40 protein-coding genes are annotated in these 43,978 nt (G+C 67.2%); 13 read left to right on the top strand and 27 right to left on the bottom strand.

Annotated elements, in window-relative coordinates; translation table 11 throughout:
* Positions 1 to 199 precede the first annotated feature (199 nt).
* The 11 genes from AC1DKR_RS20460 to AC1DKR_RS20410 form a co-directional block, all read right to left on the bottom strand.
* On the bottom strand, positions 200 to 1,471 hold the full coding sequence (locus AC1DKR_RS20460; RefSeq protein ID WP_478034883.1) for a glutamate-5-semialdehyde dehydrogenase: 1,272 nt from the start codon (positions 1,469 to 1,471) through the stop codon (positions 200 to 202).
* Positions 1,468 to 2,625 carry a glutamate 5-kinase gene (gene proB / locus AC1DKR_RS20455; RefSeq protein ID WP_442244044.1) on the bottom strand — a complete coding sequence of 386 codons (1,158 nt, stop codon included), beginning with the start codon at positions 2,623 to 2,625 and terminating at the stop codon, positions 1,468 to 1,470. Before proB ends, AC1DKR_RS20460 begins: the two co-directional genes overlap by 4 nt.
* Before the next feature lie 10 nt (positions 2,626 to 2,635).
* Positions 2,636 to 2,899: a YciI family protein gene (locus AC1DKR_RS20450; protein ID WP_478034877.1), complete on the bottom strand. Its 264-nt coding sequence runs from the start codon at positions 2,897 to 2,899 to the stop codon at positions 2,636 to 2,638.
* On the bottom strand, positions 2,899 to 4,194 hold the full coding sequence (gene argH / locus AC1DKR_RS20445) for an argininosuccinate lyase (protein ID WP_033831569.1): 1,296 nt from the start codon (positions 4,192 to 4,194) through the stop codon (positions 2,899 to 2,901). Before argH ends, AC1DKR_RS20450 begins: the two co-directional genes overlap by 1 nt.
* A gap of 19 nt (positions 4,195 to 4,213) precedes the next feature.
* Positions 4,214 to 5,170: an N-acetyl-gamma-glutamyl-phosphate reductase gene (gene argC / locus AC1DKR_RS20440; RefSeq protein ID WP_478034871.1), complete on the bottom strand. Its 957-nt coding sequence runs from the start codon at positions 5,168 to 5,170 to the stop codon at positions 4,214 to 4,216.
* 10 nt (positions 5,171 to 5,180) lie between these two features.
* Positions 5,181 to 5,780, bottom strand: coding sequence for a GNAT family N-acetyltransferase (locus AC1DKR_RS20435; RefSeq protein WP_025876429.1), 600 nt, complete (start codon positions 5,778 to 5,780; stop codon positions 5,181 to 5,183).
* A 5-nt stretch (positions 5,781 to 5,785) separates the two neighbouring features.
* Positions 5,786 to 7,114, bottom strand: a complete 1,329-nt coding sequence (locus AC1DKR_RS20430; protein ID WP_223495771.1) for an acetylglutamate kinase — start codon at positions 7,112 to 7,114, stop codon at positions 5,786 to 5,788.
* A gap of 74 nt (positions 7,115 to 7,188) precedes the next feature.
* Positions 7,189 to 8,277, bottom strand: a complete 1,089-nt coding sequence (locus tag AC1DKR_RS20425) for an acetylornithine deacetylase (RefSeq protein ID WP_312107813.1) — start codon at positions 8,275 to 8,277, stop codon at positions 7,189 to 7,191.
* 125 nt (positions 8,278 to 8,402) lie between these two features.
* Entirely contained in the window at positions 8,403 to 9,596 is a 1,194-nt protein-coding gene (locus AC1DKR_RS20420) for an argininosuccinate synthase (protein ID WP_165377653.1), read from the bottom strand.
* 58 nt (positions 9,597 to 9,654) lie between these two features.
* The gene (locus tag AC1DKR_RS20415) at positions 9,655 to 10,665 is read right to left on the bottom strand and encodes an N-acetylornithine carbamoyltransferase (RefSeq protein ID WP_025876421.1); all 1,011 of its coding nucleotides are present in this window, start codon (positions 10,663 to 10,665) and stop codon (positions 9,655 to 9,657) included.
* A gap of 329 nt (positions 10,666 to 10,994) precedes the next feature.
* A complete protein-coding gene (locus AC1DKR_RS20410) occupies positions 10,995 to 11,558 on the bottom strand; it encodes a glycine zipper 2TM domain-containing protein (protein WP_223497282.1) in 564 nt (187 codons plus the stop codon).
* A gap of 187 nt (positions 11,559 to 11,745) precedes the next feature.
* On the opposite strand from AC1DKR_RS20410, the gene cysS reads away from it, so the two are divergent.
* Genes cysS through AC1DKR_RS20395 form a run of 3 tightly spaced genes read left to right on the top strand, consistent with a single transcriptional unit; the run spans position 11,746 to position 14,874 of the window.
* Positions 11,746 to 13,122, top strand: a complete 1,377-nt coding sequence (gene cysS, locus AC1DKR_RS20405) for a cysteine--tRNA ligase (protein ID WP_312107814.1) — start codon at positions 11,746 to 11,748, stop codon at positions 13,120 to 13,122.
* A 55-nt stretch (positions 13,123 to 13,177) separates the two neighbouring features.
* Positions 13,178 to 13,630, top strand: a complete 453-nt coding sequence (locus AC1DKR_RS20400; protein ID WP_312107815.1) for a SufE family protein — start codon at positions 13,178 to 13,180, stop codon at positions 13,628 to 13,630.
* Complete coding sequence (locus AC1DKR_RS20395) at positions 13,627 to 14,874, top strand: MFS transporter (protein WP_447945362.1); 1,248 nt, start codon at positions 13,627 to 13,629, stop codon at positions 14,872 to 14,874. The genes AC1DKR_RS20400 and AC1DKR_RS20395 overlap by 4 nt, the downstream gene beginning before the upstream one ends.
* A gap of 622 nt (positions 14,875 to 15,496) precedes the next feature.
* Here AC1DKR_RS20395 and dksA read toward each other — a convergent pair.
* Complete coding sequence (gene dksA / locus AC1DKR_RS20390; RefSeq protein ID WP_336030031.1) at positions 15,497 to 16,717, bottom strand: RNA polymerase-binding protein DksA; 1,221 nt, start codon at positions 16,715 to 16,717, stop codon at positions 15,497 to 15,499.
* Positions 16,718 to 16,990: 273 nt separating this feature from the next.
* On the opposite strand from dksA, the gene yidD reads away from it, so the two are divergent.
* From yidD to AC1DKR_RS20375, 3 genes are read left to right on the top strand one after another with little or no spacing between them, the layout of a single operon-like run.
* Positions 16,991 to 17,245 carry a membrane protein insertion efficiency factor YidD gene (yidD, locus tag AC1DKR_RS20385; RefSeq protein WP_478034851.1) on the top strand — a complete coding sequence of 85 codons (255 nt, stop codon included), beginning with the start codon at positions 16,991 to 16,993 and terminating at the stop codon, positions 17,243 to 17,245.
* A 1-nt stretch (position 17,246) separates the two neighbouring features.
* A complete protein-coding gene (locus tag AC1DKR_RS20380) occupies positions 17,247 to 18,593 on the top strand; it encodes a dihydroorotase (RefSeq protein WP_363732568.1) in 1,347 nt (448 codons plus the stop codon).
* A complete protein-coding gene (locus AC1DKR_RS20375; RefSeq protein WP_312786244.1) occupies positions 18,593 to 19,441 on the top strand; it encodes a M23 family metallopeptidase in 849 nt (282 codons plus the stop codon). Before AC1DKR_RS20380 ends, AC1DKR_RS20375 begins: the two co-directional genes overlap by 1 nt.
* A gap of 89 nt (positions 19,442 to 19,530) precedes the next feature.
* Here AC1DKR_RS20375 and AC1DKR_RS20370 read toward each other — a convergent pair whose 3' ends face one another.
* The 5 genes from AC1DKR_RS20370 to efp all read right to left on the bottom strand — a co-directional run bounded on the left by AC1DKR_RS20370 (position 19,531) and on the right by efp (position 23,792).
* Positions 19,531 to 20,235 carry an isoprenoid biosynthesis enzyme family protein gene (locus AC1DKR_RS20370; RefSeq protein WP_442244048.1) on the bottom strand — a complete coding sequence of 235 codons (705 nt, stop codon included), beginning with the start codon at positions 20,233 to 20,235 and terminating at the stop codon, positions 19,531 to 19,533.
* A gap of 11 nt (positions 20,236 to 20,246) precedes the next feature.
* Positions 20,247 to 20,942 (bottom strand): phosphoglycolate phosphatase, encoded by a 696-nt coding sequence (locus tag AC1DKR_RS20365; protein ID WP_312787521.1) that lies wholly within the window; start codon positions 20,940 to 20,942, stop codon positions 20,247 to 20,249.
* Entirely contained in the window at positions 20,939 to 21,655 is a 717-nt protein-coding gene (ubiG, locus tag AC1DKR_RS20360; RefSeq protein ID WP_312787523.1) for a bifunctional 2-polyprenyl-6-hydroxyphenol methylase/3-demethylubiquinol 3-O-methyltransferase UbiG, read from the bottom strand. The genes AC1DKR_RS20365 and ubiG overlap by 4 nt, the downstream gene beginning before the upstream one ends.
* Positions 21,656 to 21,681: 26 nt before the next feature.
* Positions 21,682 to 23,025, bottom strand: a complete 1,344-nt coding sequence (locus tag AC1DKR_RS20355; RefSeq protein WP_025876398.1) for a TRZ/ATZ family hydrolase — start codon at positions 23,023 to 23,025, stop codon at positions 21,682 to 21,684.
* A gap of 200 nt (positions 23,026 to 23,225) precedes the next feature.
* The gene (gene efp / locus AC1DKR_RS20350; RefSeq protein ID WP_006379771.1) at positions 23,226 to 23,792 is read right to left on the bottom strand and encodes an elongation factor P; all 567 of its coding nucleotides are present in this window, start codon (positions 23,790 to 23,792) and stop codon (positions 23,226 to 23,228) included.
* 97 nt (positions 23,793 to 23,889) lie between these two features.
* Between efp and epmB the strand changes: the two genes are divergently transcribed.
* Entirely contained in the window at positions 23,890 to 24,930 is a 1,041-nt protein-coding gene (gene epmB, locus AC1DKR_RS20345) for an EF-P beta-lysylation protein EpmB (RefSeq protein WP_363732557.1), read from the top strand.
* Between the two features lie 4 nt (positions 24,931 to 24,934).
* Here epmB and AC1DKR_RS20340 read toward each other — a convergent pair whose 3' ends face one another.
* The 3 genes from AC1DKR_RS20340 to AC1DKR_RS20330 form a co-directional block, all read right to left on the bottom strand.
* On the bottom strand, positions 24,935 to 27,061 hold the full coding sequence (locus tag AC1DKR_RS20340) for a putative bifunctional diguanylate cyclase/phosphodiesterase (RefSeq protein ID WP_478034836.1): 2,127 nt from the start codon (positions 27,059 to 27,061) through the stop codon (positions 24,935 to 24,937).
* Positions 27,058 to 27,291, bottom strand: a complete 234-nt coding sequence (locus AC1DKR_RS20335) for a hypothetical protein (protein WP_313249739.1) — start codon at positions 27,289 to 27,291, stop codon at positions 27,058 to 27,060. The genes AC1DKR_RS20340 and AC1DKR_RS20335 overlap by 4 nt, the downstream gene beginning before the upstream one ends.
* Positions 27,292 to 27,473: 182 nt before the next feature.
* Positions 27,474 to 28,244 (bottom strand): RNA methyltransferase, encoded by a 771-nt coding sequence (locus AC1DKR_RS20330; protein WP_312109123.1) that lies wholly within the window; start codon positions 28,242 to 28,244, stop codon positions 27,474 to 27,476.
* Between the two features lie 120 nt (positions 28,245 to 28,364).
* Here AC1DKR_RS20330 and AC1DKR_RS20325 point away from each other — a divergent pair, with 120 nt between their 5' ends.
* Positions 28,365 to 29,192 carry an inositol monophosphatase family protein gene (locus AC1DKR_RS20325; RefSeq protein ID WP_089236240.1) on the top strand — a complete coding sequence of 276 codons (828 nt, stop codon included), beginning with the start codon at positions 28,365 to 28,367 and terminating at the stop codon, positions 29,190 to 29,192.
* 771 nt (positions 29,193 to 29,963) lie between these two features.
* Here the strand turns inward: AC1DKR_RS20325 and htpX are convergent.
* The gene (gene htpX, locus AC1DKR_RS20320; protein ID WP_223495803.1) at positions 29,964 to 30,830 is read right to left on the bottom strand and encodes a protease HtpX; all 867 of its coding nucleotides are present in this window, start codon (positions 30,828 to 30,830) and stop codon (positions 29,964 to 29,966) included.
* A 92-nt stretch (positions 30,831 to 30,922) separates the two neighbouring features.
* Here htpX and gluQRS point away from each other — a divergent pair, with 92 nt between their 5' ends.
* From gluQRS to phaR, 3 genes are all read left to right on the top strand, one after another.
* On the top strand, positions 30,923 to 31,843 hold the full coding sequence (gene gluQRS / locus AC1DKR_RS20315; protein WP_312109138.1) for a tRNA glutamyl-Q(34) synthetase GluQRS: 921 nt from the start codon (positions 30,923 to 30,925) through the stop codon (positions 31,841 to 31,843).
* A gap of 17 nt (positions 31,844 to 31,860) precedes the next feature.
* Positions 31,861 to 32,601, top strand: coding sequence for an acetoacetyl-CoA reductase (gene phbB / locus AC1DKR_RS20310; protein ID WP_223495807.1), 741 nt, complete (start codon positions 31,861 to 31,863; stop codon positions 32,599 to 32,601).
* 178 nt (positions 32,602 to 32,779) lie between these two features.
* On the top strand, positions 32,780 to 33,325 hold the full coding sequence (phaR, locus tag AC1DKR_RS20305) for a polyhydroxyalkanoate synthesis repressor PhaR (RefSeq protein ID WP_478034886.1): 546 nt from the start codon (positions 32,780 to 32,782) through the stop codon (positions 33,323 to 33,325).
* A gap of 81 nt (positions 33,326 to 33,406) precedes the next feature.
* Here the strand turns inward: phaR and AC1DKR_RS20300 are convergent, their stop codons facing one another.
* From AC1DKR_RS20300 to AC1DKR_RS20275, 6 genes are all read right to left on the bottom strand, one after another.
* Positions 33,407 to 34,354, bottom strand: a complete 948-nt coding sequence (locus AC1DKR_RS20300; RefSeq protein ID WP_363732545.1) for a TraB/GumN family protein — start codon at positions 34,352 to 34,354, stop codon at positions 33,407 to 33,409.
* Positions 34,355 to 34,356: 2 nt separating this feature from the next.
* Positions 34,357 to 35,286, bottom strand: coding sequence for a DUF1684 domain-containing protein (locus tag AC1DKR_RS20295; protein ID WP_363732543.1), 930 nt, complete (start codon positions 35,284 to 35,286; stop codon positions 34,357 to 34,359).
* A gap of 11 nt (positions 35,287 to 35,297) precedes the next feature.
* Positions 35,298 to 37,199: a DNA mismatch repair endonuclease MutL gene (gene mutL, locus AC1DKR_RS20290; RefSeq protein WP_478034818.1), complete on the bottom strand. Its 1,902-nt coding sequence runs from the start codon at positions 37,197 to 37,199 to the stop codon at positions 35,298 to 35,300.
* A gap of 128 nt (positions 37,200 to 37,327) precedes the next feature.
* Positions 37,328 to 38,905, bottom strand: coding sequence for an N-acetylmuramoyl-L-alanine amidase (locus AC1DKR_RS20285; RefSeq protein WP_478034816.1), 1,578 nt, complete (start codon positions 38,903 to 38,905; stop codon positions 37,328 to 37,330).
* An 82-nt stretch (positions 38,906 to 38,987) separates the two neighbouring features.
* The gene (gene tsaE / locus AC1DKR_RS20280) at positions 38,988 to 39,470 is read right to left on the bottom strand and encodes a tRNA (adenosine(37)-N6)-threonylcarbamoyltransferase complex ATPase subunit type 1 TsaE (protein ID WP_025876369.1); all 483 of its coding nucleotides are present in this window, start codon (positions 39,468 to 39,470) and stop codon (positions 38,988 to 38,990) included.
* Positions 39,467 to 40,951, bottom strand: a complete 1,485-nt coding sequence (locus AC1DKR_RS20275) for an NAD(P)H-hydrate dehydratase (protein WP_394196598.1) — start codon at positions 40,949 to 40,951, stop codon at positions 39,467 to 39,469. Before AC1DKR_RS20275 ends, tsaE begins: the two co-directional genes overlap by 4 nt.
* Positions 40,952 to 40,974: 23 nt before the next feature.
* Between AC1DKR_RS20275 and queG the strand changes: the two genes are divergently transcribed.
* Complete coding sequence (gene queG, locus AC1DKR_RS20270) at positions 40,975 to 42,045, top strand: tRNA epoxyqueuosine(34) reductase QueG (RefSeq protein ID WP_312110664.1); 1,071 nt, start codon at positions 40,975 to 40,977, stop codon at positions 42,043 to 42,045.
* Between the two features lie 45 nt (positions 42,046 to 42,090).
* Positions 42,091 to 43,431 carry an exodeoxyribonuclease VII large subunit gene (xseA, locus tag AC1DKR_RS20265; RefSeq protein ID WP_442250844.1) on the top strand — a complete coding sequence of 447 codons (1,341 nt, stop codon included), beginning with the start codon at positions 42,091 to 42,093 and terminating at the stop codon, positions 43,429 to 43,431.
* The last annotated feature ends 547 nt before the right edge of the window (positions 43,432 to 43,978 follow it).

The raw sequence follows: 43,978 nt of genomic DNA, 5'->3' as shown, positions 1-43,978 counted from the left end.
GTTGCGGGGGCGTGAGCGCCATGGATGGCGCGACCGAGCTTACAGGGACGTACTTGCAGCGTCCCCCGCAACCGGACCCACCCCGCCATCCCGCAGGAACCCCGCTGTTGCCGTTGCCGTTGCATTTGCGGTTGCTTCGGCGGTTGCTTCGGCTGTTGCCGTGGCCTCTGCGGGTGCCGGGCGCAGCCCGGCGATGAACCTACCTTCGGACCTGGCCTTCGCCCCGTACCACGAACCGTTCGACTGTCAGCGCTTCCAGCCCCATCGGGCCATAGGCGTGCAGGCGCGTGGTGGAGATGCCGATCTCGCTGCCGAGGCCAAGCTGGCCACCATCGGAAAAACGCGAAGACGCGTTGACCATCACCACCGCCGAGCGCAATGCGCTGACGAAACGCGCGGCACTGGCCACGTCTTCAGTGGCGATCACTTCGGTGTGGTCGGAGGTGTAGGTACGGATGTGCGCGATCGCTGCATCAAGATCGTCGACCACGCAGACCGCCAGTATCAGATCGAGGAATTCGGCGGCATAGTCGTCCTCGCTGGCCGCGGTGCTTCCCGGCAGCAACGGCCGCGCGCGCTCGTCTGCACGCAGCTGCACGCCACCTTCGGCCAGCGCCAGTGCAGCACGCGGCAGGAACGCTGCGGCAATGTCCCGGTGCACCAGCAGGGTCTCCAGTGAATTGCACGCGGAGGGGCGACTGCACTTGCCGTCCACCAGCAGATCGAGCGCTTTGGCTGCATCGGCGCTGGCATCGACGAACAGGTGGCAGACACCCTTGTAGTGCTTGATGACCGGCACGCGCGCGTGCTCGGCGACGAAGCGGATCAGGCCTTCGCCACCGCGCGGGATGGCCAGGTCGATCAGTTCGTGCAGTTGCAGCAGTTCCAGCATCGCTTCGCGGCGCAGGTCGGTCAGCACCGTCACAGCGGCAGGGGGCACGCCGTTGGCCTTCAATGCCCCCGCCAACGCCTGGGCGATGGCGGTATTGGAATGGATCGCCTCCGAGCCGCCACGCAGGATCACGCCGTTGCCCGCCTTCAGGCACAGCGCGGCGGCTTCGGCGGTCACGTTCGGGCGTGCTTCGTAGATCATCGCGATCACTCCCAGCGGCACGCGCACCTTCTGCACGCGGATGCCGTTCGGACGCACGTCGTCGCGGGTCACCTGCCCGACCGGGTCCGGAAGGCCGGCCACCTCGCGCACGGCGTCGGCCATCGCCAGCAGGCGCGCCGGGTCCAGTGCCAGACGGTCGAGCATCGCGTTGCCCACGCCTTTGTCGCGGGCGGCGGCCAGGTCGCGTGCATTGCCTGCAAGAATCTGTCCGGCATTGACCTCCAGCGCCTGCGCCATCGCCTGCAGCAGTGCCCTGCGCGCATCGCTGTCCAGGCCGGCAACCACCTGCGCCGCCTCGCGGCAGGCACGGGCCTGCGATTCGATCTCACTCATCGGCATATCCTGCAGTGGGTTCATGGCAGCACCAGATCGTCGCGATGGACGACGGTACCGCCGTAGTTGTAGCCGAGCACGGTCTGGATGTCGCGGGTGTGGCGGCCGGCAATGCGGCGCACGTCATCGGCGGCGTACTGGCTCACACCACGGGCCACGCACACCCGGCCGGCGTCGGTGTTCCAGCATACCTGCACCATGTCACCGCGCCGGAACGCGCCGTCGGCACCGGTGATGCCACCGGGCAACAGCGATGCCCCCTTCTCGCGCATCGCCTGGGCGGCGCCGGCATCGATCAGGATCGCGCCTTCGGCGAGCGGAGCGTGGCGCAGCCAGTGCTTGCGGGCCGCCTCGCGGCTGCGCGCGGCATGGATGCGGGTGCCGTGCAGGCGATCCTGCGCCAGCGCGCGTACCACCTCGCCGCTGCGGCCATTGAATAGATAGGTTTCGATGCCGACACGGCCGGCCTTGGCTGCGGCCTCCAGCTTGGTGCGCATGCCGCCGGTGCCGGCGACCGAACCGGCGCCGCCAGCCATCGCCAGCACGGCGTCATTCAACTCGACTACTTCATGCAGTGGCCGGGCATTGGCATGCGTGCGCGGGTCGGCACTGTAGAGACCGTCGATGTCGGTAGCGATGAACAGTGCATCGGCATCGACCAGCGCCGCCACCGTCGCGGCCAGGTTGTCGTTGTCACCGAGTTTGAGCTCATCCACCGAAACGGTGTCGTTCTCGTTGACCACCGGCAGCGCGCCCAGCCGCAGCAGCTCGTTGAGCGTTGCCCGCGCATTGAGATAGCGGCGGCGGTTGCGCAGATCGTCATGGGTCAGCAGCACCTGCGCCACCGGGCGCTCGAAGAAGCGCTGCCACAGACCGATCAGCTGCGCCTGGCCCAGAGCCGCCAACGCCTGCCGCGCCGCCATCGCGGCACCGGGTTCATCGGCCCGGGGCAGGATCGCGCGGCCGGCAGCGACCGCGCCGGAGGACACGATGACGACCTCGCGCCCGGCCAGCACGTTGGCCGAAACGAACTGGGCCAGGCCCAGCGCGTGGCGCGGCGACAGGCCACCACCGTCGGCGGCCAGCAGGCTGCTGCCAACCTTGAGCACGGCACGCCGCCACGACGGCAGCGCTTGTTCGGGGAACGGCGATGCAACGTGGGCGGCGTGGACAGTCATCAGGGGCGCCTCAGCGGGTATTCCATTCATGGACGCTCAGCGCCGATGCCTGCATCGTCACCAGCGGATCGGTGGCGATGATGGCCTGCGCCTGCGCGAGGCTGTCGAGGTTGCACAGCACATAGGCGCCACCGCTGCCGTCGGCAAAGCCGCCGGTCAGCTGCAGCCGGCCCTCGGCCTGCAACGCATCGAGGAAGTCGCGGTGCGGCTGCACCACGGCGTCGTTGAAGCCCGGCAGGCGCATCGCCAGCACCAGGTAGACGGTGCCGGCCATCAGGACAGCGCCTGCCAGCGCGCGCGCAGTTCATCCAGGCGCAGGTCCGACGCCGAACCCGGCGATACGCGCGCCGCCAGGCTGCCTTCTGGCGTTCGCCCCTGCCCTGCACTGTCGGCACCGGCAGCAGCGGCCTTGTAGGCCTCGCGGAACGGCACGCCCGCTACCGCAGCTTCCACCGCGACATCGGTGGCATACATGCCCGAATCGATCGCTGCACGCAGCTTGTCATCGCGCCATTCCAGGTTGGCCAGCAGCGCCGGCAGCAGTTCAAGCGCGGCCAGGCCGCGCCCGAAACCGTGGAAGATCGCACCCTTGGACGACTGCAGGTCGCGGTGGTAGCCCGACGGCAGCGACAGCAGCTGCTCGATTTCGGTGCGTGCAGCGGCGACGCTGGCATGGGTCGCCCGCATCAGCTCGATCACGTCCGGATTGCGCTTGTTGGGCATGATCGAACTGCCGGTGGTGTACTGCGCCGGCAACGCGACGAAACCGAATTCGGCGCTGGTGAACAGCGACAGGTCCCAGGCAATGCGGCGCAGGTCCAGGGTGGCACCGCCCAGCGCTTCCAGCGCGGCCAGTTCGAACTTTCCACGCGACAGCTGCGCGTAGATCGGCGAAATCTGCATGCGCGCAAAGCCGAGCGCGGCGGTGGTGTGCTCGCGATCCAGCGGCAGGTTTACGCCGTAACCGGCGGCGGTGCCAAGCGGATTGGCATCGACCAGCGCATGGGTATCGCGGGCGCGCACGGCGTTGTCGATGAAGGCTTCGGCCCAACCGGCCCACCACATGCCGGCCGAGGACACCACGGCACGCTGGATGTGGGTGTAACCGGGAATCGGCAGATGCTGCTCGGCCTGCGCACGGTCAAGCGCCACCTTGGCCACCTCGGCGCTGACCTGCGCCACGCGCTGCAGCTTCTCCTTCAACCACAACCGGGTGGCGACCAGGATCTGGTCATTGCGGCTGCGGCCGGTGTGGATCTTGCGGCCGGCATCGCCCAGGCGCTCGGTCAACCGTGCCTCGATCGCCGAATGGCCATCCTCATACTGCGTATCCAGCACGAAGCGGCCTTCGCGGAAGTCCTGCGCCAGCACCTCGAGTTCACGCAGCAACCCGGCCAGTTCGTCGGCGCTGAGGATGCCGATGTGCTGCAGGCCCTGCGCATGCGCTGCGCTGGCAGCAATGTCATGCAGGAAGAACTCGCGATCGAGGATCACATCGTCGCCGGCGAGGAAGGTCTGGATCTGGGCATCGACAGCGACGCCTGGCTTCTGCCAAAGAAGGTCTGCCATGGGGAGCTCCTGTACGGTTTCAGTGCGGGATCGACGTCAGTTCGTCGATGCCCAGCGCAAGATTGAGGTTCTGCATGGCCTGGGTGGCCGCGCCCTTGAGCAGGTTGTCCAGGGTCGCCACCACCACCACCCGCTTGCCGCCCGGGGCGAGCGTGAAGCCGCCGACCTGGGCACCGTGGCGGCCAGCGATGCGGCTTACCCACGGTACCTCGTCCACGACCTCGATGAGGGCTTCACCGGCGTAGGCTTGCTGGAAGCGCTCGACGATCTGCTCGCGGGTCTGCACGCGGTTCAACCACAGGTTGGCGGTGAGGGTGATGCCACGGAAATGCGGCGCGACGTGCGGCATGAATTCGACCGCCACGCCCAGCTGCACGGACACCTCGCGCTCATGCACGTGGTTGGTCAGCGCGTAGGGCATCAGGTTGTCGGCCAGCAGTTCAACGTTGTTCTTGTCCGACGGCGAGGTGCCCGCACCCGAGTAGCCGGACACGCCGAAGCACTGCGGCGGGCCAGCCAGCAGATCCAGCAGCGGATGGATCGCCAGCTGCATCGCGGTGGCGTAGCAGCCGGGGTTGCTGATGTGCTTCTGCCCGCTGTAACGGCTGCGGGTAAGCTCGGGCAGGCCGTAGTACCAGGTGTTGTCGAAACGGTAGTCGGCCGACAGGTCGACGATCACCGTGTCCGGCTTCGCCGTTTCCAGCGCCGCCACGAACGGTGCGGCCAGGCCGTTGGGCAGGGCCAGGATCACCGCATCCACGCCCTTGGCGGCAACGGCGTCGGCGTCGAGATTCTCGAACTGCAGTTCACCCTGCCATTGCGGGTAGTGGTCGGACACGCGCTGCCCGGCCAGTTCACGCGAGGACACGAAGCCCAGCTGCAGGTTCGGATGCGCTGCCACCAGGCGGATCAGCTCGGCGCCGGTATGGCCGCGGGCGCCGACGATGCCGACGGTGAACGAGGAGGAAGTGCTCATGCGTGCGTGCTCATGCGTGCGAATCGAGGCGGTGCTGCAGGTGGCGTTTCACGCCCTGCCATTCCGCATCGATGATGGAGAAGATGACGGTGTCGCGCGGCGTGCCGTCGGGATGCCGGCGGTGATTGCGCAGCACGCCATCCTGCTTGGCGCCCAGGCGTGCGATCGCGGTGCGCGAGGTGAAGTTGAACCAGCTGGTTTCAAACACCACGCTCAGGCATTCCAGCCGCTCGAAGGCATGGCTGAGCAGCATCAGCTTGGTTTCGGAGTTGACCCCGGTGCGCTGCACCGACTCGCCATACCAGGTGTAGCCGATGCTCAGCCGCGGTACGTCCGGTTGCAGATCGTAGTAACGGGTCGTGCCGACGATCTGGTCGTTGGCATCGAACACCACGAACGGCAACACCTTGCCTTCGGCCTGTGCCTGCAGCGCGGCCTGCACATAGCCGGTCATGGCCTTCGCATCGGGCACCTGGGTGTACCAGAGCCTGGACAGCGCGCCTTCGCCCAACGCGCCGCGCAGGCCGTCGATGTGGCTCATCTGCAGCGGTTCCAGCCGCGCATGCGTGCCGGTCAACGTGGGTACCCGGGTCCAGTCTGCGTGGTTCATCGCGCTCAGCCCTCGAGGCTCGGTGCACGCACCGCGCAGTGGTCGACATAGGTCCTGATCCGGTCGATGCCATCGGCGCCGTACCAGAACACCTTCCAATGACCCTGCTTGTAGCAGCCATCGGACTCGGCGTAGTAGAAGTGGTTGATCGGGTTGCCGTTGCGCGAGCGCCAGAACAGCTGCGGGGTTTCCTCGCGCATCACGTTCCAGACCGCGCGGCCAAGCCCTTCGCCCTGCGCATCATCGAGCACGGCGAACTTGTCCAGGTACACGCCCTCGGTCTCATCGGTGAGGATCACCGCCGTGCGGTAGTTCTCGCTGACGTACGCGCGCAGCAGCGTGGTCCTCTCGAAATAGTCCGGCACCAGGGTGCGGCCGAAACTGGATTCGATCAGGCCCTTCAGGCGCGGCAGGTCCAGCTCGCTCCAGGCAGTTGCACGCAGCACCTTCTCGCCCTTGCGCACCAGCGTTCCCGAGCCCTTGTGGGTGAACAGTTCCTTGGCCAGGTCGGCCGGCCGGGTGATCGACACCGACGATTCCAGCGGCAACCGGTCCAGCAGGGACTTGATCTGTTCGATCTTCACCTTCATGCCACCGTGGATCCACGGTTGTGCGATCAGGTGGTCGTACTCGGTGGACAGGTTGATCGAATCAATCACGCTGCCCTGCTCGTCCAGCAGGCCGCCGGTGCCGGTCAGGAAAATGATCTTGTACGGTTGCAGCTCCTGCACCAGTTCGTTGGCGGCGAAGTCGGCATTGACGTTGAGGATCTGCCCACCGGCGGTCTCGCCCAGGCTGGTGATGACCGGGATCGAGCCGGCACGCAGGCTGGCCTCGATCGGCGCCAGGTTGACCTTCTTCACCTCGCCGACCAGGCCGTAGGTATCCAGGTCCAAGTACTCCGCCTCGAACACGCCGCCGGTGATGGAGGTGGCGCGCGCGCCATTCTGCTGCAGTGCTTCGACCAGGCGCAGGTTGGACTGCTGGAACACCCGGCGCACGATCGCCAGCGCTTCCGGCGAGGTCACCCGCAGGCCGTTGACCGTCTGCTTTTCAATACCAGCTGCCGACAGTTCCGCATCCAGCTGCGGGCCGGCGCCGTGCAGCACGATCGGGGTCAGGCCGACTTCCTGCAGGAACGACAGCGAGGAGGTCAGCGCGTCGAGATCGTCGCGCAGCACCGCGCCGCCGACCTTGACCACGGCGAAGCGCTTGGCGTCCAGCTGCGAAAAGCGCTTGAGGTACTGGCTGATCTCCTTCGCGCTGGCCATGCTCGAGAGCAGGCGCACGATGGTCTGGCGGGTCTGGCGGTGGGGCTGGAGGGCAGGAGACATTTCGGTTTCGTCACAGGCGGCGGTCGCCGCGTTGCAGTTCCGCCGCGCAGAAGCGCAGCGGCGTTGTGGGTCGATCAGGCGCCGGCGGCGATGATCCGGTGTACGGCGTCGGTGTAGCGCTGCAGCTGCTCCAGCGTCACGAACTCATCGGCGGTGTGGGCCTGGGCGATGTCGCCCGGACCGAACACCATCGTGGTGTAGCCACCGGCCGAGAACAGCGACGCCTCTGTCCAGAAGTCCACCGCGTTGCCGATCGGCAGGTCCAGCGCATCGGCCACGTCGCGCGCCAGCAGGCGGCGGTGCTCGGCTTCGGCGATATCCCCTGCCGGCAGGCTGGGGCCACGGAAGGTTTCGGTGAACAGCGCCGCTTCCGGTTCGGCGAAGCCGGCGAAGGTCGCCAGCAGCCCGTCGATGTCCATCGACGGCAGCGGCCGGAAACCAAAACGCACTTCCGCGGCCGGTGCGATCATGTTGGCCTTGATGCCACCTTCCACGCGCCCGATGTTGAAGCGCAGGCCGGTCAATCCACCGAAGCGTGCCGAGGCCAGCGATTGGACATGGTCCAGCGCGCGGTTGCCCCAGCGCATCGCCTGGTGCAGCGCGCTGGCGGCTGCATCCTGCTTGCCCGACGCATGGCCGGCACGGCCGGCGAACTGCATCAGCACCGAGCTGATGCCACGATGCGCGAGCACCGCCTCGCTCATGGTCGGTTCGGCCACCAGCACCGCTTCGTACGCAATGCCCCGGGCCAGGAACGCCGCGATGCAGCGCGGATCGTTGGCTTCTTCATCGCTGGAGAACAGGAAGGCCGCGTCGCCATCACTGGCATTGGCGGCCGCCACCAGCGCCGCAGCCGCGCCCTTGATGTCACACACGCCAAGGCCGACCACGCGGTCGTCCAGGCGGCGCATCACGTGCGGGTCGGCACTCCAGTGCGGCGAGTCCGGCACGGTGTCCAGATGCACGTTGAACAGGTACTTCGGCGTGCCGCGCACGGCATACAGGCTGACCGCGCCGGCGCCATGGTCGATCACCTCCACATTGAACCCGGGCAGGTTGTCGCGCAGGTAATCGAAGATGCCACCGGTGGTGATCGCACGCGGCGGGTTGCGGGTGTCGAAGGACACCAGGGCCTGCAGATGCGAGATCGTCTGTTCAAGCATGAATCAAAGATCCTTCAGTACAACGTGTACCGGCTGGAGGAGAGCCCCCTTGATGTTCAAGGGGGCGCGCCAACGGCGCGGGGATTAGGTGGAATGCGCGGGAGACGCACGCGCAAGTCAATCGCTCAGCGATTGACTTGCGCGTATAGCGTCGAGCTCATGCCGAACAGCTTGATGAAGCCTTCGGCTTCTTCCACGCCCCAGTCGGCCGACTGCGCATAGGTGGCGCCCTTGGTGTTGAGCAGGTGCGGCGACTTCACCGCAACGGCGTCGACACGACCACCACGGGTTTCCAGCACCACTTCGCCGTTGACCTTGGCCTGGGACGACTTCAGGAACGCCTCGATGTCGGTCTTCAGCGGGTCGTGGTAGAAGCCTTCGTACACCAGCTCCACCCACTTGCGCGCCACGTCCGGCTTGAAGCGGTTCTGCTGCTTGGTCAGCACCGCATCTTCCAGCGCGCGGTGCGCGGCCAGCAGCGAGACCAGCCCCGGGGCTTCGAACACGATGCGGCCCTTCAGGCCGATCACGGTGTCGCCGGTGTACACGCCACGGCCGACGCCATAGGGGGCGAACAGCTTGTTGAGCTGGGCCAGGATCTGCTCGCCCGGCAGTGCCTTGCCGTTGAGCTCGACGGCTTCGCCTTCGACAAACTTCAGGGTGACGGTCAGCGGTGCTTCCGGCCATTCGCTGCGCGGTGCACACCAGCCACGGGCGCCCTCGCCCGGTGCTTCCCAACGATCGATCTCGCCGCCGGACATGGTCAGGCCCAGCAGGTTCTCGTTGATGGTGTAGGCCTGCTGCTTGGCGCGCACGCCGAAGCCACGCTCTTCCAGGTACTTCTGCTCGTAGGCGCGGGTCTGGGTGTGTTCCTTCTGGATCTCGCGGATCGGCGCGATGATCTGGTAGTCACCCAGGGCCTTCACTGCCAGGTCGAAACGCACCTGGTCGTTGCCCATGCCGGTGCAGCCGTGAGCGATGATGTTGGTGCCCAGTTCGGCGGCGCGCTTGAGCGCGGCATCGACGATCAGGTAACGGTCCGACACCAGCAACGGGTACTGGCCCTGGTAGCCCTCACCGGCCCACACGAACGGCTTGACGAAGCCGGACCAGATGGCCGGACCGCCATCGACGGTCTGGTGGCTGGTGACACCCAGCTCGGCAGCACGCTTCTCGATGAAATCGCGCTCTTCGTCATCCACGCCGCCGGTATCGGCGAACACGGTATGCACGTTGTAGCCGCGCTCCTGCAGGTACGGCACGCAGAAGCTGGTATCAAGGCCGCCGGAGAAGGCGAGAACGACGTCTTTGTTGCTCATGGGGGTTATGTCCTGGTAGCGCCGGGCCATGCCCGGCGGAAATGTTCGAATGGAGAAATCAGCGCCCGGCAACGGCGGCCATGATCGCCTTCTGCACATGCAGGCGATTCTCGGCTTCGTTGATGGCGATGCACTGCGGCGAGTCCATCACGCCGTCGGTTGCCTTCACGTTGCGGCGCAGCGGCAGGCAGTGGCTGAACACGCCGTTGTTGGTCAGGGCCATCTTCCGCTCGTCGACGATGAAGTGCTTGAACTGGTCGCGGATCGGCTTCTCCGGCTCCCAGTTGCCGAAGAACGGCAGCGCGCCCCAGCTCTTGGCGTAGACCACGTCGGCACCGGCATAGGCACTGTCGATGTCATGGCTGATCTTCAGCGAACCGCCGCTCTCGGCCACGTTCTGCTCGGCCCAGCCCATGTAGCGCTCGTCGAGGATGTAGTCGGCGGTCGGGCACAGCAGCGTCACGTCCATGCCCATGCGGGTGGCGATGGTCAGCGCCGAGTTGGCCACCGCGGTGTTCAGCGGCTTCGGGTGATAGGTCCAGGTCAGCACGTACTTCTTGCCGCGCAGGTCCTGGGTACCGAAATGCTCCTGCAGGGCCATCACGTGCGCCAGTTCCTGGCACGGATGGGTGATGGTCTCCATGTTGATCACCGGCACCGGCGAGTATCTGGCGAAACTCTCGAGCACGACGTCCTGGCGGTCGTAGGCCCAGTCGACGAACTTCGGGAACGCGCGCACGGCGATGATGTCGCAGTAGCGGCCGAGCACCTTGGCTACTTCAGCGATGTGCTCTTCGGTATCGCCGTCCATCACCGTGCCGAGGTTGAACTCGATCGGCCACGCATCCTTGCCCGGCTGCAGCACCACTGCGTGGGCACCGAGCTGGAATGCGCCCAGCTCGAAGCTGGTGCGGGTGCGCATGGACGGATTGAAGAACACCAGCGCGATCGACTTGCCCTTGAGCTGGTCGCCGAGCTTGTTGCGCTTGAACAGCGCAGCCTGGGTCAGCAGCGCGTCAAGTTCGCTGCGGCTCCAGTCCTGGGTGTTCAGGAAGTGCTTGGGGGACATCATCATTCCTTGCATGAGCGGCGCCGAGGGTCGACGCGGTGGAAGGTGGAAGGGAAAACCGGGAACCAGGGTGGTACGAAAAGGTTGCAGATGAAGCTTTCAAAACGCGGAAACGAAAAAACCCAGCCGGCGGGCTGGGTTTTTTTCGGACGAACAGCAGAAAGCTCCGGATTACCCAGCGAGAATGTGGGGTTCCGGTCGACGGGCACGCGACGTCATGCCAGTGGCCTGGCGGGCGGCGCTGCTGTCGTGCTGGAAGTCGGTGAGCTTCATTGGTCGGCAATCTTTACATGCGGCCGGGGCCGGCGCAAGAGGCCGGCGTCGCAGAATCAGGGGGTGCCGGCGGCAGCCTGCTCCGGGCCCACCCACGGGGTGATCGAAACCCGGATCTTCAGCCGGTTGCCTGGGTCTTCCGGCAGACGTGAACGGTACTTGGTGCCCTTGTAGACATAGTCCACGTCATAGGCGATGGGGCGGCGGAACTCGCGTCCGACAGGCACGATACGACAGTCCCGGGTCAGCATCGGGCCCGTGTTGGCCGGCGCCGGGGCGGGGGCTTCCGCCGGCAGTTCCTCCAGCACCTCCTCGTCGCTGCGCTTGAACATCGAGCGAACCGAATCCCAGAGGCGGCCGATGCGGCCCTTGTCCTCCACCGGCTCCTCGCCGGTGACGTTGACCGGCGCCAGGGTACGGGTCGAGACCGGCTCGCAGTGCTCCTCGGTGCGGGTTGCACGCAGGGTCTGGAACACCGGCTCCACGTTGAGCACCTGGGCGTAGTCGAACTTCACGTTCTCCACGATCACCACCCGGTTGCGGGGCTCGGCCTCCTGGGCCTGGACCACGGCGGGCAGCGCCGACAGGCAGGCCAGGGTCAGCAACGCGGTGGTTTTCATTGGCGAAGGGAGCAGGGACACGGCAATAGTGTAGGCAGTGGTGACCGCAAGGGGCTGAACATTACCCGTCCGCGCCGTTCCTGCCCACCCCATCCCGGCCGCCGGTGACGTCCACCGGTGGCAACGGTCCCCCCAAAGGGCCCCGACACGTTCTAAAATCACAGGCTTGTCCCCCAGTCACAGACCCATGACCCTGCGCCTGCACAACAACCTGACTCGCCAGCTCGAACCGTTCACCCCGCTCGATCCGGCCTGTCCGACCCTGTATGTGTGCGGCCCGACGGTCTACAACTACGTGCACATCGGCAACGCCCGTGGGCCTGTGGTGTTCGGGGTGCTGGCCGACCTGCTGCGGCGGCGCTTCGGTGCCCTGCGCTACGCCCGCAACATCACCGACGTGGACGACAAGATCAACACCGCCGCGCGCGAGCAGGGGGTGCCGATCAGCACCATCACCGACCGCTTCGCAGCGGCCTACCGTGAAGACATGGCCGCGCTGGGCGTGGTGCCGCCGGACATCGAGCCGGAAGTGACCGCGCACATGGCGCAGATCATCACCATGATCGAGCAGCTGGTCAGCAGCGGGCATGCGTACGCCGCCGAGGGGCACGTGCTGTTCGCCGTCGGCAGTTTCGAGGGCTACGGCAAGCTGTCGCGCCGCGACCCGGAAGAGATGCTGGCCGGTGCCCGTGTCGAGGTCGCTCCCTACAAGCGCGCGCCTGGCGACTTCGTGCTGTGGAAGCCGTCCGGCGACGACCTGCCGGGCTGGGAGTCGCCCTGGGGCCGCGGCCGTCCCGGCTGGCATATCGAATGCTCGGCGATGGCCGCCGCGCACCTTGGCGAGACCATCGACATCCATGCCGGCGGCGTCGACCTGCAGTTCCCGCACCACGAAAACGAGATCGCACAGAGCGAGTGCGCGCACGGCGGCAAGGTGTTCGCGCGCTTCTGGCTGCACAACGGCATGCTCAACTTCGGCGGCGCCAAGATGAGCAAGTCGATCGGCAACATCGAGCGCGTCCACGACCTGGTGCGCAGGCATGCCCCCGAGGCGCTGCGCCTGGCGTTGCTGTCGGCCCACTACCGGCAGCCGCTGGACTGGTCCGACGCGCTGATCGAACAGTCCGGCCGCACCCTCGACCGCCTGTACGGCACCCTGCGCGAGCTGGCCGACGTTGCCGCCACCGCGGTGATCCCGGCAGAGATCGAAGCGGCATTGGATGACGATCTCAATACGCCGCAGGCGCTGGCCGAAGTGGCCCGTATTGCCGGTGAAGCGCGCCGCGCCACCGATCCTGCCGAACGCGCACGCTTGAAGAGTGAACTGCTCGGCGCCGGCCTCGCCCTGGGCCTGCTGCAGGCCGATCCGGCGCAGTGGTTCGGCAACGCCGCTGGCGACAGCGACGACGACGCGCGCATCCAGGGCTTGATCGACGAACGTGCGGCGGCCAAGCAGGCGCGCGACTTCGCCCGTTCCGACGCCATCCGCGACCAGCTGGCCGCCGAAGGCATCGTGCTGGAAGACACCCCGCAGGGCGTGCGCTGGTCGCGCAAGCGCGGCTGACCTGCCCTGCCCCGTGGCCGGTCCGCCGGTCACGCTCCCTACTGTAGAGACTGTTGTGATCGACTCCCCGTTCCCGCTTGAACCCACCGCCGCCGAGGCACAGACGGCCATCGCCGAGGAATTCGGTTTCTTCGGCGACTGGTCCGAGCGCTACCAGTACCTGATCGACCTCGGCCGCAAGCTGCCCGCCTTCCCGGAAGAATGGAAGACCGAAGAGCACCGCCTGCTCGGTTGCCAGTCGATGGTCTGGATCGTGCCGGAAGGCAATGCGCAGTCGCTGCGTTTCCACGCCATCAGTGATTCGGCCATCGTTTCCGGCCTGATCTTCCTGGCGCTGCGCGTGTACTCCGGGCGCAGCGCGCAGGAGATCCTGGCCACCGAACCCAGCTATATCCAGGATATCGGCCTGGCCCGCCACCTGTCGCCGACCCGCAGCAACGGCGTGGCGGCGATGCTGGCGTTCATCCGCGAGACCGCGCAGGCCCAGCTGCAGCGCGATCCGTCGTGAGCGAGCCCGCCACGGCCGAAGACACCGCGCTGGGCCTGCTGTCCCGGCCCGGTTTCGCCCGGCTGCTGGCGTATCGCATCTTCGCGATGCTGTCCTACCAGGTGGTCGCGGTCACCGTCGGTTGGCACATCTACGAAGTCACCCGCAATCCGTTCTCGCTGGGCCTGATCGGCCTGGCCGAGGTGCTGCCGTTCTTCTGCGTGGCCCCGTTTGCCGGTTACCTGGTGGATCATCTGCCGCGCCGCAAGTTGGGCATGGTCGCCTGTTCCGGCCTGGTCGCCACCGCGCTGGTGCTGACCAGCGTAGCCAAGGGCTGGCTGCCGGTTGAAGGCGTGTGGCCGATCTATGCAGCCATCGCCCTGACCGGCATGGTCCGCGCCTTCCTGTCGCCGATCTACAACGCCCTGTTCGCCCGCGTGTTGCCACGTGAACATTTCGCCCGTGGCGCCGGCCTCGGCGCCGTGGTGTTCCAGACCGGCATGATCGCCGGCCCGGCACTGGGGGGCGTGCTGGTCGGCTTCGGTGGCAAGGGCCTGTCCTATGCGGTGGCCACGGCCTTCGCGCTGGTGGCGATGGGCTGCCTGGCCACGCTGAAGGTGGAAGAGCCGGTGCATGCCGGTCCAGCCGCCCCGATCTTCAAGAGCATTGCCGAAGGCGCGCGCTTCGTGGTCGGCAACCGGATCATGGTCGGCGCCATGGCACTGGACATGTTCTCGGTATTGCTGGGCGGTGTGGTGGCGATGCTGCCGGCGTTCCTGCACGAGATCCTGCATCACGGCCCGGAGGGCCTGGGCATCCTGCGCGCGGCGCCGGCACTGGGCTCGGTGTGCGTGGGCCTGTGGCTGGCGCGCCACCCCCTGCACCGCAATGCCGGTCGGGTGCTGCTGTTCGCGGTCGCCGGCTTCGGCCTGTGCGTGATCGGCTTCGGCCTGTCCCAGCACTTCTGGCTGTCGGCGTTGATCCTGCTGTTCTACGGCGCCTTCGACGGCGTGTCGGTGGTGATCCGCTCCACCATCCTGCAGTTGGCCACGCCGGAAGAGATGCGCGGCCGGGTATCGTCGATCAATGGCATCTTCATCAGTTCGTCCAACGAACTGGGCGCGTTCTATGCGGGCACCATGGCCAAGGTGCTGGGGCTGGTACCGGCGGTGGTACTGGGCGGATTCGCGGTGCTGAGCGTGGCCGGGGTCACCGCATGGAAGAACCCGACGCTGCGCAAATTGAATCTGCGCGATCTGCAGTGATCCCGCGGAGAGCGGGTTCGGCGGCGCCGGGCATTGGACTGGCCTCGTCACGCTCCCTCGATGAATAGGTTTGTCACTTTCTTTGCGCGCGCAAAGAAAGTAACCAAAGAAACGCGCCGCCATCCGCGAGCCGGTGCTGCGCACCGGTGCCCTGCGCTCCTCGGTGAATCAGGGGACGGCGCCGAACTCGCTGCGCTCAAACAGCGGCGCCTCTTCGCCCCTGATTCCCCTGCGGTACTCGGCTCGCTACAAGGCGGACCCAACAGCCGCGAGCGCACGCATGGCCGCTCCTGGTAGAGCCAAGCCATGCTTGGCTGCTTTTGCTTTTGCTTTTGCTCTTCCTTGCCCTCCGCCTTCGGCCCGAGCCAAGCATGGGCTCGGCTTTATAGCAACCGCGCACGCAGGAAACCGTCGAGAGCCTGCGGGTGGGTCCGGGCAAGACCGTCCGCGGCATGGATGCCGCGGCCGAGCTTACAGGGATGTACTTGCAGCGTGTCCTGCCTGGCCCCACCCGCAGGCTCACCCCGATACCCGCAAGGCGCCGCTCTACACAGCCAACTCGAACCCAACAAAAAACCCGGCCGAAGCCGGGCTTTTTGCATGACATCACAACGAACCGGAATCAGTCGCCCTGCTGCTTCTGCAGGTGCTCCCAACGCTCCTGGGCGTCGATGGTGCGCTCGGCGGTCAAGCGCGCTTCAAGGCGCTCCAGGCCGATCTCTTCACCAGTGTCCACGCAGTACCCGTAATCGCCTGCTTCCAGGCGCTTGAGGGTGCTGTCGATCTTGCCGATCAGCTTGCGGTAACGGTCACGGGTGCGCAGCTCCAGCGAGTTCTCGGTTTCGCGGGTCGCGCGCTCGGCTTCATCGCCGATGTCACGCACTTCCTCACGCAGGTTCTCGATGGTCTGCTTGGACTCTTCCACCAGGTCGGCGCGCCAGTTCTGCAGGCGCTGGCGGAAGTACTCCTGCTGCAGCGGGCTCATGTACTCCTCGTCCGAGGCCGGCTTGTAGCCTGCGGGCAGGATCGGGCGGCCGGTGGCCTCATCGGTCTTGTATTCGACGACCTTGTACTTGCTACGCGGCGCAGGCGCTGCCGAACGGGCAGCGACGGCCACGGCAACCTTGCCCACGGGGCGGGTCACGGTCTTCGGAGCGGAATCGGATTTCACGGCGGTTTTAGCAGGCGATTTCGAAACGGGCACGGGATTCTTGGATTGCGGGGCGGTCGATGCTGCAGAAGCGGCGGCCGTGGCCGGCTTGGGGGCCGGTTTGGCTGCTGCCACTGCCGCGGTCTTGGCCGGGACAGACTTGGCCGGGGCCGGCTTCGCAGCTGGCTTCGGTGCGGACTTCACTACAGGGGCCGGCGTCGGCTTGGCGGCCGGCGGGGCGACATTCTTGGCAACCTTCTTGGCCGGTGCCGGCTTGGCAGGCGCCACCTTCTTTGCTGCCGGCTTGGCAGCAGGCGCGGCGGCAACCTTCTTCACCACCGCCTTCGGCGCCGGCTTGGCTGCTGCCTTCTTCGGTGCCGGCTTGGCAGCGGCCTTCTTCACCGGCGCAGCCTTGCTGGCAACCTTCTTCACCGCCGGCGCCTTCTTGCTGGCAGCGACAGGTTTGGCCTTGACCGGCGCAGCGGGTTTCTTCGCCACTGCCGGCTTGCCGGACTTGGCCGGCGTTTTCTTTGCGGTGGCCTTCCTGGCCGCCGGTTGTGAGGATGCCGCCTTGGTCACCGGCTTGCTGGCCGGCTTCTTGGCAACGGGCTTGGCCGCCAACTTCTTCACAACAGGCTTGGCGGTTTTCTTGGCGGCCTTGACGGCCTTCTTTGCAGTTTTTTTAGCAGCCACGAAACGCTCTTCCTTGGATTCCCCGGGGCCCGGGAAAGCGGGCCTTTATAGCCTACCCGACCCGCAGCAGCAACCTTGGGGGCCCGCTCCATTCAGTCCAGGAGTCAACGGGTCCAAGGTGCGGTCCGACGAACACGGACCGCCTTGCGCGGTACGGAACCTGTCCGGCACCTGGAGGGGTGCCGCTAGCGGTCGCAGGCCATCTACGACATGCGACCAACGGCCCATCCTGCACAAATGCGGCCTTCATGCCAACTGGCTTAAGATGACTGCGTGATCTCGCGCCTGCTCATCGCCCTGCTGCGCTTCTACAAGCGCTTCATCAGCCCCCTGCTGGGGCCTCGCTGCCGTTTCGTGCCGAGCTGCTCTGAATACGCCATGGAAGCCATCTCCCGGCACGGTCCGCTGCGCGGCACCTGGCTGGCCGCGCGACGGCTGGGCCGCTGCCATCCGTTCCATCCCGGCGGCTTCGATCCAGTGCCCGAATCTCCCAACGCCCCTTCTTGCCGTTGCACAGGAAAACACTGACATGTCCTCCACGCTCATCACCAACGCCCGCCTGGTCAACGAAGGCCGCACCTTCGAAGGCGACCTGCGCATCGAGAACGACCGCATCGCGCAGATCGGCAAGGGTTTGACCCCGCGTGATAGCGAACAGGTGGTGGATGCGGCCGGGCGCTGGCTGCTGCCCGGGATGATCGACGACCAGGTGCATTTTCGCGAACCCGGCCTGACCCACAAGGGTGACATCGCCAGCGAATCGGCTGCAGCCGTGGCCGGTGGCCTGACCAGCTTCATGGACATGCCCAACACCAACCCGCCGACCCTGGATTCGACCATCCTGGAAGCCAAGTACGAGCTGGCACGCGGCCGGGCCTGGGCCAACTACGGTTTCTACCACGGTGCCAGCAACGACAACCTGGACGCCATCCGCGCGCTCGATCCGAAGAAGGCGCCGGGCGTGAAGGTATTCATGGGCGCCTCCACCGGCAACATGCTGGTCGACAACCCGGAAACCCTGGACGCGATTTTCCGCGAGTGCCCGACCCCGATCATCACGCACTGCGAAGACACGCCGATGATCGATGCCAACCTGAAAGCGTTCCAGGAAAAGTACGGCGACGCACTGACCCCGGAGATGCACCCGGACATCCGTTCGCGCGAAGCCTGCATCAAATCAACGCGGCTGGCCATGTCGCTGGCGCGCAAGCACGGCACCCGCCTGCACGTGCTGCACATCTCCACCGCCGACGAACTGGCGCTGTTCGAGAAGGGCCCGCTGATCCGCGCCGACGGCAGCCGCAAGCAGATCACCGCCGAAACCTGCGTGCACTTCCTGCACTTCGCCCGCCCGGATTACGCCACCAAGGGCAACCTGATCAAGTGCAATCCGGCGATCAAGGACGTGGCCGATCGCGAGGCGATCACGGCCGCGTTGGCTGACGACGTGCTGGACGTGCTGGCCACCGACCACGCCCCGCATACCTGGGAAGAGAAGCAGAAGCCCTATGCGCAGGCGCCGTCCGGCCTGCCGCTGGTGCAGTACGCGCTGGTCGCCGCACTGGAACGCGTGCACGAAGGCAAGCTGACCCGCGAGCAGGTCGTGCAGAAATTCGCCCATGCCCCGGCCCAGTTGTTCGATGTGGAAGAGCGTGGCTTCCTGCGCGAAGGTTACTTTGCCGATCTGGTGCTGGTGGAGGATGTGCCGTTCACGGTCAAGCGCGAGGACGTGCTGTCCAAGTGCGGCTGGTCGCCGTTCGAAGGCACCACGTTCCGTTCGCGCATCGCCTCCACCTGGGTCAACGGCCAGCTGGTCTGGGACGGCAGCACGCTGGTGGGCAAGCCCGCCGGCCAGCGCATGACCTACGACCGCTGATGCGTCCGGCACTCATGTTCGCGGCGCTGCTGCTGGCAGCGCCCCTGCTCTCCGCACCCGCAGCCCAGGCACAGGACGGCATCGGCGACCTGATCGACAGCCGCGTGGTGTTCCCGGCCAGCGCGTCGCAGGGCGCGCTGGTGATCGGCAAGGTTCCTGCCGGCAGCAGCGTGCGCTATGCAGGTCGCGACCTGCGCGTGAGCAGCTACGGCAGCGTGGTGCTCGGCATCGGTCGCGATGAGAAGGGCCCGCTGCAGGTGCAGATCCGCCGACCGGATGGCAGCAGCGAGACGGCCGCCATCGCCGTGACCCCACGCGACTGGCCGACCGAGCGGGTGAACGGCGTACCGCCGAAGACGGTCAATCCGCCGCCGGCCATCGCCGAGCGGATCAAGCGCGAACAGGCGCAGGTCACCGCTGCGCGTGCGCGCGACGACAACCGCACCGATTTCACCCAGACCTTCATCTGGCCGGTGCAGGGCCGCATCAGCGGCCGCTTCGGCAACGCCCGCGTGTACAACGGCCAGCCCGGCGCCGGCCACTCCGGCATGGACATCGCAGTGCCGACCGGCACCCCGGTGAAGGCACCGGCGGCTGGTGTGGTGACGTTCGCCGGGCCGGATCTGTACCTGACCGGTGGCACCCTGCTGCTCGACCACGGCTTCGGCGTCAGTTCGAACTTCCTGCACCTGTCGCGCATCGACGTGAAGGTCGGTGATCGCGTCGAACAGGGCCAGGTGATCGCCGCCGTCGGCGCCACCGGCCGTGCCACCGGGCCGCACCTGCACTGGGGCATGAACTGGTTCGACACCCGCATCGATCCGCTGCTGGTGCTGGAGCGCAAGTAACGGTAGTGCCGGCCGCTGGCCGGCAACCTCATGGTGTTCACCAACCTACCCGGATTGCCGGCCAGCGGCCGGCACTACCAGGTGAGGGTTCAGCCGCGCGCGGCCCACCACACGCGCAGCAACGTGCGCACGGGCGTGGCTTCAATCGGTTTGCCGGCGGCCTGCGCCGCCAGACGTGCACGCGCCAGGCTCGCCCACACCCGGCGTGCGCGTGGACCGGGCACGCGGGTGCCCCACCCTTTCAGCAACTGCTGCGCCCAACGCTGTGCAGCGTTGCCGGCATCTTCGTCCAGCAGGCTGCGCGGAACTCCGGCCACGCCAGCGTCCTGCAGGCGCTGGGCCAGGGTCTGCAGCAGCACGGCATGGCCAGCCCCCTTGCGCGGCTTGTCGGCAAACACCACGACCTCGACCGCAGCCACCGCGTCGGCATAGTTGCCCAGTGCGCGTTCGGCTCCGGCAGCGTCCAGCGCTACGGTGCGCGCCTCGACCAGATCCGGCAGCGCCTCGGCCAGCTGCACCCACGGTGCCCGTACCGGCTCCAGCACGCGTCCCAGCGGATGCCGCGAACGCTGCGCGGCCCAGCTGCGCAGTTCCTCGCCCCACCATGCCAGCTTGGCGTCCGCCGGCAGCGGGTCGCCAGTGGTGTTGAGCATGTCGTCGAATTCCTGCAGCAGCGCGAACCACGCCAGCGCCACATGGCGCTGCGGTTCGGCCACGAACGGCTCGGCCACCGACCATTCCGGCCAGCGGCTGCGCCACTTGTCGAGGAAACTATCCAGCGCGGTACTGCTCACTACGTTGTTCCTTACGGCTGGGCCGGGGTCGCCGGCCGGGTCGGCCAGAGACTGGCCAGTTGCAGAAGTCCGGCGTTCTCGACCAGCACATCGGCCTGCCAGGCCAACGGGTCATCACTGTGCAGGCGGTAGCCCCACAGCGCCGCCACCGACGGCATGGCGGCAGCACGCGCGGCGATGATGTCGCGCTCATCGTCGCCGACGTACACGCAGTCTTCCGCTGCGATGCCGATCAGCTGCGCGGCGTGCAGCAGCGGCAACGGATGCGGCTTGCGCTCGGCCAGGGTGTCACCACCGACCAGCACGGCGCAGCGCTGCTGCCAGCCGTACTGGGGCACGATCAGCCGCGCCAGGTATTCAGGCTTGTTGGTGACGATGCCCCACACCGTACCAGCAGCGTCCAGCGCATCGAGCATGCCGGCGACGCCGTCGAACAGCACGGCGTGCTGGCCGATCGAGGCTTCGTAGCGCTGCAGGAACTCGGGAATCAGTGCGTCGCGCTCGGCCGCTTCCAGCTCTGGAAACGCGGCCGACACCATCGCCCGTGAGCCCTTGGACACCACCGGCCGCAACTGCGCCGGATCGATCGGTGCGCGGCCGCGCTCGGCCAGCATCGCATCAAGGGTGGCGACGAAATCCGGGGCGCTGTCCAGCAGCGTACCGTCCAGGTCGAACAGCACCGCACGCGGGAACACGGCGGCGGTCACGGGGCCTTGACCGCGTGGGCCAGGTAGTTGATGTCGGTGCGGCTGCTCAGGCGGGCGCGGTTGCGCCACGGCTCATAGGCCATGCCGCTGACATCGGCCAACTGCAGGTCGGCCTCGCGCAGCCAACGTGCCAGCTCGGCCGGCTTGATGAATTCCTGGTAGTGGTGGGTGCCCCTGGGCAGCAGGCGTGCCACGTACTCGGCACCGACGATGGCCACGGCGAATGCGGCTGCGGTGCGGTTGATGGTGGACAGGAACAGATGGCCACCCGGCTTCAGCAAACGCTTGCAGGCCTCGATGATCGCGCCCGGATCGGGCACGTGCTCGAGCATTTCCATGCAGGTCACCACATCGAAGCTGCCCGGTTGTTCGGCGGCCAGGTCCTCGGCGGCCTGCACCCGGTAGTCGACGCTGACGCCGCTTTCCAGGGCATGCAGACGCGCAACCTTGACCAGCTCCGGCGCCAGATCGATGGCGGTCACTTCGGCACCGGCCTGGGCCAGCGCTTCACTCAGCAGCCCGCCACCGCAACCGATGTCGAGCACACGCGCACCTCGCAGCGGCGCGCGGTCGGCAACGTACTGCAGGCGCACCGGATTCAGTGCGTGCAGCGGCTTCTGCGGGCCGTCGGCGTCCCACCAGCGGTTGGCCAGCGCAGCGAACTTGTCCAGCTCGGCCTGATCGAAATTGGAAGAAGCGTGGGGGGCAGTCATGACGGTTGTCCTTGCGGCGCCTGCACTCAGGCGCGGATATGACGGATGCGCTCGCGCCACTGGCGCGCGTTGGCGATGATGCCCGGCAGGTCCATGCCGACCAGCTCGCGCTGCACCAGCTTGGGCTTGCCGGCGATCCAGACGTCGCTGACCTGCTGCCGGCCGGTGGCGTACACCAGCTGCGACAGCACGTTGTGCAGCGGCTGGGTCTCCAGCGCGGACAGATCAACGCAGACCAGGTCGGCCTGCTTGCCGACCTCGATCGAGCCGATGCGCTCGCCGAAGCCCAATGCGCGGGCGCCACCCAGCGTGGACGCGCGCAACGTGGTCGCCGCGTCCAGCGCGGTGGCATCGTCGGCCACAGCCTTGGCCAGGATCGCCGCGGTGCGGTTCTCGCTGAACATGTCCAGGTCGTTGTTGCTGGCGCAGCCGTCGGTGCCGATGGCCAGGTTCACACCGGCGCGCTGCAGGGCGCAGGCCGGGCAGAAACCAGAGGCCAGTTTCAGGTTCGATTCCGGGCAATGCACCACGCTGACGCCACGCTCGGCGCACAGGTGGATCTCGGCTTCGGTCAGCTGGGTCATATGCACCGCGATCAGGCGGTCGTTGACCAGGCCGAGGCGATCCAGCCGCGCCAGCGGACGCTGGCCGTGCAGCTTGATCGAATCGGTGATTTCCTGCGCGGTTTCATGGGTATGCAGATGCACCTGCATGTCCAGCTGGTCGGACAGCATCCGCACCCGCTCGAAATTGGCATCGTTGACCGTGTACGGCGCATGCGGCGCGAATGCGGTGCCGATCAGCGGGTCGGTGCGCCACTGGTCATGCAGTTCACCGGCCTTGGCGAAGTACTCGTCGTCGGTCTTGGCCCAGGCAGTGGGGAAGTCGATGATGACCGCGCCGACCAGCGCGCGGAAACCGTGCTTCTTGTAGACGGCGGCCTGCACGTCACCGAAGAAATAGTTCTCGTTGGCGCAGGTGGTGCCGCCACGCAGCATCTCGGCGATGGCAAGGGTGGTGCCGTCGGCCACGAATTCGGGCCCGATCACCGCCGCTTCCACCGGCCAGATGTGCTGCTGCAGCCAGGTCATCAGCGGCAGGTCGTCAGCGACGCCGCGCAGCAGGGTCATCGGGTTGTGCGTATGTGCGTTGACCAGGCCCGGCATCAGCGCCGCCTCTGGGCGGCTGACAACCTGGGTGGCGCGGAACCTCGCACGCGCTTCGGCGCGCGGCAGGATGGCCACGATCTCGCTGCCACGGATGGCCACGGCATGGTCTTCCAGCACCACCGCATGCGGCTCGATCGGAACGACATAACCGGCTTCGATGAGCAGGTCGCAGGCTTCGGGGAGGTGCGGGCTATCGCTCATGCGGGCTCACTGGCGGTGGGGCGGCGAGATACTGCTGGGGGACACGCCCCTGAGTCAGGGGCTGCCGCTAAGCGGCGGGGTCTGGAGACTCGTGAAGCGGGGCCCATGATCTGCCGAAGCAGATCATGGGAGCGCCAGCGCGAATGCGATGGCGCGTACCCGGCCAGCGGCCGGCACTACCGTAATCCGGCTGCGCCGGATTACTTGACGCGCGAGGAGTACTCGCCCGAACGGGTGTCGACCTTGATGATTTCATCCTGGTTGACGAACAGCGGCACGCGCACCACGGCGCCGGTTTCCAGGGTGGCCGGCTTGCCGCCGCCGCCCGAGGTGTCACCGCGGACGCCCGGATCGGTCTCGGTGATCTTCAGTTCAACGAAATTCGGCGGCTGCACGAAGATCGGCGAACCGTTGAACAGGGTCACGATGCAGGACTCCTCGCCCTTCAGCCACTTCTCGGCGCCGCCCATGCCGGCCTTGTCGGCCTGCACCTGCTCGAAGGTTTCCGGGTCCATGAAATGCCAGTACTCGCCGTCGCTGTACATGTAGTCCATGTTGGTATCGACCACATCGGCCACTTCCACGTCGTCGGTCGCCTTCATGGTCATTTCGACCGTGCGGCCCGACTTGATGAAGCGATAGCGCACGCGGGTGAAGGCCTGGCCCTTGCCCGGCTTGATGAACTCGGTCTCGGAGATGACGGCCGGTTCATTGTTGACCAGGATCTTCATCCCGTTCTTGACATCGTTCATGCCCGCAGTGGCCATGCTCAAGCTCCTCAAATGGCGAAACCGCCGCGCGTGCGGCGAGCCGGATAGAATGGAAAGCCCACCGGAACCCCGGCGGGCAACTGTTTATGTGTCCATGATAACCGCAGGCCCCCTCTCCATGCAGCTTTCCGCCTTCCCCCGGACCCAGTCGCCAAGCACGCCCGCGCGCTGGCAGCAGCTGTGGCGGCAGGCCCTGCGCGACCCGCAGACGCTGCTGGCCCGCCTGGATCTGGATGCCGCGGCGCTGGGCGTATCGGAGGCGGCCATCGCCCAGTTCGCGCTGCGCGTGCCGGAGGGTTTCGTCGCCCGCATGCGCCGTGGCGACGCCCACGATCCGCTGCTGCGGCAGGTGTTGCCGATCGACGCCGAGATGCGCCCGGCGCCCGGGTTCAGCTTTGACGCAGTGGGCGACGGCGCAGCAAAGAAGGCCACCGGGGTCATCCAGAAGTACCGTGGCCGCGCCCTGCTGGTGGCCACCGGCAGCTGTGCCATCAACTGCCGCTACTGCTTCCGCCGGCATTTCGACTATGGCGCCGAAAACGCCGCCAAGGGGGGCTGGCAGGAGGCCGTGGAGGCCATCGCCGCAGACCCGGACATCGATGAGGTGATCCTGTCCGGCGGCGACCCGTTGTCGCTGGCCACCCACAAGCTGGCCGAGCTGACCGATGCGCTGCGCCAGATCCCGCACATCCGCCGGTTGCGCATCCACACGCGCCTGCCGATCGTGCTGCCCGAGCGCGTGGACGAGGAACTGCTGGCCTGGCTGGGCAGCCTGCCGTGGCCACTGGCGATCGTGGTCCACGCCAACCACGCCAATGAATTCGATGCCAGCGTCGATGCGGCGATGGCCCGCCTGCGTGGCATCGGCGCCCAGCTGCTGAACCAGGCAGTGCTGCTGCGCGGGGTCAACGACAGCGTGCAGGCGCTGCAGGACCTGAGCGAACGCAGCTTCGCCGCCGGCGTGCTGCCGTATTACCTACATCAGTTGGATCGGGTTGAGGGCGTGGCCCATTTCGAAGTGGATGACGTCCAGGCCAAGGCCCTGATTGCCAGCCTCACTGCCCGGCTGTCCGGCTACCTGGTGCCCAAGCTGGTCCGCGAGCTGCCCGGCGACCCGAGCAAGCGCCCGCTGTAGCGCCTCACACGCCCGACTCGATCATCCGCACCACCTCGGTGGCGGTGACCGGGTGGCTCAACCGGTAGCCCTGGCCGAGGTCGCAGCCACGCTGGGCCAGCAGCTCGAACTGTGCCTCCTGTTCGATACCCTCGGCCACCACCGTGATGCCCAGTGCGTGGGCCATGGCGATGATCGCCGTGGTCAAGGCCAGATCGTCCGGGTCGCGCTGCATGTCGGCGACGAAACTCTTGTCGATCTTGACGCCGTCCACCGGCACCTGCCGCAGGTGGCTGAGACCGGAGAAGCCGGTACCGAAGTCGTCCAGCCATACCTTCACCCCTGCCCGGTGCAGGCGGTCCAGCAGCTGCGCGGCCAGCATTTCATCGCCGATCACTGCGGTCTCGGTCAACTCCAGGTGCAGGCGCGAGGCCGGCAGGCCCGACTCCTGCAGGCACTGCGCAACCAACGCCGGCAGCTCACCGCCACGCAGCTGCCGTGGCGACACATTGACCGAGACGAACAGCTCGTCACCGGCCACACCGCGCGGCCACTGCACCGCCTCCATGCAGGCAGCACGCAGCACCTTCGGACCGATGATCTCGATCAGGCCACTCTGCTCGGCCACCTCGATGAACACCGATGGCGGAATCGTGCCCAGCGTCGGGTGCTGCCAGCGCAGCAGCACTTCGACACCGACCATGCGACGGTCGCGCATGCGGAAGATTGGCTGGTAGGCCAGCCGCAGCTCGCCGCGCTCCCAGGCACCGCGCAGCTCCTGCTCCATGTGCACGCGGCGCTCGACCGCGTGATCCATGGCCCGGCTGTAGTAGCGATAGCAGTTCTTGCCGGCCATCTTTGCCTGGTACATCGCGATGTCGCCGTTCTTCAGCAGCGTCGTCGCATCCGCGGCATCGTCGGGGAACAGGGTCACGCCGATCGAGGTGCCCAGGAACAGTTCCCTGCCCTGCACCACCAGCGGCTTGCCCAGCTCGCGCACCAGCACTTCGGCCAGCAACCGCGCATTGGCCGCAACATCGCCATCACCGACGAGGATCACGAATTCGTCGCCGCCGAACCGCGCCAGCACGGCATCGTCGCCGCCGGCCTCGGTCACGGCACGGCCGATGCGCTGGGCGAACTGCAGCAACGCCTCGTCGCCGGCCTCATGGCCCAGCGTGTCATTGACCCGCTTGAAATCATCGATATCGGCAAACAGCAGACCCAACCGGTGATTGGACGCACGTGCGGCCATCAACCGATGGTCCAGCGCCTCGCGGAACGCCAGGCGGTTGGTGAGCCCGGTCAAGGCGTCGGTGTAGGCCATGCGCCGCACTTCGCGGTCGTGGCGGGCGATCGCATCACGCATGCGGGCAAAGCCGCGCACGAGCTCCCCCACCTCATCGTCGCGGGTGTTTTCCCGCAGCGGCGCCTGGTAGTCGCCTGCTTCAATGCGCCGGGCGGCTGCGGCCAGCTCGCGGATCGGTGCCACCAGCGTGCGCTGCACGTACAGGATCACCACCACGCCGATCACCACCAGCAGGCCAAGCATCAGCAGCAGCCAGCCCAGATGCCGGCTTCCCATCTGCTGCAGCCGCTCACCGAGGGTCGCGTTGGCCGCCTGCTCACGCTGCAGCACTTCATCCAGCGCCATGCCGACGCGGACACCACCGATGCGCTGTTTGCCCGTCCTGATCGGCATCGCGTTGTCGAGCACCGTGGGCGACTGCTGCACCACCAGCGACTGCGCGGCAACCGCCCCGGCCGCCAGCGGATCGGTCATCGGCCGCCCGGAGCCGGGCACCCCGGCCGAGCCGTCGTGGACCAGCCGCCCGCGGTCGTCGAACACCAGTACGTAGCGCACCACCGGCTGCCGCGAAATGCTGCGCACAAGCGCCCCGACCTGGTCCAGGTCGTTGTTGTGGAGCGGACCGGCAAGCGCATCGGACAGCTCGCGCACCATGGCCTCGCCACGGCTGCGCACGCTGCGGTCGAACAGTTCGTGGATGACGCCGTTGCTGAGCGACCTCACCTCGCCCTGCATCGCCGCCTGCCGCCCCAGCAGCACGGCCAGGATCGCAACCACCACCAGCATCGCCCCGCCCATCGCAAGCAGGAACCGGGCCTGCATCCCCGAGCCGAGCAACTTCATTCCACTTCCATCCGCACGCGCGTCGACCCTTGTTTCAAATCATCCAGCCACGGTTGCGCATGCGCATCGACGCGGCGGAAACCGGAAGCCCCCAACACCTTCTGCAACGCACGCTGCACCCGCCGAAGACAGACAACACGCGGCAGCACGCCGGACGCGCGGCCGGACACCTTCGGCGCCGGTCCAGCACCCTCCCGGTGCTCACTGCCAAGCGCATGATCCTGCGTCATTGCGAGTCGCCCCTCTTCGCTGCCCAACGGCCCCATCGCGGAACCGGCGCAGCACGCGCCGTCCCGGCCAGCAGGGCCAAGGCCAGGCTCAGCAGTTCCCCCTGCATTGCCCTACGCAGACCCGACACAAGCATCATCCCCCAGGGTATCCGGACAGACTACCCGAAAAAATGAGACCGTCGTCAGCTGTCCTTGCCGATCTTCTGCGCCAGCCGCGCCATGCGCTGGGTATCGGCCAGGATGCCGCGCAGCAGACGCACTTCCTGCTCGCTTGGCTCACTGCGCAGGAACAGACGGCGCAGCTTGCGCATCGCCGACTCGGGCGCGCGCCCCTTGTGGAAATCGATCTCGTCCAGAGTCTCGCCAAGTTGGGCGAAGAAGCTCTCCATCTGATCGTGGCTGGCAGCCTGCTCGCGGTTGTCCGGCTCGGTCGCGGCCACCGGCTGTGCGCCCAGCAGCTGCATGCGCACTTCATAGGCCAGCACCTGCACTGCGGCGGCCAGGTTGAGCGAGCTGAACTCCGGGTCGGACGGAATGTGCACGGCGGCATGGCACAGCTGCAGTTCCTCGTTGGTCAGGCCGGTACGCTCGCGACCGAACACCAGCGCCACCTCGGCACCCTCGCTGGCCTTGGCCACTGCGCGGGCGGCGGCATCTGCCGGCAGGAACTCCTCCAGCTGGACCCGGCGCGCACGCGCTGTGCACCCCAGCACGAAGCGGCAGTCGGCCACGGCTTCGGCCAAGGTGGCCACCACCGGCGCGTCGCCGAGCACGTCCTCGGCGCCGGCCGAGCGCCGGAAGGCCTCTTCATCAAGCGGCTTCTCCGGCGCCACCAGGACCAGGCGGGCCAGGCCCATGGTCTTCAGGGCACGGGCGGCGGCCCCCATGTTGCCGGGGTGTTGGGTCCCGACCAGGACGAATCGGAGGCGGGTGGCGACAGGAAACTGGGACATGAACAGGGAAAATGTCGAGCTGGACGAAGACCAATGGTAAACTGTGCGGCCGGCCACTGCGCCGGACCCGCTCTTTTCCCCCGCCAGCCCTTCTCTTCTGCCCTTCCGGGAGCCCATGCCATGCAGAAACCCGCCGTAACCGTCATGGTCAAGGCCGCCCGCCTCGCCGGCAACGTCCTCTTGCGCAACATCAACAAGCTCGAGGCACTGAATGTAGTCCAGAAGGGCCGCATGGACTACGCCAGCGAAGTCGATGCGGACGCGGAAAAGGTGATCGTCAAGGAACTCAAGCGCGCTTACCCCGAGTACGGCATCTTCGGTGAAGAAGGTGGCGTGCAGAGCGAGCGTCGCCACATGTGGGTCATCGACCCGCTGGACGGCACCAGCAACTACCTGCGCGGCGTGCCGCACTACTGCGTGTCGATCGCCCTGGTCGAGAACGGCGAGCCGACCGACGCGGTGATCTTCGACCCGCTGCGCAATGAACTGTTCACCGCCAGCCGTGGTGCCGGCGCCGTGCTCAACGACCGCCGCATCCGCGTGGCCGACCGCAAGGATCTGGAAGGCACCATGATCCACACCGGTTTTGCCCCGCGCGAGCGTGCCCGCGCCAGTGCGCAGCTGAAGTCGGTGGACGCCCTGCTGGTGCACGCCGAGGACATCCGCCGCTCGGGTTCGGCCGCGCTGGACCTGGCCTACGTGGCCTGTGGCCGCGCCGACGCCTACTTCGAGGCCGGCGTGAAGGCCTGGGACATCGCTGCCGGCGTGCTGCTGGTGCGCGAAGCCGGTGGCAAGGTCTGCGACTTCAAGGGCGCGACCCCGGCCCGCATGGACAACCGTGGCCCGGACACCCAGCAGATCGTGGCCGGCAACCTGAAGGTAGCCGAGTCGCTGCAGAAGGTGCTGGTCAACACGGGTTACGCTGCCGAGTTCGACGCGAAGTTCTGAGTTCGCGCGTAAAGCGGTTCATGGAGACGGCACCTGCGAAGGTGCCGTTTTCGTTTGTGCGCCCACGCGTCGGTAGCGCCGGGCCATGCCCGGCGGATCATTTCCGCCACCGCGGAGGGGTGTCACTTTCTTTGCGTGTGCACCGTGCTGCACGAGCAGCGCGGAACGGCGGAGCCGGCCCGCGGGGTGGCGCACAGGGATGTGCGCCATCAAGAAAGTAACCAAAGAAACACGCCGCCAGTACGCAAGCCGGTGCTACGCACCGGTCCCCTGCGCTTCTCGGCGAACCAGGGGACGGCGCCGAACTCGCTGCGCTCAGACATCGGCGCCTCTGTGCCCCTGATTCCCCTGCGATGCTCGGCTCGCTGCGGCGGACCCAAGATCAAACGCCACAGCTGCACCCAGTAGATCCACGCCATGCGTGGATGCTCTTGCCGTTGATCTTGATCTTCCGGCCCGCCTTATAGCAAGCCGAGCACCGCAGGTCCGGCGAGGGCGAAGAGGCGCGGGTGTCCGAGCGTAGCGAGTTCCCGCGCCGTCCCTCGGCGGACCGAGGAGCGCAGGGTACCGGCGTGCACAGCACGTCGGCTCGCGGCCGGCGGCGCGTTTCTTTTGGTTACTTTTCTTTTCGCGCGAAAAGAAAAGTGACGCCCCTCCGCAGTCGCGGAAATGATCCGCCGGGCATGGCCCGGCGCTACCGACGCGTGGGCGCGCATACAAAAACGCCCGGCACGAGGCCAGGCGTTCCTGCACTGCCCTACAAGCGGAGGCTTACGCCACCGTCGACGCCCGCAGCGCGGCGATGCGCTCTTCCAGCGGCGGGTGGCTCATGAACAGCTTCTTCGCCGTCGAACCGGCAATACCGAACGCGGCGATCTGCGTCGGCAGGGTGCTCTGGCCGTGGTTGAGCTGCAGCCGCTCCAGCGCCGAGATCATCTTCTGGCGACCGGCCAGCGATGCACCGCCGGCATCGGCACGGAATTCGCGGTGGCGCGAGAACCACATCGAGATCATCGTGGCGAACAGGCCGAACACCATCTCCAGCACGAACACGATGATGTAGTAGGCAAAGCCACGGCCGCCACCTTCGCGGTTGCCGGACAGCGCGCTGTCGATCACCCCGCCGACCACGCGGGCCAGCACGATCACGAAGGTGTTCAGCACGCCCTGCAGCAGCGCCATCGTGATCATGTCACCGTTGGCGACGTGGGCGATCTCGTGGCCGAGCACGGCTTCGGCTTCGTCCTCGCTCATGTTGTGCAGCAGGCCCGTGGACACCGCCACCAGCGCGTTGTTGCGGTTGGCACCGGTGGCGAACGCGTTGATCTCCGGGCCGTCATACACCGCGACTTCGGGCATGCCGATACCGGCCGCCTTGGCCTGGCGCTCGACGGTGGCCAGCAGCCAACGCTCGGTCTGGTTGCGCGGCTCGGTGATCACCACCGCACCGGTGGAGCGCTTGGCCATCCACTTGGACAGCAGCAGCGAGATGAGCGAGCCACCAAAGCCGAAGATGGCAGCCATGACCAGCAGGCCGCTCATCCGGCTGGGGTCGACCCCTATCAGCGACATCACGATGCTGGCGAGGATCAGGACCGCGAGGTTGGTCGCCAGGAACAGGGCAATGCGGGTAAACATGGGAAATTCCGGCTCGGAAGGGGTCGATATCCGTCAATTTGCGGTGTGGTCAGCTTGAATTCAAGCGCCAACCTGACCGACGATTCAGCTGCATGACCTCCTCCCCCTCCTGCGGCCGCTTCGCGCCCTCGCCCACCGGCCTGCTGCATCCCGGCTCGCTGCTTGCCGCCTTCGGCAGCTGGCTGCTCGCGCGCCACCATGGCGGCCTGTGGCGGTTGCGCATCGAGGACGTCGACCCACCCCGCACGGTTGCTGGTGCGGCACAGGCGCAGCTGCAGTCCCTGGCCGCGTTCGGCCTGGTCCATGACGGGCCGGTGATCTGGCAAAGCGCGCGCGGCGACGCCTATCAGACTGCGCTGGACCGCCTGCTGGCCGATGGCCACGCGTTTGTCTGCCACTGCAGCCGCAGCGATCTTGCCGCCAACGGTGGCCTGCACCATCACTGCGTCGCGCGGCAGGCACGACCGGACCCGGCCGTCCGCTTCCACGTGCCGCCCGGCAGCATCGTGCGCTTCGAGGATGGCCTGCGCGGCCCGCAGCAACAGGATGTCCATGCCGAGGTGGGCGACTTCGTACTGCGCCGAGCCGACGGCTGCTGGGCCTACCAGTTGGCGGTGGTGGTCGATGACGCCGCGCAGGGGGTCACCGAAGTGGTACGCGGCGCCGACCTGCTCGATTCCACCGCCCGGCAGATCCTGCTGCAGCAGGCGCTGGACCTGCCGACGCCGCGCTACTGGCACCTGCCGCTGCTGCTGGATGCACCGGGCCACAAACTGTCCAAATCACTGGCGGCGATGCCGGTTGATGCCGGCGAGCCGGTACCGGTGCTGCGCCGGTTGTGGGAACTGCTGGGCCAGCCGACCAGCGCTCTGGAAGGCATCGACGACCGCGACGCGCTGTTGGCCGCCACCCGGCGCAGCTTCAACCCCAGCCTGTTGCCGCGCGCGGACATCCTGCTGCCGGCGGGCGCACTTTCCGCGCCGATGTTGCAGAATCCCCCTTCCCCCACCTGATATCCGGACAGCTTTCCATGACATCTCGCGTCGCACTGGTCACCGGCGGAACCGGCGGCATCGGTACCGCCATCTGCCAACGCCTGGCCGACCAGGGCCACCGCGTCGCCACCAACTACCGCGATGAGGCCAAGGCCCGCGCCTGGCAGCAGACCATGAGCGAACGCGGCTACCACGTGGCGATCTTCCCGGGCGATGTCTCCGACTCTGCCAGCGCCGAAGGCCTGATCCGCGCGGTCGAGGCCGAACTGGGCCCGGTCGAGATCCTGGTCAACAACGCCGGCATCACCCGCGACACCACCTTCCACCGCATGCGCGCGGAACAGTGGCACGATGTGATCAACACCAACCTCAATTCGGTATTCAACGTCACCCGCCCGGTCATCGAAGGCATGCGTCGACGCGGCTGGGGCCGGGTCATCCAGATCAGTTCGATCAACGGCCTGAAGGGCCAATACGGACAGGCCAACTACGCCGCCGCCAAGGCCGGCATGCATGGCTTCACCATCTCGCTGGCCCGCGAGAATGCAGGCTTCGGCATCACCGTGAACACGATCTCGCCCGGCTATGTGGCCACCGACATGGTGATGGCAGTGCCCGAGGAAGTGCGCGCCAAGATCATCGCCGACATCCCGACGGGGCGCCTGGGCAAGCCGGAAGAAATCGCATATGGCGTGTCCTTCCTGGTAGCCGAAGAGGCCGCGTGGATCACCGGCAGCAACCTGGACATCAACGGCGGCCACCATATGGGGTGGTAAACGGCGCCAGGGCCTGAAAGCCCGTGCTGCACCCTGCCGTTGGTCATGCTGCGCAGCACGCAAAGCCTTGCTGCGCAACATTCCGGCGACGGAAAGCCAAGCCTGGCGGGGGCTGGGGCGGTTGCAACCGCTGCTGCACTGCGCCATGCTGCGCGTCTACTGTGACGAGTACCGCTTCATGGCTGCGACCCGCATCATCAAGAAGTATCCGAACCGCCGTCTGTACGACACCGAGATCTCCAGCTACATCACCATCGAGGACGTGCGTCAGCTGATCCTCGACGGCGAAGACTTCGAAGTCCGCGACGCCAAGAGCGGCGACGACCTGACCCGATCGGTCCTGCTGCAGATCATCGCCGACCAGGAGCAGGACGGTGAACCGATGCTCTCCACCCAGCTGCTGAGCCAGCTGATCCGCTTCTACGGCGATTCCCTGCAGGGCTTCATGGGCAACTACCTGGAGCGCAGCATGCAGGTCTTCCTCGACCAGCAGCAGCAGTTCCGCCAGCAGATGGGCAACCTGCTGGGGCAGACGCCGTGGGCGATGATGAACCAGCTGACCGAGCGCAACCTGGAGTTGTGGCAGGAGTTCCAGCGCAACATGGGCAGCGGTTTCGGTGGCCCGCGTCCGGGTGGCACCGGAACGGGCACCAGCACCGGCGCGGCCGGCAAGCCGAGCGACCCCACCAGTGGCGCGGGGACCGGCGGCAAGACCCGCCGCTGAGGCGATCGGCCCGGCTGATACAAAAACGGCGCGCCATGGGCGCGCCGTTTTGTTTTCAACGCCGCCATGCGTGGCGTGGATCTACGGACGTTTCGCCTTGCATGCCGAGCACACCCGCTCGACCTTGTAGCCCTTCGCGCGCAGCTTCTCGACCACGCCGTCGCCGCCCAGCAGGTGCAGGCCGCCCACCACCACCAGCGTGCCGCCCTGCCCGGCCTGCAGGTACGGCAGGAGTTTGGGCACCCACGCGTCGTTGCGGTCGGTATTGATGCGCTGGTACAGCTGCGGATACTTCTGGCGCATCTCCACGCCCATCCGGTTCCACAGCAGGCGATCGTCGCCGCGGCGCCAGGCCTCATGCAGCATCTGCGCCTGGCCATCGCCCTTGCCCGCTTCGTCCAGCGCCTCGGACAGCATCTGCCGCTGCTCCTGCACGCTCATGCCATCCAGCAGGTTGATCTGACTGGACATGTCTTCCAGGCCTGCGGTCTTCTTGCCCGCCTTCTGCGCCCGCTGCATGAAATGCCGGTCCAGCCCCAGCTCAGGGTCCAGGCCCAGCTTCTGCATCTGCGCCACGGTGATGGTCAAACCGACAAACCACGCTTTCATGCCCTGCAACTGGGCCAACGGCAGTTTGTTCTGCGTCGCATACGCCTGCAGCTTCTGCCAGGTCGGCGCATCCAGATCACGCTTCAGCTCGCTGCCATCCTTGCGGATAGCGACCTGCATCATCTGGCTGGCCATCTGCGGCGATTGCAGTTCCTCTGGCGTCACCTCGAACAGCACGCGCTGCGAGGCTTCAAAGGCCTGCTCGACATCGGTCGACAGCGGATAGTCCTGCGGCTTCAACAGATGGAAGGAGCCCAGCAGGTACAGGCGTGCATCTCCCTGCCCGGTGACCTTCCACAGCAGCGGCACCGGCGGCTTGCCGGCCGTGGCTTCGGCCGGCGCATCCCGCGCGACGGCCAACGGACCGGCGGCGCAGGCAGCGAGAAAAACGGCACTGCGCAACAACAGTTTCATCAACATGTTCAGCCCTCTCCTTCAGGCAGGTGATACGCCTTCTCACCCGCTTCCACGCGCAGATCCAGGCGGTTCTCCGGCGGTGCCAACGGGCAGGTCGCATAAGCGGTGAACGCGCACGGTGGGTTGTGGGCGTGGTTGAAGTCGATCGCCACGTGGCCGTCGGCGGTGGGCGCATCGGTATCCAGATAGCGGCCGGCAGGATAGCTGCCGTGGCCACTGGTACGGTCGGCAAAGATCAGGAACAGCGGCTGCCCCGGCTCGCCGATCGCTTCCAGCCGCCAGCTGCGGCCGTCACGATCGAATTCCACGGCACCGGCGTTGGGCATCTCGGTGGTCAGGCCGGTGATGTCCACGATCGGCAGGGTCTTGCCTGGTGGATGGGCGATGAAGCGCGCCTGCACCTGCCATTGCGGGCCACCCGGCCAGTACTGCAGGCCGGCGAAATCGCGGCGCGCGGGTGCATCGGCATGCTTGACCCGCAGCGCATCGCGCGGGCCGCGACGGATCAGGCTGAGCTGGCCTTTGCCACCATCGAAGGCCAGCAGGGTCGGCTGCGGATCCTTGTCGGTATCCATGCGGACACGCCCGCGCACAGGCTGTCCGTCGAGGGTGACATCCGTGCCGGACTCCGGCGTGAACCACCACTGGTCACCTTCACGGCGCAGCAGCCCCAGCCTGGCCGGCCCCACCGCCAGGCGGATGCCGCTGGTGGCGCCACTGCCGACAAAGTGCGATCGGTTCTGCAACCAGTGCAGGCCGACCAATGCGGTCCACCCATCGGCCCGGGTCAGGTCCTGGTAACGCAGCACCCGCCATTGCTGTTGCTGCGCGGCGAATGCCGGATCCTCAACGACGGCTGGCGCCGGCTTCGATGCCGGGCTGCAGGCCGCCAGCAACAGGGCCGCCATCAGGCCGCCCATTCCCCAAAATCGCATCGGTGCTCCCCTCAACGTCCGCGCAGGAACCAGCGGTCGATTTCCGCCAGCGAAAAACGGGCCCAGGTCGGTCGGCCATGGTTGCACTGGCCGGACCTTTCAGTGATTTCCATGTCGCGCAGCAGCGCGTTCATTTCCGGCACGGTCAGGCGCCGGTTGGCACGCACTGCACCATGGCAGGCCATGGTCGACAGCAGCTCATCGCGCGCAGTAGCGACGCGACGGCTCTGGCCGTGCTCGCGCAGGTCGGTCAACACATCGCGCAGCAGGCCTTCGGGTTCGGCATGGGCCAGCAGCGCCGGGATGCTGCGCACGTGCAGCGCGCCCGGTCCGGCGCGGGTGATCTCGAACCCGAGGGCGGCCAGCGTATCGGCCTCCGCTTCAGCGGTGTCGGCTTCGCGCTCGCCCACCGCCAGGGTGATCGGCACCAGCAACGGCTGCGACTGCAGGCCGATGCCATCGTGCGCATTCTTCAACCGCTCGTAGCCGATGCGTTCGTGCGCCGCATGCATGTCGACCACGATCAGGCCTTCAGCGTTCTCGGCCAGGATGTAGATGCCATGCAGCTGGGCAACGGCGTAGCCCAGCGGCGGCACCCCGGCGTCGGCACTGGTGACCGGCAGTCCGTTCTCCATCGGCATCGGCGGTAGTGCCGCACCGCGCTCGGCACCCGCAGGCGATGCATACAACGCAGCATAGGCAGCGGGTGCGTCGGCCACCTGCAGGCCCAGCGGCTGCTGGGGTCGCCAACCGGAAAAGCCACCACTTCCGCCCTGCCCCGCGCCGGGTGCCGGACCGCGCACGTAGCCGAAGCTGGAGGCCGTGGCCCCCGGCATCGCAGATGCGCTGCCGCCCTCGGCCGGAGGCACCGCGCCTGCACCGATCTCCTGCGCGCTCATGCCGGCACGGGTGTCTGCCAGCGCATCCTTCAAGGTGCGGTAGACGAAGTCATGCACCAATCGCGAGTCACGAAAGCGCACCTCATGCTTGGCCGGATGCACGTTCACATCGACGCGCGTCGGGTCCAGCTCCAGGAACAGCACATACGCTGGCTGGCGGCCGTGATACAGCACGTCGCCGTAGGCCATCTTCACTGCATGGGCGACACTGCGGTCACGTACCGAACGTCCGTTGACGTACAGGTACTGCTGATCGGTGCTGGCGCGCGAATAATGCGGCTGCGCGATCCAGCCATGCAGGCGCAGGCCGGCACTGCTGTGGTCCACGCGCACGGCCTGGCTGGCGAAGTCTTCGCCCAGGGTCTCGGCCAGGCGCACGTCCGAATACAGGTCACCCGGCTTGTAGCGACGCGAGGCCTTGCCGTTGTGCGAGACACGCAGCTCGACATCGGGACGGGCCAGCGCCAGCGAGCGCAGCCACTCTTCGATATGCCCCAGTTCGGTGCGCTCGGCGCGCAGGAATTTGCGCCGCGCCGGCACGTTGTAGAACAACTCGCGCACTTCCACCGTGGTGCCCGGCGCATGCGCGCGCGGCGTCACCTCGCCGATCTTCCCACCTTCGATCTGCAGTGCCGAACCGTGCTCATCATGGGCACGGCGCGAGGACAGGGTGAAACGGCTGACCGAAGCGATCGACGGCAGCGCTTCGCCACGGAAACCCAGCGTGGCCACCGCTTCCAGTTCGTCCAGGTTGGCGATCTTGCTGGTGGCGTGCCGCGAAACCGCCAGTGGCAACTGCTCTGCGGCAATGCCGCTGCCGTTGTCGCGGATGCGGATCAGGCGCACACCGCCTTCTTCCAGCTCGATATCGACGCGGCTGGCGCCGGCATCGATCGCGTTCTCAACCAGCTCCTTGACCACCGATGCGGGTCGTTCGACCACTTCACCGGCGGCAATCTGGTTGATCAGGATTTCCGGCAACGGCCGGATCGGACGCGGATCGGGCGCGTTCATGGGCAAGCAAGGCAGGCAGACGTCATGCCACGATGATAGCGGAGCGGCGCCAGGTAGAGTCGAGATCCACCGTACGCGGCGCCAACCAGGCGTGGCCTGGCTCTAGCGGAAGCGGGCGATCCAGCGGGTTACTTGCTGCCGCCCGCCACGGTGCTTGCGGCGTCGATCTCGGCCTGCGCGCGCGCGGCGTACAACGTGCCCGGCGGCGGTTGGCGGCTGAAGAAGGTGTGCACGCCATCCAGCACCGCACCGGCGACCTTGCGCTGGTAGGCCGGGTCGATCAGGCGGCGCTCTTCATCCGGGTTGGAGATGAACGCGGTTTCCACCAGCATCGCCGGCATGTCCGAAGTGCGCAGCACGGCGAAGTTGGCGCGCTCGATGTTCGGCTTGTGGTTGTTGCCGATACGCTTCAGGCCGCCCAGCACGTGCCCGGCTGCGTCCTCGGAGGATTTCATGTAGCCGCTCTGGGCTAGGTCCAGCAGGACGTTGGCCAGCGTGCCTTCGGTCTGCTGCAGGCGCACGCCACCGACCAGATCGGCCGCGTTTTCCTTATCCGCCAGCCAGCGTGCACGCTGCGAAGACGCGCCCTTGGTCGACAGCACATACACCGACGAACCGGTGGCTGAGCGGTTTTCGGCGGCGTCGGCATGGATCGAAATGAAGATGTCGGCCTTGTTCGCACGCGCCTTCTGCGCACGCATCGGCAGCGGGATGAACACATCGCTGTCGCGGGTGAGGAAGGCTTTCAGGCCAGGCGTAGCGTTGACCTGGCGAGCCAATTCACGCGCCACCGCCAGAGTGACATCCTTCTCGCGCTTGCCGGTCGGGCCGATGGCGCCCGGATCCTGACCGCCATGGCCCGGATCGATCGCCACCACCAGGTGACGCATGCCCGGCTGCATGCGGATGCGCGAGGCATCGCTGGGCATGGTCGGACGCGGCGACTCGGTCGGCGCAACAGGTGTCGGCACCGGCTTCGGCTGGGTGGCCACCACCGCAGTGGTGGCCTGACCAGCCAGGATCGCTGCCGGCGATGAGGTCGGGGTGCTGCTGGCGGTGGTGCCCGCTGCCGCCATCTGCACCGGGGTGGTGCTCGGCGCCGGCGTCGGCGCGGCGGGTGCCGCAGCGCTGGCACTGGCCTGCTGCTGGACCTGCGCGGTCAACAGCGCAGTGGCTCGCGCGGCATCACCACGGGACTGTGCGGTTTGTGCCGGGGTCGGGCCCGGGACCGCAGCCGGACTCACCGAAGATGCCGCTGGCGGCTGCGTCGGTGCAGGCGTCACTGCGGGGCGACTGGCGGCCACGGCCGGGCCATCGCCCGGCCACTCGATCACCAGCTTGGATTCATTGCCTTCGCGCTGCATCTGCGGGCGGAAGGGGGCGACCGTCTCGGCCAGGTCGAATACGACACGGAAAGTGCCCGGCACCGGCTGCCCGGTCCGCACCGCAGTCACCACGCCCTGCGGCGACGGCATCTTCAGGTTGCGCACCGCGCTGGAATCGGGGAAATCGACCACCAGCCGGTTCGGGCCGGCCAGCGACAGGGTCTTGTAGCCGCCACTGCCGACCAGCGCGATTTCCGCACGGGTTCCGGTAGAACCGGTATTCAGCAGCACCTGGCGGACCTCACCGGCCCACGCACTGACGCTCGCCAGACCAAGTCCGACGGCGGCACAGATGGCAATGAGTCGATTCCCCGGGCGCATGACTCAGGATTCAATCACCGCACTGAACGGAATGCAACACCTTTTTCCTTAATAATCCGTAACCTGCCGGTGTTTGTTCTCGTCAGCCGACAGAAAGGGCCTGCAAGTCGCCACCTTCGGGAAGCCGCTGCAGCCATTCACGCCCCGTGTCGCTGATGCCAGTGAGACGCACGCGACGCCCCTGGCCTTCAATCTCCAGTGCGACCACCAGATCGGTTGGCGGCAGCGCACCGGCACCGCGCTCTGGCCATTCGACCAGCCACAGCACGGCGCTGCCCTCGTCCAGCCCGAGGAAATCCAGCTCGCCAGCCTGGCCGATGCGATACAGGTCCATGTGCCAGGCCTCGCCACCACTGGACAACGGATAGCGCTCGACCAGGGTATAGGTGGGGCTGCGGATCGCCCCCTGCACGCCCAGCGCCCGCAACAGCGCGCGCGCCGTGGTCGATTTGCCGGCGCCAAGATCACCGCGCAGCTCGACCAGCGCCTGCGGCGGACGGGTGGCTGCCAGCCATTGCCCCAGCAGTTCGGTGGCGTTGCTGTCAGCAAGGAAGAATTCGGTCATCGGGAACGTTCCGGGTTGGCCAGCCGCCGCAGGGGCGCCAGCAGATCAGTGGGAAGCAGGCCGCGGGCACCGTCGGCGGCGGCGACATCGCCGGCCAGGGCATGCAGCAGCGCACCGCCTGCCGCCGCATCGAACGCAGGCAGGCCCTGCGCGCGCAGGCTGGCGATGATGCCGGTCAACAGGTCGCCCATGCCACCTACCGCCATTCCCGGATTGCCGGCCGCAATCAGTCGCGGTGCGTGGCCGGGCGCGGCGACGATGCTGCCCGCCCCCTTCAGCACCACCACTGCGTGATAGCGCTCGGCCAGCGCCTGCGCGCTGGCATAGCGATCGGCCTGGACTGCCGCCGTCCTGGTTTCCAGCAGGCGCGCGGCTTCGCCGGGGTGCGGGGTCAGGATCGCATCGGGCAGCGCATGCGCATCCTGCGCCAGCAGGTTCAGCGCATCGGCGTCGATCACCAGCGGCAGGCCTGACTGCAGGACGCGTGCATACAGCGCGCGCGCCCATTCGTCCTGGCCCAGGCCCGGGCCGATCGCCACGACTCTGGCCTTTGCCAGCAACGCGGGCAGCGCTGAGCCATCTTCCAGCGCGTGCGTCATCGCTTCAGGCAACCTCGCCAGCAGCGGGCCGACATGGTCCCGGCGGGTGCCGATGCTCAACAGGCCTGCACCAGCGCGCAGCGCGGCTTCGGCGGCCATCGCGATGGCACCGCCGCTGCCGTGGTTGCCGCCCACGCACAGCACATGGCCGGATTCGCCCTTGTGGCTGTTGGCACGGCGCGGCGGCAGCAGATCGGGCAGGCGCGACTGCGTCCAGCACTCTGCAGCAGCGACGACACCCTGCCAGGCCACATCGGCCAGCGTCAGTGGTGCCAGGTGCCTGCGCCCGGTGTATTCCAGTGCGTCGCCGGTGTACAGGCCGCGGTGGGCGACGATGAACTGCACTGTCAGGGCCGCGCGCACGGCTGCGCCCGGCACGCAGCCATGGTCGGCGTCGACACCGCTGGGTACGTCCAACGCCAACACCGGCGACTGCTGCGCGTTCAGCGCCTTGATCAAGGCCAGTGCCGCCCCGTCTGGTGCCCGGGAGAAGCCAAGGCCGAACAGGGCATCGACCCATATATCGGCCTGGGCCAGTTCGCCGTTGAAATCAGTGACGGTGCCGCCCGCGGATCTGAAATCCGCTGCGGCGCGCTGCGCCAACGCCGTGGAAGGTGGGCTGCCCGGCAGCGCGATCAGCTGCACCTGCCGCCCGGCCTGCAGCGCATGACAGGCCAGCACATAGCCATCGCCGCCATTGTTGCCGCTGCCAACCACCACGCCGATCCGCCGCGCCTGCGGCCAGTGCTGCAGCAGGCTCTGCCAGGCCGCCTGGCCCGCCTGGGCCATCAGGCCCCAGCCACCATCGCCCACCAGCGCGGAGGCCTGGGCATCGAGTGTGCGTGCGGCACGGGAATCGAACAGATCGGCGAGGTTGGCCATGCGGGGATTTTATACTGGTGCACATGTCCCCCGTCCCTGCCCCCCTCGATCCGGCCTTGGCCGTACAGCGCATCCGCGATCTGGCGCGCGCGCATGGCTTCCAGCGCTGCGGTATCGCCGGCATCGAACTGGGCGAGGACGAGGCGCACCTGGCGGACTGGCTGGGCCAGGGCCTGTACGGCACGATGGACTGGATGGCACGCCACGGCACCCTGCGCGCGCGCCCGGCAGAACTGCTTCCCGGCACCGTGCGGGTGATCTCGGTGGGCATGGACTACAGCCACAGGGACGACACCGAAGCGTGGGCGACCCTGGCCGATCCGGGGCGCGCCTACGTCGCCCGCTACGCACTCGGCCGCGATTACCACAAGCTGATGCGCAACCGCCTGCAGAAGCTGGCCACGCAGATCAACGATGAGGTGGCGCCGCTGGGCTACCGCGTCTTCGTCGATTCGGCGCCAGTGCTGGAACGCGCGCTGGCACGCAACGCGGGGCTGGGCTGGATCGGCAAGCACACCTGCCTGATCGATCGCCACGGCGGCTCGTGGTTCTTCATCGGCGAGATCTACATCGACCTGCCGCTGCCGATCGACACGCCGGCCAGCGCGCACTGCGGCACCTGTACCCGCTGCATCGACGTCTGCCCGACCCAGGCCATCACCGCCCCGCAGCGGCTGGATGCGCGCCGCTGCATCTCCTACCTGACCATCGAGCATGACGGTGCGATTCCAGTGGAGATGCGACCGCTGATCGGCAACCGCATCTATGGCTGCGACGACTGCCAGCTGGTCTGCCCCTGGAACAAGTTCGCCAAGCGCACCGACGAGGCTGACTTCCGCGCCCGCAACAACCTGGACACCGCACGCCTGGATCAGTTGTTCGCATGGGACGAAGCTGAATTCCTGCGCCGTACCGAAGGCAGCCCGATCCGCCGCAGTGGCCATGAGCGCTGGCTGCGCAACATCGCCGTGGCGCTGGGCAATGCGCCAACCACGGCAGAGACGCTGTCGGCGCTGCAGACGCGCGCCGAGGATGCTTCACCCGTAGTCCGCGAACACGTGCAATGGGCACTGGCCCAGCACGGCCAGCGCTGACGTGCGATCCTGAACCCCCTGCTCCATCTGCCCCACGCCGTAACCATGCAGCCACGCAACAACGACGTCCTCACCCCCAGCCAGCTCAACACCCTGGCGCGCGACCTGCTGGAAGGCAGCTTCCCGGCGATCTGGGTGGAAGCCGAACTGGGCAGCGTGGCGCGGCCGGCGTCCGGCCATCTGTATTTCACCCTGAAGGACGCGCGTGCGCAGTTGCGCGCTGCGATGTTCAGGATGAAGGCGCAATACCTGAAGTTCGTGCCGCGCGAGGGCATGCGCGTGCTGGTGCGCGGCAAGGTGACTCTGTACGACGCCCGTGGCGAGTACCAGATGGTGCTGGACCACATGGAGGAAGCCGGCGAAGGCGCACTGCGTCGCGCGTTCGAAGAACTGAAGGCGCGACTGGAAGCCGAGGGACTGTTCGACCCGGCCCGCAAGCGGTCGATGCCGGCCCACGTGCAGCGCCTGGCGGTGATCACCTCGCCCACCGGTGCCGCCGTGCGCGATGTGCTGAGCGTGCTCGGCCGCCGCTTCCCGTTGCTGGAAGTGGATCTGCTGCCGACGCTGGTACAGGGCGCAACCGCTGCCGCGCAGATCACCCGCCTGCTGCAGGCCGCCGATGCCAGCGGCCGCTACAACGTGATCCTGCTGACCCGTGGTGGTGGCTCGCTGGAAGACCTGTGGGCGTTCAACGATGAAGCCCTGGCCCGTGCAATCGCCGCCAGCGGCACGCCGGTGGTCTCGGCGGTGGGTCACGAAACCGACTTCAGTCTCAGCGATTTCGCTGCTGACCTGCGCGCGCCTACGCCATCGGTGGCCGCGGAACTGCTGGTACCCGATCAGCGCGACCTGGCCCTGCGCCTGCGCCGCAACGCGGCTCGCATGGTGCAGCTGCAACGCCACGCCATGCAGCAGGCCATGCAGCGCGCTGATCGCGCCCTGCTGCGCTTGAACGCACAGAGTCCGCAGGCACGACTGGATCTGCTGCGCCGTCGTCAGCTGGACCTCGGACGTCGCTTGCATGCGGCGCACAACCAGCAGCAGGAGCGTCGCGCAGCCCGTTTGCGCCACGCCGCTGCAGTGTTGCGGGGCCATCATCCGCAGCAGCAGATGGAGGCGCTGCGACGTCGCCTTGCCGCGTTGGGCGGTCGCCCGCAAGCGGCGCTGCAGCGCCTGATGCAGCGTGATGCGCTGCGCCTGCGCGGCCTTGCACGTTCGCTGGAAGCGGTCAGTCCGCTGGCGACCGTCGCGCGTGGCTACAGCATCGTGACCCGTGCAGACGATGGCGCGCTGGTGCGCCGGATCGAGCAGGTGCAACCGGGTGACGCACTGCAGGCCCGGGTCGGCGACGGCGTGATCGACGTACAGGTGACTGCGGTCAAGTAAGGGGTGTTCGGCAGGGCTACGCCCTGCACCCGCCGAGGCCTTCAAGCAACGGCAACGTCAAATGCAACAGCCGGCTCTGAGCCATCTGTGGGTTTGGTGGGGCAGTGTCGGATTGCGGGGACGCCGTGAACCCGTCCGTGGGGGCTTGGCCGCGTCTTGCTCGTGTGCGCTGTCCTGCGCACACGGCAAGACCGGGGTTGGGCGTCCTGCCCAACCCGCCCGAGGCATGCCTCGGGCCCATGCCGCGGACACCCCGCAATCCGACACCGCCCCACCTTCGACAGTTTCCCGGTGGCGGTTGGCACATCCATGCCATCCGTGGATGCATCTCCATCGAGATCGAATATTTCGAAATCGGGACGAAAAGCATCCACGCATGGCGTGGATCTACTGTCGACCAAGGTCGACACCTACCAATAGCAAACCACGCCATCCAGACAGATTGCGGAAAACTGTCGAAGGCGGGGTGGGTCCGGTTGCGGGGGCGTGAGCGCCATGGATGGCGCGACCGAGCTTACAGGGACGTACTTGCAGCGTCCCCCGCAAC

This window comes from Stenotrophomonas sp. 01N47 (assembly GCF_056399165.1).
Note: the sequence above shows the minus strand (reverse complement) of the source record. Positions and strands in the feature narration are given on the sequence as shown.

Excerpts from the sequence above, each read along its gene's own strand:
- AC1DKR_RS20460 (WP_478034883.1), bottom strand. The coding sequence starts at position 1,471 with ATGAACCCACTGCAGGATATGCCGATGAGTGAGATCGAATCGCAGGCC.
- proB (WP_442244044.1), bottom strand. The coding sequence starts at position 2,625 with ATGACTGTCCACGCCGCCCACGTTGCATCGCCGTTCCCCGAACAAGCG.
- AC1DKR_RS20450 (WP_478034877.1), bottom strand. The coding sequence starts at position 2,899 with ATGGCCGGCACCGTCTACCTGGTGCTGGCGATGCGCCTGCCGGGCTTC.
- argH (WP_033831569.1), bottom strand. The coding sequence starts at position 4,194 with ATGGCAGACCTTCTTTGGCAGAAGCCAGGCGTCGCTGTCGATGCCCAG.
- argC (WP_478034871.1), bottom strand. The coding sequence starts at position 5,170 with ATGAGCACTTCCTCCTCGTTCACCGTCGGCATCGTCGGCGCCCGCGGC.
- AC1DKR_RS20435 (WP_025876429.1), bottom strand. The coding sequence starts at position 5,780 with ATGAACCACGCAGACTGGACCCGGGTACCCACGTTGACCGGCACGCAT.
- AC1DKR_RS20430 (WP_223495771.1), bottom strand. The coding sequence starts at position 7,114 with ATGTCTCCTGCCCTCCAGCCCCACCGCCAGACCCGCCAGACCATCGTG.
- AC1DKR_RS20425 (WP_312107813.1), bottom strand. The coding sequence starts at position 8,277 with ATGCTTGAACAGACGATCTCGCATCTGCAGGCCCTGGTGTCCTTCGAC.
- AC1DKR_RS20420 (WP_165377653.1), bottom strand. The coding sequence starts at position 9,596 with ATGAGCAACAAAGACGTCGTTCTCGCCTTCTCCGGCGGCCTTGATACC.
- AC1DKR_RS20415 (WP_025876421.1), bottom strand. The coding sequence starts at position 10,665 with ATGTCCCCCAAGCACTTCCTGAACACCCAGGACTGGAGCCGCAGCGAA.
- AC1DKR_RS20410 (WP_223497282.1), bottom strand. The coding sequence starts at position 11,558 with ATGAAAACCACCGCGTTGCTGACCCTGGCCTGCCTGTCGGCGCTGCCC.
- cysS (WP_312107814.1), top strand. The coding sequence starts at position 11,746 with ATGACCCTGCGCCTGCACAACAACCTGACTCGCCAGCTCGAACCGTTC.
- AC1DKR_RS20380 (WP_363732568.1), top strand. The coding sequence starts at position 17,247 with ATGTCCTCCACGCTCATCACCAACGCCCGCCTGGTCAACGAAGGCCGC.
- AC1DKR_RS20375 (WP_312786244.1), top strand. The coding sequence starts at position 18,593 with ATGCGTCCGGCACTCATGTTCGCGGCGCTGCTGCTGGCAGCGCCCCTG.
- ubiG (WP_312787523.1), bottom strand. The coding sequence starts at position 21,655 with ATGACTGCCCCCCACGCTTCTTCCAATTTCGATCAGGCCGAGCTGGAC.
- AC1DKR_RS20355 (WP_025876398.1), bottom strand. The coding sequence starts at position 23,025 with ATGAGCGATAGCCCGCACCTCCCCGAAGCCTGCGACCTGCTCATCGAA.
- efp (WP_006379771.1), bottom strand. The coding sequence starts at position 23,792 with ATGGCCACTGCGGGCATGAACGATGTCAAGAACGGGATGAAGATCCTG.
- epmB (WP_363732557.1), top strand. The coding sequence starts at position 23,890 with ATGATAACCGCAGGCCCCCTCTCCATGCAGCTTTCCGCCTTCCCCCGG.
- AC1DKR_RS20340 (WP_478034836.1), bottom strand. The coding sequence starts at position 27,061 with ATGAAGTTGCTCGGCTCGGGGATGCAGGCCCGGTTCCTGCTTGCGATG.
- AC1DKR_RS20335 (WP_313249739.1), bottom strand. The coding sequence starts at position 27,291 with ATGACGCAGGATCATGCGCTTGGCAGTGAGCACCGGGAGGGTGCTGGA.
- AC1DKR_RS20330 (WP_312109123.1), bottom strand. The coding sequence starts at position 28,244 with ATGTCCCAGTTTCCTGTCGCCACCCGCCTCCGATTCGTCCTGGTCGGG.
- AC1DKR_RS20325 (WP_089236240.1), top strand. The coding sequence starts at position 28,365 with ATGCAGAAACCCGCCGTAACCGTCATGGTCAAGGCCGCCCGCCTCGCC.
- htpX (WP_223495803.1), bottom strand. The coding sequence starts at position 30,830 with ATGTTTACCCGCATTGCCCTGTTCCTGGCGACCAACCTCGCGGTCCTG.
- gluQRS (WP_312109138.1), top strand. The coding sequence starts at position 30,923 with ATGACCTCCTCCCCCTCCTGCGGCCGCTTCGCGCCCTCGCCCACCGGC.
- phbB (WP_223495807.1), top strand. The coding sequence starts at position 31,861 with ATGACATCTCGCGTCGCACTGGTCACCGGCGGAACCGGCGGCATCGGT.
- phaR (WP_478034886.1), top strand. The coding sequence starts at position 32,780 with ATGGCTGCGACCCGCATCATCAAGAAGTATCCGAACCGCCGTCTGTAC.
- AC1DKR_RS20300 (WP_363732545.1), bottom strand. The coding sequence starts at position 34,354 with ATGTTGATGAAACTGTTGTTGCGCAGTGCCGTTTTTCTCGCTGCCTGC.
- AC1DKR_RS20295 (WP_363732543.1), bottom strand. The coding sequence starts at position 35,286 with ATGCGATTTTGGGGAATGGGCGGCCTGATGGCGGCCCTGTTGCTGGCG.
- mutL (WP_478034818.1), bottom strand. The coding sequence starts at position 37,199 with ATGAACGCGCCCGATCCGCGTCCGATCCGGCCGTTGCCGGAAATCCTG.
- AC1DKR_RS20285 (WP_478034816.1), bottom strand. The coding sequence starts at position 38,905 with ATGCGCCCGGGGAATCGACTCATTGCCATCTGTGCCGCCGTCGGACTT.
- tsaE (WP_025876369.1), bottom strand. The coding sequence starts at position 39,470 with ATGACCGAATTCTTCCTTGCTGACAGCAACGCCACCGAACTGCTGGGG.
- AC1DKR_RS20275 (WP_394196598.1), bottom strand. The coding sequence starts at position 40,951 with ATGGCCAACCTCGCCGATCTGTTCGATTCCCGTGCCGCACGCACACTC.
- queG (WP_312110664.1), top strand. The coding sequence starts at position 40,975 with ATGTCCCCCGTCCCTGCCCCCCTCGATCCGGCCTTGGCCGTACAGCGC.
- xseA (WP_442250844.1), top strand. The coding sequence starts at position 42,091 with ATGCAGCCACGCAACAACGACGTCCTCACCCCCAGCCAGCTCAACACC.